This window comes from Enterococcus alishanensis (assembly GCF_019218635.1).
GTDB classification, from domain to species: domain Bacteria; phylum Bacillota; class Bacilli; order Lactobacillales; family Enterococcaceae; genus Enterococcus_A; species Enterococcus_A alishanensis.
Map to the genome: position 1 here is coordinate 576,714 of NZ_JAHUZB010000002.1, position 57,671 is coordinate 634,384.

Here is a 57,671-nt window from a genome sequence, read left to right on the forward strand (position 1 = left end):
ATTGCTCGTCCAACTGACCAGCTGCCATTCGACTAAAGTATGATTTGGTTTCTCGAATAACTACTGGGCTCAATAAAATCAACGCAACAATATTTGGAAAGGCCATTAATCCGTTAAATATATCTGCGATTGTCCAAACCATTGTGACAGTCAAATAAGGACCAATAAATACTGCTAAAATATATAATACTCGAAAAGCTGACGAAAACTTTGTATTTCCACCAGTTAAATAACTAAGACATCTTTCAGAGTAATAATTCCAGCCTAAGATAGTTGTAAAAGCAAAGAATGTCAGACAAAGCATTAATAAAAAAGAAGCTAGTGTTTGAGAAATTGGTAATGCCTGTGTAAATGCAAAAATTGTAACAGCTGATCCTTCCAGCCCTTGATCCCAAGCACCCGTTAAAATAATTGCCATCCCAGTCATATTACAAACCACTAATGTATCGATAAATGTTCCAGTCATTGAAACTAAACCTTGTCTTACAGGTTCTTTTGATTGCGCTGCAGCAGCAGCGATCGGTGCGCTACCTAAGCCAGACTCATTTGAAAAAATACCTCGTGCAATTCCTCGCTGCATTGCGATCATCATCGCACCCAGCGCACCACCTGATACTGCTCTTAAACCAAAGGCACTTTGGATAATTTCAACAATCACTGCTGGTAACCGTCCAATATTAAAAATAATCATAAATAAACACAAACCGACATATAAAACAATCATTGCCGGTACAACAATTTCAGAAACTTTGGCAATTCGAGTGACCCCACCAACTAAAACAATCGATACCAAAACGGTCACAATAGCACCGGAAATAACGACAGCCAAAGAATAATCATTGCCAAATAAACTAATTGTATGAGCATTATTCGGATCAAAAAATACTTGTGCAGAAGAAGTAATACCATTAATTTGTGTAATTGTTCCAATCCCAATAATACCAGCAATTGCTCCGAAGAAAGCAAACATTTTCGCTAGCCAACGCCATTTCATTCCTAAACCTTTTTCGATATAATAAAACGGACCGCCCAACGCCTTACCTTGATCATCAAAAGTTCGATATTTAACTGCCAGTAATCCTTCAGCATATTTTGTTGCCATTCCCAATAAACCAGCGATTTCTAGCCAAAATAAAGCACCTGGACCGCCTGACACAATCGCCGTAGCTACCCCAACTATATTTCCCGTACCGATTGTTGCAGAAAGAGCTGTTGTTAATGCTTGGAAACTCGTTACGTCTCCTTCACCACCATCTTCGTTTTTTACCATATATTTTAAAGCTAGTGGTAATTTTCGAATTTGAATCCCTCGTGAACCAATAGTTAAAATAATCCCAACACCTAATATTAGTAAAATCATCGGTGCTCCCCAAATTAAAGAATTGATTCTTGTTAAAAATGCATCCATAAAACCATCCTATCTTTCATTTTTTAAGTACTTACTGACCTAAACCTCCTTTTCCGATTTGAAAACGCTTTCAAAAAGATTTATCGAAAGTAACCAAGATTTCTCTTAGTTACTTATAATCAGTTTACTCAATACCAACTCTTTTAAATATTCCATCGACATTTCTTAAATGATAATTATAATCGAAGGCATCATCTAAATCAATAGCTGATAAAACATTCGTTATATTTTCATCTTCCTCTAATAATGGACGGAAGGCAACTTGGTTATCCCAAGCATACGCAGTTTTCGGTTGCACCAAATCGTAGGCTGCTTCTCGTGACATCCCATGATCAATTAGCTTTAACATTACTCTTTGACTATAAATTAAACCAAAAGTTGCTTCCATATTACGTTTCATATTTTCTGGGAAGACAGTTAAATTTTTTACTATTTTGCTAAAACGATTTAACATATAATCAACTAAAATTGTTGTATCTGGTGTGATGATTCTTTCAGCAGAAGAGTGAGAAATGTCTCTTTCATGCCATAAAGCAACATCTTCAAAAGCTGTAATTAAATGGCCGCGAACCACTCGTGCCAATCCAGTCATATTTTCTGAACCAATTGGATTACGTTTATGAGGCATTGCTGAAGAACCCTTTTGACCTTTGGCAAAAAATTCTTCAACTTCACGGGTCTCAGATTTTTGTAAACCACGGATTTCAGTGGCAAATCTTTCAATTGAAGTAGCAATTAATGCCAAGCTTGAAAAGTATTCAGCATGTAAATCTCTTGGTAAAACTTGCGTAGAAATTTCTTGCGGACGAATTCCTAGATGTTCGCAAACATATTTTTCAACAAATGGTGGAATGTTAGCAAAAGTTCCTACTGCTCCAGAAATTTTGCCAGCTTCAACTCCTTTTGCTGCATGATCAAAACGTTCGATATTTCGCTTCATTTCAGAATACCACGTAGCCAATTTTAACCCAAAAGAAGTAGGTTCCGCATGAACACCGTGAGTACGTCCCATCATCACAACATTTTTGTTGGCTTTAGCTTTTTCTCCAATAATATCCAAAAATTCTGCTAGATCTTTACGAATTAAATCATTGGCTTGTTTATATAGATAACCATATGCTGTATCCACAACATCAGTACTTGTTAAACCATAATGTACCCATTTTCGTTCTTCACCTAATGTCTCAGAGACTGCTCTTGTAAAAGCAACGACATCATGCCTAGTAGATTCTTCAATCTCTAAAATACGATCAATATCAAAATCAGCATTGGCACGGATTTTTTCAACATCTGCTTTAGGAATCTCACCTAATTCTGCCCAAGCCTCGTCAGCTAAAATTTCAACTTCCAACCAAGCACGGTAACGATTTTCGTCACTCCAAATGTCGCCCATTTCTTTGCGTGTATAACGTGGTATCATGTTTTGCTCCTTTTTAGTCCCAAATTTTTGTATTTTTTACTTCTTCTAAAGTTTGATCAACATCTTCAGTTAAAATGGTAATATGGCCCATTTTACGTCCTTTTTTAGCAGGTGATTTGCCATAATAATGGAACTGCCAATCGGGTTTTTCACCAATTAATTGATAAGTATGCAATAAACGTTCACCCAAAATATTTACCATCACAGCTGGTGATAATAATTTGGGTTGACTTAACGGCCAACCGCAAACGCCACGAACATGTGCATCGAATTGGCTGATTGAACAAGCTTCAATCGTATAATGTCCTGAATTATGCGGTCGTGGAGCTAGTTCATTTACATAAAGTGTTCCCGCCTCAGTAAGAAATAATTCGATGCATAAAGTACCTACCAGACTGACACTTTTAGCAATAACTTTAGCAATACGACTAATTTCATCTGCTACATCTTGTTCAATTCTTGCAGGTGCAATCGTTTCATGTAAAATATTATTGCAATGAATATTTTCTACTACCGGAAAAGTCACATACTCCCCTTGAAGATTGCCACTTACAATAACCGATAACTCTTTTTCAAAGGGAATCCATGATTCTAAGACACATGTTCCTTGACGTAATAAATTCATAGAAGGCGCTAAATCAGCTGAACTTTTTAAAACATATTGCCCATGGCCATCGTATCCACCTCGCGTCGTTTTCAAGACACAAGGAAAACCAATCCCATCAATCGCTTCTTGAATATCCGTTGGAGAAATGATAGTGGCATAAGGCGCTATCACAATATTATTATTCTCCAAAAAATTTTTTTCCATCAGACGATCTTGAGTGATCGCCAACAAATCCGTCCCTTGCGGAACATTGGCTTTTTGAACGATTTGATTCAGTGTTGCCACGTCAACATTTTCAAACTCATAAGTAATCACATCACTGCGGCGAGCTAATTCTTCTAAAGCTAATTGATCATTGTAGTTCGCCATAATATGCCAATCTGAAACTTGAGCTGCTGGACAATCTTCAACAGGGTCGACGATTCCAGTTCGAAAGCCCATTTCTTTAGCACTAATTGCCATCATTCTACCTAATTGACCGCCGCCGACAATTCCAATTGTTGCGCCCGGTTGCAATGCTTTAACCAAGTTGTTCACTACTTTCTATTACAGTTTCTTTCATTTGTACTCTTTTATCTGCCAATCTTTCAGCAATTTTTTCATCTTCAATTGATAGAATCTGACCTGCTAACAATCCTGCGTTGGTTGCACCGGCTTTTCCAATTGCTGTTGTTGCAACTGGTACGCCACCTGGCATCTGAACAATTGATAATAAGGAGTCTAAACCATTTAGTGTTTTTGATTGTACTGGTACACCTATCACTGGTAAAGTTGTTTTAGCTGCCACCATTCCAGGTAAATGTGCTGCACCCCCAGCACCAGCAATAATTACTTTGATTCCTCGATTTCTTGCATTCTTGGCAAATTCGAACATCAAATCCGGTGTTCGATGAGCAGAAACAACTTTCTTCTCATAATTAATTTCTAATTCATCTAAACTCTCACAAGCGTACTTCATTGTTTCCCAATCAGAAGTACTACCCATAATTACAGCCACTGTTGCTACCATATTGTGCCCCTTTCTATGTCGTCTTTATTTTAGCAAGTGAGATTAAGCAAGTCAAAAAGAAACTGAATGATGTTTCAAATAATTAGTAAAACGTTCGGAAAAAAAGATCACCTTTGTTTTTTTTACAAAGAATGACCCTTTTATAAACTTATATTTTACGCATCAGCCTTAGCAAATTCGATCTCACCATTTTTCAATGAAGCAATCCGAGCTAGAGAAACTACCGGAATATCCATATCTTCCAAAAGCTTTCGACCATCTTGGAAAGATTTTTCGATAATGATACCAACACCTTCGACATGTGCTCCTGCCTGACGACACAATTCAATTAATCCTTTGGCTGCTTGTCCATTCGCCAAGAAGTCATCCACAATAAGGACATTATCCTCAGCAGATAAAAACTTACGTGAGATAGAAATAGTACTAGTCACTTGTTTCGTAAATGAATAAACTGATGACGTCAACAATTCTTCGTTCATAGTTAAGCTTTTTGATTTACGAGCGAAAATCATTGGTACGCCCAAAGTTTGAGCAGCAAAAATTGCTGGAGCAATACCAGAAGTTTCTAAAGTAACAACTTTAGTAATTTTTTTATCAGCAAATACTTCTGCCAATCGATCTCCCATTAAATTCATTAAAACAGGATCGACTTGGTGCGTCACAAATTCGTCAACTTTTAAGACATTCTCACCTAAAACACGGCCTCTTGCTGCAATTCGTTCTTCTAATTCCTGCATAAAATCTTCCCTTCTTTTCATGTGCTATCTCTATTAAAACAAAAAATCAGAAATATCTAAAGTGATTTTTGTCGTCAATTGAATTTTTAATCAAAATAACCAGTTAATCACAAAAAAAGTCCAAGAAAAAACTCTCGAACTTTTTATGTCTTATAAATATTTTTCTGTTTTTAATAGCTCTCCTGCAACTGCTTCATTTTTTTCATTTACAAGTAAAACCGGACCAGTACAACCCATGCCACTTTCAGCGTAAATATTTCTTTTCCATAAAGCTTGGACAGCTTCTTCTAATTCCATCACGTCGATGCCGCCAATTTCCGCTGTTACAATTTCTTTTTCGGGGGCAATAACTTTCTCACTTGTTTCAGTCTTAACTTGTAAACTTTCACGAATTGCATTTAATTGAGCACTTAAAGCCTTGTCATATTCTTCCTTACTTACATCAGCAATTTTTCCTTTTGCTAATTCATAAGCATAGGTTAATGCATTTGCAATTACTGGCGCGCCACTTGCCCGTGAGATGATACAGATGTTGTCGCGATAATTTAATCCTACACCAGGACCATAACCAAAACCAGCTACTTCATATTGGCCGCCGCTATTATAAGCAGAAAATAGTTTCATTAAAACATTACCTGTCAAACTATCACAAACAACAACATCACAAGTTCCCGTTAATAAATCGTTCCCTCGCAAAACGATACCGCCATCCGCTCTAGCACTTTCGCCGAAGTTTAGTTCATAACCGTTTTCTTTTAATGAAACCAAAGCCCGTTCAACTGTCTTTGCACCATCGACATTCAAAATACCCACGGTTGGATCTTTATGTCCTAATGTTTTTGCAACTGCTACACCATTGATGGCATTTAGCAACATTGCTTCATTTCTTTGCGTACTTGCCGTTCCTGTGGTAGTAGCGATAATCATTTCACGACCAAAAGCTGGCGTAATTACTCGACCAACAGTTGCTACTCCGATTGGAAAATTATAATGTAAAGTTACACAACCATCAATTTTTCCATCATGCAATAATTCTTCCATCATTTCGTAAGCATCTTTTTGACAATCGGTGGTAGATACATGCTCAAAATCTCTGGCCCATTCTACATCACTACCGATTAATACAACATCAAACAAATTATTCTGTTTGATTGTCTCAGCTGCCTGACGCATGACATCAAGACCTAATTCGCTACCGTCAATCGTTAAACCAATTTTTATTCTTGGTTCAATATGACCTGTTTCTAACGCATCCGCAAGTTGATTAAAAACTTTTGAAACTGCTTGATTTATTTGATTAGACATGAAATCACCCCTAATCTTCCGACAAACTGGCGGCAAATTTTTTCAACGCTTTTGCAACTTCTTGTTTCACTAATGCTTCTACATCGCCTCTAGGTTCGTCGACTTTACCATCATTTCGTTCGATCATAATGGATACACCATCAAATAAATTAGTCATTCTTCCTAAGAAAAGCGATCCTTTACCGACAATCATCGCACGATTTTTATCACCAGAAGTTAAATCCTTAGTAGCAAAACCTAAATATGGTACGCCACTTGGAATATGTCCCTGTGTTGGTGCCCAACCTACTAAAGCTTTCTCGTTTACAAATTTCATTAAATCAGGTTTAGCAATATCTCCCCGCAACACACCGATTGCACCAATCATTTTTAGATTTGATAGTGGTACATCTCCTGCTCCGGCTGGTTTAGTAATATCTGGATTTTGCATTTCAACGGAATAAACGTCTACATCTTCAATTGATAAATTGGCTTTTGTTAAAGCATCACCAATCAAAGCCGTTGTTACTGCTTGTGGACTAGAACCACTAGAGACTTTGTGCATCCCTGTTAAATCATGACGAATTACTGGATGTTTACCATCATTTTCAGAAATTACCGCCGCGAATCCACCTAAAACATCTTCCAATATAGGAAATCCTTTACCCACGTGAGATTTTCCATTCATTCCAAGTTTTGCTGAGGCACCACCGGCTACAACAACTACATTTTTATGCGTTCCAGCCGCAACTAATGAAGCAGCATTGATTAGAGCGTGAGTTGGTCCTGCACAGAAACTTCTGATATCACTACCTGTTGCATTCACACAGCCACACAATTCAGCAATTGATTTGGCAAAGTTACCTCCGCCGCGTTGATTCATATCACCACAGGCTTCTTCACTGCATTCAATCACATAGTCAATTTTTGCTGGATCAATTTTTTGGTCAGCAAATAAATGTCGTAACGCTAGAATTCCGCTGGCTTTAACAACTAAATTTTCCAACATAACATGAGCATTCAAATTTACATCAATTTGATGGGCTCTTGATACACAACCAACTAATTGGCGATTATAATACAAACCTTCCGCAGCATTTTCAGCAATTTCTTCTTCCAACCAAGCCAAAGGTTTTTCATGTTTAATTTTTTCAACGTCATCTTTAAATAATGGATGATTGCTCAAAGCTGTTCGGACTTCTTCAGCAAAGTTTTCTTCTAAATGAACAAGTTCAAATACGTCAGCAATTTGTAACAAACCATAAAAATCAAGCTCAGGCATAATTTCACCAAATTCACCAAACCGTTTTCCTTTTGGTGGATTTTCTTGATTCACCCAGGGTTGAGGAATTTCTTTTAGTTGGTCATAATCCATGTTTCCAATAAAAGTTTGATTGGGTGCATAATCTACTATTTGATCATAGGTTCTTATATTGTCATACAATGATTTTAAATAATCACTGTCAGGTGTAGTAATTTTTTCAGTCATTACTGTGGTACCGTTATGTTCGATCATGTCAGGCGTGTGTACTAAGACGTAACTTGCGCCTTGTAAAGTTGAGTATTTCATCGATTAACTTCCTTCCGCCTAAATATATTTTTGAATCATAGCCTCCACATTTTCACGGGTAACATCATCTTTAGCTACTTCATCAACTTTTTCACCGTTTTTATAGATGGAAACAACTGGTAAACCTAAAACTTTATGTTGAATGCAGAATCGACGGACTTTCTTTTGCGATGTATTAAACTTAGTAAAAGGAATTTTTTCACCGTATTCATTTGCTAAATCTTCAATCGCTGGCATCATAGCTAAGCAGTTTTCACAGCTTTCGCCCCACCAGTCGACTAAAACCAAATCTTTATTTGTTACTTCATTCTCAAAATTATCAACAGTTAATTCAATCATTTTAAACAACCTCCATGCTTTTGATTTTTTCGATATATTTTTGTGCGGAGAATGCTGCGGTTGCTCCATCTCCAGCTGCAGTAATTACTTGTCTTAATACTTTAGGTCTGACATCACCACAGGCAAATACGCCTGGTACATCTGTCTTCATTGCGTCATCAGTGACAACATAGCCATATTCATTCAAGTTCAATACGCCTTGATAAATATCTGAGTTTGGTACATTACCAATAAAGATAAATATACCAAATGTTCCATCTTCTTCATCTGCTTCGAAACGAGTTAATTCACCAGTTTCAGTATTTTTAATCGTCATGGCTTCAACAATGCCATCTCCTTCAATACTATCAACGACTGAATTAAAAATATAAGAAATCTTATCATTTGATTTAGCCTGCTCGATTGCTATTGCATCTGCTGTTAAAAATGCTAAGTTTTGAATTAATGTAACTTTACGCGCAAAAGTTGTAATAAACATAGCTTCTTCAACGGCAGAGTTTCCACCACCAATAACAAAAACTTCGAGATCTTCAAAGAAAGCGCCATCACATGTAGCACAATAAGAGACACCTTTACCACTTAGTTCTCGTTCACCTGGACAACCAATTCCTCTTGGGTGCGCTCCATTTGCACAAATAACTGCATATGCTTCAAGGATCGTTCCATCTTGACAGGTAATTTTTTTTACTGTATCAGAAAGATCCAGATCAACTACTTTTTTACCGATTTCAATCTCTGCACCAAATTCTTTAGCTTGTTCAGTCATTCTTTGAATTAACTCTGGTCCACTGGTTTCTCCATCATTTTGTTTAATTGAACCAGGGAAATTGGCTATTTCATGAGTAGACACAATTTGTCCGCCTAATTTTGTTTGTTCTAAGATTAAAACTTTTAGTCGTGCTCTAGCATTATAGATTGCTGCTGTTAAACCTGCTGGGCCACCACCAATAATAATCACATCATACATTTACAGTCTTCCTTTCTCATTTAAAAGTGGCTAGCACAAAGATTGCGCTAGCCACTTCATAAGCGCATTCTATCGCTTCAAATTATTCAAAAACAGTTTGTGCATCTACAGGTGTTGTTAAAGCATTGAAAGCTTTATCAACTAATTGTTTTCTTAATTTATACTCTTCCTCTGGTGCCAAGCTTGGGTTTCCTAGCGGATGAGGAATCGCAACAGTTGGAACAATTCGGTTTGCTCCTACTGTTAATGAGATTGGTACGACTGTACACATGTGAACTACAGGGATACCAGTTTTTTCAATTTCTTTAACCATCGTTGCACCGCAACGAGTACAGGTTCCTCAGGTGGAAGTTAAGATAACTGCTTCGACACCATCTGCTAATAATTTTTTAGCAATTTCTGCTGCATATTTTTTAGCATTAGCAACGGCAGTTCCATTTCCCACAGTTGTATAGAAATAAGGATGAAGACTACCGATTTTTCCGTCTTTTTCCGCTTGGCGAACAACATCAAGTGGTAACACTCGATTAGGATCTTCATTCGCATAAATTGGATCATAGCCACCATGTGCTGTCTCATAGTTTTCTGAAGTCAAACGATCCACACCAGAAATATCATAGGTACCAAATTTTGAAGCTGAGCTAGATTCAATATGGTCAGGATTTCCTTTTGGAACAATCCCACCAGAAGTCACTAAACCAATTCGTGTTTTAGATAAATCTTTGATTGCTTCGGCTGGTGCGACATTATCAAATTCAGGCATTGGATATTCAGTTACGAAATCTTCACCCTTTATTTTTTTCACCAGCATATCAACCGCTCTTGCTGACCCGCGTTCTTTCAATTGAACATTTTTTCGATGTCTTACATAGTAATTATCAGTTTCGGGATCAACTGCTTCTTTATTTAATAATTTAGTAATTAGTTTTGCCATTACTGGAACGACTTTACGCATTCCGGCAGCACTATTTTTTGTTGGCACAATGTAAGAATCCTTGCGGTATAAATCTAACCCGGGATTTTCTTCATACATCCCAGTAACCGCAGGAATATTTAATTCTTCCATTACTGCCTTACTTACAGCACCACAAGCCATCCCATAACGTCCCGCATTAAATGCAGGGCCCGCAACGACTATGTCTGGTTTGAATTCCTTAATTAAATTAAGCACTTCCGATTTTGCAGAGTCCAAGTTTTCATTGAAATAACTGTCTCCGCAAACCACCGTTCCTACGATTTCAACGTTATCACCTAGCGATTGTTGAAAAGCTAGGCCTGGACCAATTACTTCAGCTTTACTAAAGGGAGTGATATCGGCTTTTTCTTCGCCGCCAATCCCAGCATAAAACTGATTAATATAATGGACCAGTCTGAATTTTTCAGTCATAATACGCCTCCTTGTTCAAATGATTTGCTAAAAAATTAGTATTTGGAGAATTCATCTCTTATGGTGGAGACTTCATCTACAATATCGTCAACATCGAGAATCATTTCCATCATACCAATTTGATCTTCATAGACAGCATCATCTGCAAGTGCTTTGAATTCAGGTTCTACAGCGTGGTAAACAGCTAGACCTAGCTGTTGGTTAGTCAATGGACCAGCGTAAGTAGGATCTCCATTAGTTACAGTTTCGGCAGCAAGACCTGCTGCTTCTCCTTCTGCTGCACCTAGGATTACTACTGTGTTTTCAGGGCCGTAATTTTCAGCCGCTTCTTTCACTCTACGTTGATTTTCTAAGTCCATTGCACCAGCGGCCGTTCAGACGAAGCATTCGGTAGAAGAAAAAATTACTTCTGCTCCAGTATCCGCGATACAAGCTTCAATTGCTTGACCTGGAATACCATCACGGTCACCAATCACTAAGACTTTTTTATCTTTTAAATCTAAAGTCATGATTGTTTCCTCCTTATTTTTTCTATTTATTAAACGCCTTTAGCAGACATTTTATTGAAACCAAGTTCATTTGTTGCTCCAGTAATTGCTTGAATTTCGACTTCGATGGTCCCGTCTTCTCTCAGACTACCATCAAATCCGCCAGCGATTACATCAGTATAGTCAAGTTGTCCAATTACGTTTTCCATTTTCGGTAAAATAATTGTTTCATTGGCATTTCCGCCAGTTACGACAGCTGTTGCTAATTTATCCGCATCGGCTAAGCTTTGGCTAGCGCCGTCGCGGCCTGCATATTCATCAGTTACTATAACTGTCTTAATATTTTTCTCTTCGACTTTTTTACAGTTCATGATTAAATCGGTATCTGGGTTACCAAATCCTTCTTGTGAAATAATTACACCATCAAGACCAAGATACTCAGTAAGTTTTGCCACAAAGTCACTAGAACGAACCTTATCTTGTAAGTAAACCGTTTCATTTGTGATGATTACACCAACAAAATTGATTTCTTTTCCGTGTTTATCATATAAATCATGAATGACAGGATTATTTAAATGATGATAAGTTGTATTCTTATCACAAGCAGAAACACAGTTACCACTGATAATTGCACCATCCATAATTTCCGTCGGATACATAATTGTCGGTACAATATGTTTTGCATCTGCACCATAAACATACGTATCATGCAATAAACCTTGTGTTTGCAACATATAAACGTAACCAACTTTTGGTAAATCAGGATATTGCTGAATTTGCTCCAATAATGGTAGTGTTTCATAGGTTAAAATTTCATCAGGTTCAACAGCTTCACCAAAATGACCAATATACTCACCAACTTTTAAACCAGCATAACGTGCTGCTTCTTCATACTGATGTGTTGGTAAATCTTCTTTAGGTGATAATACAAGGCAAATTTCAATTATTTTTGAAAATGGTGTTAATTCAGCACCGGGACCCTGCATATCAACAATTCCTTCTTGGAACCCAATAATTTTCCCGACAGTCATCACGCCGCAGCCTTTTAATACATGCGTACGACCGGAACCAACAATGTTTACTTTGTTAATCACACCAGGAAAAACGCCTCCAGCAAAATCAACTTTTGTTCTTGGTTCAATTACGTCTTTGACAGGTGTAATTCGAATACTGTCACCTGGTTTGGCAAGTTCAATTTGACAATCATTTAGACGATCATCTGACAATACCAGTTCACGAATTTTTTCCGGATTAATAGTTAAGACACCATCAACGATTTTTTCTTCGGTACCCAAGACTATTTCACGAATTTGAATGTTTCCTACTTCAAGTTTCATTTGTTCACCTCAATTCTTATTTTGGAAAAAACTAAATTGTCCCCCCTTTTATTTCTGGAAGTTGTACCCGATGCGTTCGAAAGTACTTTGGGCAATGAAATAATCAACAGTCGCAAAATCCGCCAATACACTGGCAACCCAAGTTGGACGTTGCTTTGATTTGATAAATTTGTTGTATACTTCAATTGCTTCTTCCATATATTCCAAACTTTCCAGATCAATCTCAGGAAAGTGGGTTTCATTTAGAAAAATAGTACGGTAATAAGTTTCATTCGGTTTTAAGCTACTACTCAAAGGATGTGTCAGTAATCTTAAATGATCATCGATTATTAGACGTTTCACTTCAATTAAAACATCTTCGTAGCTTCCAGCAATAAACTTAACATTCTCAAAATTCTCATTCACTTTTGGATTATTTGAAACGATAATCATTTCTCTGACTCCTTATATATATTTTCACAAATTCAAATAAAATATTTTAGAAAAATAAGATAATTACCATTTTGTAGAATTGTTTGATTTGTGATTTGTTGAACAAAAATACTAAAAAAAAGAGCACACTAAACAAATTTGCAGTGTCCTCTGTTGTTTGACCTGAGAGTTTCTTTTGATTAAAAATTGCTCCTTCGGTGACTATGCTTTCCAGATTTTGTCAATGATAAACGGTATTTTTACCTGAGATCTTCAAAATATCCTTTGCTTAGATATTCCTTATTCCTTCGGTAGTAGTCCAGCTACGTTCTCCCGCATATCAAATATTTAATTGTTATCGCTTACAAGCTCATCCTAACAAAGGACCTCTCTCTTTTCAACCATAAAATCATAATAAAACAATGAGTTTTTTATACAATTTAAATAATTTATCTTTAAATATGATTATTTTATAACAAAAAAGAACCATAACAATTATTTTAATCGTTACGGCTCCATTACGATTTTCTAAATCGTTGACTCAGATTTTACAACCTCGAACTGTAATTTTTCATTTATTAACTGAATAGTTACAGTTGTTTTTGGCATTACATGTCCTGCTATTATCTCTTTTGCTAGTGGAGTCTCCACTTCTCGTGTAATAAATCGCTTCAATGGTCGCGCACCAAATTGTGGCTCATAAGCACTTTCAGCAATCCAAATTTTTGCTTCATTACTAATGTCAAGCGTAATTTCTTGTCCTTCAAGGCGGTCAGCAAGTTGTTGAATTAATTTTTCTACAATGACTTTAACATTTTCAAGACTAAGTGGTGTGAACAAAATTGTATCATCAATTCGATTTAAAAATTCTGGCTTGAAATGACCCCGCAATAAGTTTAGCACTTGTTCTTTTATATTTTCAGGTATGTCGCCCTCAGAACTAACACCATCTAATAAAATTTGTGAACCGATGTTGCTGGTCATAATTAGCACCGTATTTTTGAAATCGACCACTCGACCTTTTGAATCAGTTAAGCGACCGTCATCTAACACTTGCAACAATAAATTAAAAACATCAGGATGGGCTTTTTCAATTTCGTCCAGCAAAATAATTGTATAGGGATTTCGTCGCACAGATTCTGTTAATTGTCCGCCCTCTTCATAACCGACATAGCCTGGAGGTGCACCTACTAAACGAGAGACTGCATGTTTTTCCATGTATTCACTCATATCTATTCTTACCATATGGTCTTCAGAATCAAATAAGTTTTCTGCTAAGGCTTTAGCTAATTCCGTTTTACCAACTCCAGTTGGTCCTAAGAATAAAAATGAGCCTAATGGACGGTTAGGATCTTGTAATCCTGCACGTGAACGCAACACCGCGTCTGAAACAGCATCAACTGCTTCATCTTGACCAATCACTCTTGTGTGTAAAGTACTGTTTAAATGCAAAAGTTTTTCTCTTTCACCTTCCACCAGTTTCGTTACCGGAATGCCAGTTAACCGTCCGACAACTTCTGCAATTTCATTTTCAGTTACTACTTCTTGAACCATTTTCAAATCATTAGCCTTATTTTTTTCTTCTAATTCAGCCAACTCTTTTTCAAGTTTTGGAATTGTACCGTGGCGTAAAACGGCTGCTCGTTCTAAATCGTAATTATTTTCAGCATCTTCTAATTCGTGTCGAGCCTGATCAATTTCACTACGTTTTGAAGAAACAGCATTAACTTCCTCTTTTTCGGTCTCCCATTGTAGTTTCATATTATTAGCATCTTCTCGTAAATCAGCCAGCTCTTCTTGCAAATTGTTTAAACGTTTTTTACTTGCATCATCCGATTCTTTTTTCAAAGCGGCTTCTTCAATTTCTAATTGCATCAAACGACGAGAAATTTGATCCAGTTCTGTCGGCATTGAATTCATTTCCATTCGAATACTAGCGGAAGCTTCATCAACCAAATCAATCGCTTTATCTGGTAAAAAGCGGTCTGTAATATAGCGATCTGATAATGTCGCAGCTGCAACCAATGCATTGTCATGAATGTTCACGCTATGATGGATTTCAAACCGTTCTTTTAATCCTCGCAAAATGCTAATCGTATCTTCCAAAGTTGGTTCTTTTACTAATACCTTTTGGAAACGACGTTCTAAGGCTTTATCTTTTTCCATATATTGACGGTATTCATCTAAAGTCGTAGCACCAATCAAATGTAATTCACCACGAGCCAACATTGGTTTTAGCAAATTACCGGCATCCATGCTTCCCTCAGTTTTTCCAGCACCAACAATATTATGAATTTCATCTATGAATAGAATAATTCGACCATCAGATTTTTTGACTTCTTTTAAGACGCCTTTTAATCTTTCTTCAAATTCTCCCCTAAATTTCGCACCAGCAATTAAAGCACCCATGTCCAGTGAAAAAATTGTTTTATCTTTCAAGTTTTCTGGTACATCTTTTCGAACGATTCTTTGCGCTAAGCCTTCAACGATTGCTGTCTTACCAACGCCGGGTTCACCAATTAAAACCGGATTGTTTTTAGTTTTTCGACTTAAAATTCGAATCACATCACGAATTTCCTCATCTCGACCAATCACGGGATCTTGTTTTCCACTTTTAACCTGTTGTACCAAGTCAACACCATATTTTTCTAGTGCTTTATAAGTTTCTTCTTGGTTCTGACTTGTAACTCTTTCTCCTTGACGGATATCCTCAATGTTTTTCCGAACTTCTTTTTCGTTTAAACCTTGTGAGTTTAAATATTTGGTTAATCGATAGTTTGGTAATTTCATCAAAGCTAAAATTACGACCTCTGTTGATAAAAATTCATCTTGGAATTGATTACGCAATTGATCAGCTTCAGAAAATAAGTGAAATAAATTTTGGCTAAAACCTTGACCATATTGGACATTGCCACTAACACTTGGATATTCATCTAAAGCTTGGTCAATTTCATTTTCAAATTGGTCGACATTTATGCCAGCATCTGTATAAAAATTACGACCAAAATGATTTGGCTGTAAGAAAATTTTCCATAAATGCACAATATCAATTTCTTGATGTTTACGAGTCATCGCAACTTGTTGCGCTTCTGCAATAGCAGATTGAAGGGTTGTTGTCATTTTTTCAATATTCATTATTTATCCTCCTTTTTTAGTACAAACTAATTATAGCTCCATTGGTCAGTTAAGGTCAAATAAAAACTAAATATTTAAGTTATTTTAAAAAAAGCATCGACAATTTAGGAAGTGCAACTATTTTTTGAAACAAAATGAAAAAGCAGCTCAATCTGTTAGTTGAATGCGTTCTTCAATTGAAGTGAGCACAAAAAATCTTGATTTCTGTTATGATAATAGCTACTTCTTGAAATGCCGAATAACTTTGTCAGTCGAGTTGTTGATAATTTATCGATGTGTTTATTAATGAATAATACTTTCTAATGTCACCACCTTTTCTGAGAAAAAAATTTTCAGGAGTTCCAGCTCTTTGTTTTTATCTTTTTATTCTTTTTCTAGTATTTTTTCTGCTTTCCAAAGTCGACCAGAAGATGATTTAAGTCTAGTCAAATCATGCGCAGCATACCATTTTTTCCAGATATAGATTGTTCTGTTACTAGGAATGTTAAATTCCTTTTCTAGTGAGGTAACTGATTCACCAACTAATAGACGTTTCACAATTTGAATTTTTAATTCTCGGAATAATAATTATGTTTTGCCATAACAAAAATACCTCCAAATTTATTTTACTAAATTTGAGGTATTTTTTTAGTTATATCTTATTATATTGTCAATGCCCATTTAATCATCAACTCTTTTTTTCATTTTATTCTCTTTAAGTTCTAAATTAATTTCTCTTTGTTTATTTATCAACACGTATACCATACCAATTAGGAAAGGCATCAAATAAGTAGCGTAACGATATAATAATAAAGAAGATACCGCTTCGACTCGTCCAACTACTGAACTAAATAATAAAACATAGACAAACTCAAATCCACCGATTCCACCAGGAGCAGGTAAAATCCCCCCGAGAATAACGGTAAAACTGATTAGTGCAACTATTAATAACAAGTTTAGATCTTTACTTTCACTAGATAAAATAAAATATGGGATAGTATACCAAACACCTAATTTCACCAAAGTTGAGAGAAAAACCTTTATGACCGTTTCCTTATGATTAAAAAAAGTTTGAATCGTATCTCGTAAAGAATAAAATTGCATATTAACTTTATCAATCAGATCCCGCAGTTTTTGTCGTTTAAATAAGCGATTGGTAATGATGACAAATAATACTTGGGCATTAATACTCAAGCTAAATAATAACAAGACGCCTACAATCGCTAAAGTAACGACTAATCCAATCACCACATAAATAATCCCATGATTGATTTGTTGACTTAATTCGTTTCCCTTTAAAAATAGAAAAACTACAGCTACAGCAGATAACGCAACTTTATAAACAACCATTCTCAAAGCAACCACACCGGTTCCTTGAGAAAATTTCAAATCCTTTTTATGGTAAAAAAGAACTTCAGAAACAATCGTTCCAGTACCAAATGTAATCACACGATAAAAACTCATATAGGCAGAAGAGAAAAAGCCATCACACAAGGTAAATTCTGGATTATATTCCGCTACAATATTTTTTACTGTAAAGCCTTCAACTAATAAACTTAAAAATCCTAGTAACGTTACTCCCGCTAATACTGGCAAAGAAGTGTCAGCCAATTCTAAAAATATATCACTTAATGAATCTCGCACGACAAAAATAATCACGCCTATAATTGCTGCAAACAAACTAACATTTAATATCAATTTACTTTTTCCGGTTTTTTGCATTTTTATTTCCCTCTTAAATCTGAATTATCTCAAGCCTAACACAAAAACTGAAAATTTCAAAAAATCATGAAAGCTTTCTCTTAAATAAAAAAACGCGGAGTACTATACTCCGCGTTAATCAAACATTTTATTTTGCATTGTTTTCTGCAATTTTAGCAATTACATCCACAGCTTTTTCCATTGTTTGTAATGATACATATTCGAAGCGACCATGCATATTTTCTGCACCACCAAAAATATTTGGTGTAGGAATACCCATGAATGAAATCTTAGAACCATCAGTACCACCACGAACAGGTTCGATAATTGGTTCGATCCCGACTTCTTTCATGGCACCTTCAGCTAAATCAATAATACTCATGTCTTTTTCAATAATTTCACCCATATTGTAATATTGGTCAAACATATCAATAACAACACGTTCTTGATCAAATTGTTCATTTAATTTTGCTTGAATATCTAAAACTTTTTGTTTACGTTCTTCAAAAATCTTACGGTCATGATCACGAATAATGTAAGTCATTTTGGCTTCTTCAACATTTCCATCAAAAGCTAATAAATGATAGAAACCTTCGCGACCTTCTGTATTTTCAGGACGTTCGTTTTCAGGCAATAGATTATGGAAATCAATTCCTAATTGTAATGCATTGATCATTGTATTTTTTGCAGTACCTGGATGAACATTTTTACCAAGTAAAGTAATTTCAGCTTGAGCTGCACTGAAAGTTTCAAATTCTAATTCTCCCAAAGGACCACCGTCCATTGTGTAAGCAAAATCAGTATTAAATTCTTTCACGTCAAATTTATCAGCGCCAATTCCGATTTCCTCGTCTGGACCAAAACCAACGCGAATTTCTCCGTGTTTGATTTCAGGATTTTTAATCAAATATTCCATTGCTGTCATAATTTCAGCAATTCCTGATTTATCATCAGCCCCTAATAAAGTTGAACCATCTGTTGTGATCAATGTTTCACCTTTATATTTTTTCAAACTTGGAAAGTCCTTTGTATTTAATGTATATTTTCCTTCTTTATCTAGTTTAATAGTTGATTCACCATCATAATTTTCAATGATTTGCGGATTAACATTTTCAGCATTGAAGTCAGCAGTATCCATGTGTGCGATAAATCCAATTTTTCTAACTTCTTTGTCTACATTGCTAGGTAGAGTTGCAATGACATAACCATTTTTGTCATTGTAAGAAATATCTTTCATACCAATTTCTTCAAGTTCCTTCATCAACTCTTTGGCAAAAGCCACTTGTGTTTGAGTAGACGGTGTTGTTGTGCTAGTTGCATCTGAACGAGTTTCTGTTTTTACATAACGTAAAAACCGTGGTAATAAATTTTCGTACATATAACTCTCTCCTTTATAATATGACTATTTATTTAAACGAAAAAGGATTGGTAGAAGTCTCTGAAACGTAAAAATCGACTTGCCAAGCTTCTTCATTTTTCCATTGATTAAATTGTTCCACCATTTTTACTTTACAAAGTTCTTCAATGTAATGACCAGGATCAATCACTAACATTTCAGTTTCTTGCATATCATGACCAATATGATAAGTTACATCACCAGTAATATAAACATCGGCAGCATGTTTTACTGCATCAAGGAAAAAGTTTTGACCACTTCCCCCGCAAATCGCTACTTTTTTAATTGCTTTGCAGCCTTTTCTTGGATAGATGACGCGTAATCCTGTTAAATGGAAAACCTCTTTAACTTTTTGAATAAATTCTTCTGGTTCCATGGCTTTTTCCAACTCTCCGATACGACCGATGCCATATTTTTCAGTAAAATTATCTAAAGTATATAGATCATAAGCTGGTTCCTCATAAGAATGAGTCGTCAACATGGCAGCTATCACTTGTTTTTCGATTGTTTCTGGAAAAATTACTTCAACTTTACTTTCTTGAACTATTTCAGCCTGATCGATTTTTCCAATTGTCGGATTTGCTTCTCCAACTGGTGTAAACCTTCCCTCTCCATTCATAGTGTATGAAGCAGCTTCATAATCACCGATTTTACCTGCGCCTGCTTTAGCTAATGCTTCCCGCATTTTTGGTGCTTCTGCAATAGGAACAAAGACGGCCAATTTTTTCATTTTTATTGTATGGGTATGAACTAGATATGTTGTATTTTTTACCTCTAGTAATTCACAAAACCAATCATTTAAACCATTCGGAATAATATCCATATTAGTGTGTGCGGCATAAACAGCGATATCATGTTTAATTAATTCCGCATACATATTTACTTGTACATCATCAGTTATTAATCGATTAATCGGTCTAAAAATTGGTGGATGTTTAACGACTAATAAATCAATATTTTTTTCAATCGCTTCAGCTACCACTGCAGGACGGACATCAAGGCTCATCATAATTTTTTGAACCTCTTTATTCAACGTACCTATATGCAGACCTACTGGATCGCCTTCTTCAGCCAGACTTTCTGGACAATATTGATTAAAACGTTCGATAAAATCAATTGCTTTCATCTGCCAACACCTCCTGAATCCAAGCGATTTCTGTTTCTAATCGGTGAATTTTTTGATCTGTTGCCTGTCCCTGTTTTAAATTAGTTAAGATGCTTTTGCTTTTTTCTAATTTATGATTCCATTTTTGAATAAAAATTGGATTTTTTTCTTCTATTAAAAGAGGACCGAAAAATAAATCTTTATCAGAATAGCTAACAGCATTCCCTTTTTCAGCAACGATGATTTCATAAGTTTTATGGTTTTCTCTGATAATTGCTTCATCAATTATTTCATACTTGTTTTCAACTAACCAAGTTCTTAATTGTCGTTCAGCCACATTGGGTTGCAAAATAAGTCGTTCATCACCTGATAAAACATCTTTACCAGACTGCAAAATATCACGAATCAATACGCCACCCATGCCGCAAATTGTTACTGCTGATATATTATCAGATTCTTTGACGGCTGCTAATCCATCAGCTAAACGTACAATGATTTTTTCTTCTAAATTATTTTCTGCAACTTGTTTTTTAGCTGCTTCAAAAGGGCCTGGCACGACTTCCCCAGCAATTGCAAAATTTATTTTATTCTGTAAAGTCAAAGCGACAGGCAAATACGCATGATCTGATCCAATATCTGCTAATCGTGCATCCTTTGGAACATATTCAGCAACCTTTTGTAAGCGCTTCGATAATTGGTTTACCTTCATTTATTCACTTCCTAAATTTAATTATAACACTACACAAAAAAACAGCCCCAAAAAAAGCAATTAAAAAAGCTAATTTTAACGGGGCATTTTGTTTTTTCTTAGAATATTCTCTTCATTTATCCATTTCGACGGTTATTTCCAATAACCATTATCTCTCGACTCAAGTAACGAATTCGTTCCATAATTCTTTTTGCTTTTAATGGCTCTTGATCTCCACGTTGTGTGACACTCAAATGTGTTTCTAATTCGTTCATATTGAAATTAGAAGAAAAGAAGGTCGGCAGTTGTTCTTGCATTCGATATTGTAAAATCACACCTAAAATATCATCTCGAATCCATGCACTCATAGAATCTGCACCAATATCATCAATCATTAAGATTGGGGCCTTTTTTACTGAATCTAGTTTGTCGCCGACACTATCACTGGAGATGGCTTGTTTCATTTCTCCGGCAAAGGAAGGAAAATGCAACAAAGTAGTTTCAAAACCTTGAACCGCTAATTCATGAGCAATTGCGCCAAGCAAATAAGTTTTTCCAACACCAAATGTACCTACTAAAAACAAGGCTTTGTGAAAATTTTTTGGATTTTCAACATATCCATTGATAAAATCTAAGGCCGCTTCGAGGGCCTCGCTTCGGCCAGCTGTAACTTCAAAATTACGAATCGAAGCTTCTCGAATATCTTTTGGCATATCTAAAGAATTAACCCGATTGCGGATTTCTGCTTCCTTTTGAATCCGAACTAATTCATCTGTTGGAACATAAGTGACATCAATGAAATGGAAATTTAAATTTAAGCGTGGTTCATAACCTGGTGCAATCATTGTAGGATCATTAGTTAGAAATTTCTTTTTTTCTTGCACGAATTCGTAAAGTTTTGCAAAAGATTTTTCAATATCTGCTTGCGTTAGTTTTTGTTTATGGGTTTCAATAAATGCTCTTACATCAGGATCCTGTAAAACTTCTTGCATCATTTCTTGATAACGACCAGCTACCCCACGGCTTCTAATAATTTGTGTCAGTTCTTTTCCTACATCTTCCATTAATTATCACCCTCTTTATTTAAAAATTGTGCTAATTTTCGATTTAATTCAGCCGTCTTCTCCTCACTTAAGGAACTTTCAACTGGCGGTTGCTTAATATGCTCCGGTAATGCCTCTGTCCGTGTTTGGAAATTTTTCCGTTGTGAAAAGTTATTAGAAGTTTTTTTCTTAACAAACTTTTGATTATTATTTTTCAAACGGGAGATGGCCTTTTCAGGGGTATCAATGCCTTGAGCTGACCAGTCCTGAGCAATTTTAGTAATATAATTTTCATTTAAATAGCTTTGTTTTTGGACGACTAGCGCATAATTAATTAAAATATTAACTACGCCAGAAGTCAATTTTTGTTGGGTCAGCATTTTTTCAATTAATTTTAATTCATTATTTTGCGTACTGACCCCTTTTTGTTTTTTGATTGCCTTAAAATACTGAACCGGTGGAAATTTTTTACTTTCCTCCAACAATCTTGCTTCACCTTTTGTAAAAGACTCAGGCTTTACTTTTACTGGTTTTTCTTCTGAGGGCTTATCTTGTTTACCTAACAATTGTCTTAAATAGTTTAAATCTAGATGTTGCGTTTCACCGACTGAAGCTTTACCGACAAAATCGGCCATTTCAATCTCGTTAACTGCATACATAATATGCAAGCTTTCAATCGCTTTTTTTGTTTGATCATTCAAGTGAATTTTAAATTTTTGAATCAAGTGGTTAAATGTTTCCCAATCAAATCCTTTATCCAAGGTCTCTTCTACAAACATATCTTGCGTTTGCTTTAATACTTCAGCATTTGCTTCAAAGTTAGATTCTTGAATATTATAGATTTCTCGAAAGGTTTTCGCAATATTTTTTAAACCCTTTTTATTAAAATTGGCGGGTTTAAAGCGATCAACCAATCTTTGATAGCGGCGTTCACCTATTTTGTTAAGTAATAAATAACTCATAATTGGATCTTGAAAAAAAGTTTCTGGTTTCATGGGGGTATGCAATTGATAAACTAACTGTAAGCCTAATTCAGTATCTTTTTTTTCAAAACTTTCCAATAAACCTAAGCCTTCTAATTTTTCACGAGCTTTAATCATGTTTGGTAAACCTAGATCAATTGCTGACAACAAATCAGTGTGCATTATTTCCTGACTTTTTCCAGTTAAAGTAATATCAGCATTTAAATTCAAATAGAGAGCCAGTGCTTGACTACCAATGATTGGTTGATAAAGATATAGTAATGCTTGTTGATTACTTTGATCTAATTGTGGCACCCCATAAACTGTATAAAAAGTTGTGGGTTTGATTTCTTCCACTTAAATTTCTCCTATTCTTCTGGCTTAGAAGATTTCGCTTTATCGACAATTTCTTGTAATTCTCGCAAAAAGACTGACATGTCTTTAAACTGACGATAAACACTGGCAAAACGAATATAAGCGATTTCGTCTACTTCCATTAAATCTTCCATCACAAAATCACCAATCAAACTCGTTGAAACTTCATTTTCTCCCATGCTTCGGACACGATTTTCTACGTGATCGACGATTTGTTCCATTTGTTCCATCGCCACTGGTCTTTTCTCGGCTGAACGGATTAAACCGCGTAAAATTTTATCTCGACTAAATTCCTCACGATCACCATTACGCTTCACAACTAATAGCGGTGCGGCTTCAATTCTTTCAAAAGTGGTGAAACGAAACCCACAATTTTCACACTCTCGGCGACGACGAATGGCACGATTGTCATCTGTTTGACGGCTATCTATCACACGTGAACTATTATGATTACATCTTGGACAACGCATTTACTCACCTCTTATTTTATCTGAAGATTTAACTAAAGTTTACCATAACAAAATTATGAAAAAAAGCGTTTAAAGATCTAATAATACGCATTAACTGATAAAGTTTTGTTTTTTTAACCAATCTTCAACTTGCTGTTTCGTTTCTTCTATCGTACCACGATTGTCAAATACGATATCTGCTTTTTGTTTTTTTTCATCAATTGACCATTGGCTGTTGATTCGATTAAAGGCTTCATTTTCGGTATAGTTATTTCTTTTCATCAAACGTTCCAACTGAATTCTAGGACTAACATAAACTACAGCAACCGCGTCCAATTCTTTTTCATAGTGAGCTTCATAAAGTAAAGGAATATCTGCAATAACTAAAGGGGATTTCTTCTTTAGCTCTTCAATTTGACGTAAAATTTCTTTTCTAATAAATGGTTTGATGGTTTCATTTAATTTTAGCCTTTCATCTGGCTGACTAAAAACTAAATCACCTAATTTTTTTCGATCCAAACCACCTTCAGCTAATAAAATATCTTCACCAAATTTTTCGACAACTGCCGCTAATCCCTCGGTACCAGGCTCCACTACTTCTCTAGCCACTACGTCACCATCAACAACAGGAATTTGATGATTCTTAAATACATTTACGACTGTTGATTTTCCAGTAGCAATACTACCAGTCACACCTAATACAAAACTCATATCTTCACCTGCTTTAATTTTTGACAATGGGGACAAAGATGTGTGCCTCTTTGAGCGACTTTAATTTTAATAATCGGTGTTTGACACCTTTTGCAAGGCAGTCCGGTTTGGCCATATACATTCAACTTTTGTTGGAAATGACCTGCTTCCCCTAAAGCATTCAAATAGGTACGAATAGTTGTTCCACCAGCTTTTTTTGCTTCTGAGATAACAGTAATAATTGCCTGATGCAGTTTCTTTGCGGCCTGCTTTGAAATTGATTTTGCTGGCTGCATAGGATGGATTTTGGCTAACCATAATACTTCATCAACATAAATATTGCCTAAACCAGCAACAACTTTTTGATTGAGCAATAATGGCTTAATCATGGTGGTTGATTTTTGTAATTTTTGATAGAAAGGCGCGAAGGCAAATTCTTCAGTTGTTGGTTCTGGACCTAATTGAAGGATTCCTTTATAGTTTTCACCTTGTCCTTTCGGTAGTAAAGCCATTCGTCCAAATTTTCTTACATCGTGATAAATTAATTCAGAACCATCAGTGAAAATAAAACGCACGTGACTATGTTTATCCAAAACAGTCTCTTCAGGAAAATATTCATACTTTCCTTCCATTCTTAAATGAGAGACCATATCAAAATCATCAAATTCAAAAATTAAATATTTTCCACGTCTTTTAACATCTTGGATTGTTTCACCAATTAATTCGATTGCAAATTGTTCAACTTCTGGTGATTCAATAATTCTAGGCCATAAAACTTCTACTTTTTGAATTGTTTTATTTTTTACTAATGCTTCCAAACCAATTCTGACGGTCTCAACTTCCGGTAGTTCTGGCATTTCAACACTTCCTAGTTAAAAAAGACTGCGACAACAATCTGAACAGTTTTTAAACATCTGAATCAAAATCAGTAAAGCTACTAAAGATTGTCATTCTTTGAAAATGACTTATTAGATCGCAAAACCAACACTATAATGCTCGGATTTCGTCTGTAAAATTTATTGTCACAGTGTTTTTATTTTATTTTGCTTCGTACCAAGTTTTTCCCCAGCTACTATCTGTTAATAATGGGACATTTAATGATACAGTATTTTCCATGACTTCTTTGACTAATTCATCTAGCGTTTCGACTTCATTTTCTGGTACTTCAAAAACCAATTCATCATGCACTTGCAATAACATGGTTGCTTTTAGATCTGTTTTGGCTAATCGTTTAGACAGTTCAATCATTGCTAACTTAAGAATATCAGCGGCACTTCCTTGAATTGGAGTATTGATCGCTGTCCGCTCTGCGAATGAACGAATATTGAAATTTCTTGAGTTAATATCTGGTAAGTAACGGCGACGATTATAAAGTGTTTTTGCATAGCCTTGATCTTTTGCCTCTCGAACGCTTTCTTCCATATATCTTTTTACATCAGGATAGTTTTCGAAATAAGTGTCAATATATTCTTGTGCTGCTTTTCTAGTAATTCCCAAATTTTGTGACAAGCCATAATCAGAAATTCCATAAACAATCCCAAAGTTCACCGCTTTAGCGTTACGACGCATGTTTGGTGTTACATCTTCTTCTTTTACACCAAATACCCGCATTGCCGTACTTGTGTGAATATCCATGCCATCCTTAAATGCTTGAATCAAATGCTTGTCGCCAGAAATGTGAGCCAATACCCGCAATTCAATTTGTGAATAATCTGAAGAATAAATCAGCCAATCTTTTTCCCGGGGAACAAAAGCTTGACGAATTTTACGACCTTCTTCTAAGCGAATCGGAATATTTTGTAAATTTGGATCAACTGAACTTAAGCGACCAGTTTGAGTCAAAGTCTGAATATAGCGAGTGTGAATCTTATTATCTGATTGAATCACCTTCAATAAGCCTTCAACATATGTGGATTGAATTTTAGCAATTTGACGATAGTTCAAAATATCGTCAACTATTGGTGCTTGTTCTCTCAATTGTTCTAAAACATCAACAGCGGTTGAATAACCGGTTTTTGTTTTTTTAATAACTGGTAACTGCATTTTTTCAAATAAGATCACACCTAATTGTTTTGGTGAATTGATATTGAAGGTTTCACCAGCTTCTTCATAGATTTTTTGCTCAATTTCTTGTAGTCTCTTTGAAAATTCGCCTCGCATATTTTGTAAAGTTTGGGCATTAACAGTGATCCCAGTAATCTCCATTTCGGCTAAAATCCGAGATAATGGCAATTCCATCTCATAAAATAAACGATCTTGTTGTTTTTCTTCCAATTCACTTTCAAGTTTTTGACTCAAAAATTTAATGGCTTGAATTTTTCGTGCCAAATGATTAAAGAAAACTTCTTGATCTTCCGGCAAGCCTTTTTTGGCTCCTTTACCATAAATCTGTTCATCTGATTGAATTTCAGTAAAACCATAATGTTGAGCCACACCAGCGATATCATTACTGTTATCATTTGTATCTAGCAGATAGGCTGCCAATAAAACATCAAAATTAATACCTTCAGTTTTCGTGACAAAACGATTCAAAGCAACATATGTCCGCTTTGCATCGTAAACTTTTTTTCCATTTGCTGACTCTAACCAACTTTTAAATACCGGTGATTCAAATAAATCCAAATGATTATTCGTAACGTAAATCTTATTTTGGTTGCTCCAAGACACGCCAACAACGTCAGCAGTATGATAATTATCTTGTAACATTTCTACATGGAGGCACGCATCTGGTCCAAATTGACTTTCATCAAAAGTATCCACCACATCATAATGGATATCTTCAAGTTCTACCGGATCTTCTTCAATATTTAGCTTACTTAAAAACTGTTTAAAATCCATCTCTTTGTAAAATTCGACTAGTCTTTCGATATCTTTGCCATGATAACTTAATTCATCTAACTCAATAGCTACTGGGGCTTTTTTATCAATAGTTGCTAGTTCTTTTGATAAGAAGGCTTGATCTTTATCATTAATCAGATTTTCCTTCATCTTGCTTTTTTTCATTTCATCAATGTTTTGATAGACACCTTCAACGCTGCCATATTCTTTAATTAATTTAATCGCCGTTTTTTCACCGACTTTTGTTACACCAGGATAATTATCTGATGTATCGCCTGCTAATCCTTTTAAATCAATAATTTGATTTGGAGTCAAGCCATCATATTTTTCAGCAACATGGGCTGGTGTATATGATTCGATATCACTGACTCCTTTTACTGTGATATCGACAGTAATTTTATCACTTGCTAACTGAGTTAAATCTCGGTCGCCTGTTAAAACCACTACTTCAAAATCATTTTGGCTACCTTGCTCAGCTAAAGTACCAATAATATCATCGGCTTCATAGTTATCAAGTTCATAATGTTTAACCCCTAAAGCTTCAATTAATTCTCTAATATAGGGCATTTGCTCACGAAACTCACCTGGTGTTTTCGAACGTCCACCTTTGTAGTCACTATACATTTCTGTTCTGAAGGTAGTTTTTCCGGCATCAAAGGCCACTAAGACATGAGTAGGTTGAACACTTTTCATTACATTCTCAAACATATTATTGAAGGCATAGATTGCATTCGTATGTAAGCCATTTTTATTTTTAAATTTTTCAAGTGAATTGTGCATCGCAAAAAAAGCTCGAAATGCGACACTATTCCCATCTACTAATAATAATTTTTTTTCAGTCATAATTTCTCTCCTTTAACCTTCATTTTAACAAAGGCATCACCAATTTGAAAATGAAAAAAGACTTTGATAAACTTTCGCTCATCAAAGTCTCAATTTGATAATTAGTTATTGTTTCCAAAAATTCTTAAGAACGCCAAGAACATATTAACAAAGTCTAAGTATAATTGTAATGCCAAGAATACCGCAACCCCATTTCCAGCTTGGCCATTCGTTCCAGCATAAATTTTGCGGATGTTTTGATTGTCATAAGCTGTTAAACCGGACATGATGATAACCATTAAGATAGAAATCAATAATTCTACAGCTGAACTTTGTAAGATAAAGACATTCAAGAACATCGCAATAATAATCCCAATTAAACTACTTAGTGCCGCACGACCAACACCTGACAAATCTCGTTTAGTGGTAACTCCTACAACAGCCATCACCATAAACATCACCATCGTTGAAATAAATGCCTGTGTGACTGTTCCAATATCATAAATGGCTAAAGTAACTGCTAAAGTAATTCCATTTAAAACAGAGTAAGCAATGAATCCTGAAATTGCGATCGTTGGATTTTTTTGAGCTTTTACCCCTAAAATAATGACTAAAGCAATTTCCAAAATCCAAAGACCAATAAAACCTAATGGAAAATGTTGAATCAAATTAATTGCTTGCGCGCTCATTGGTCCTAATGTTAAGTAAGAAACAAAAGCGCTAATTCCAATTCCTAAGGCTAAAAATCCGTAAATCTTTGCAAAAAAACGATTTAAGCCAACTGCTTGTGTTTGTTGATTATTCATTTATATCCTCTCCTAACTTGACAGTAGGTGGTTTCACCATCACCACAGCATCTAATATTCTTTTATCTTCGCTGTTGGTAGCTTCAACTGAGATTGTGACAACATCTTTCATTTTGTCGACTTTAATAACTTCAAACTCAAAAGTTAAGGTTTCATAATGATAAACTGGATCAATAAAATTAATTGAAAAATTCACTATATGTGAACCTGGACCTGGCAAATGCTTTGAAATCGCACTAGTAATCAATCCCATAATCATCACTGATGGCACAAGTGGTTTATCATATTCACTTGCTTTTGCATATTCATGTTGAATATATAATGGATTCGCATCATTGGTTAATCCCAAATACAACAATAATTGATTGTCCTCAATCGATTCTGTTAAGGATAACGAGTCCCCTTCCTCAATTTCATCGATCATTTTCCCGACTTTTCGAGTTTTCATATTATACAAAGCTTTTTCCCTCCGTTGATTAATCTAAATATATTTTAGCGAAGTTCTTATTAAAAAACAAGCGAACTCTTTCACTAACGACTGAATCAATTTAATTTAAATTTTTCCTTAATAAAAAATCAGCTACCCAAAAAGAATAGCTGAAATCATTTTATAATACATTTCTTGTAGTAGTGCTTAATAGATTTTCATAGGCCTGCTCAAAACGTTGCACATCACCAGCACCCATGAAAATGACGACACCATTTTCGTAATCCAATAATGGAGACATGTTATCTTCAGAAATAACTTGTCCGCCTTTTTGAATTTTTGCGCCTAAATCTTCAATCTTAACTTCACCAGCTGTTTCTCTAGCGCTAGAAAAAATATCTAATAAATAAACGTGATCTGCCTTATCTAAAGCTTCTGCAAAATCGTCTAGCAAAGCAATTGTCCGAGAAAAAGTATGAGGTTGGAAAACCGCAATAAGTTCTTTTTCGGGATATTTTTGGCGGGCTGCATCAATAGTAGCTTTAATTTCAGCAGGATGATGCGCATAATCATCAACGACTATCATATCTGCAACTTGTTTTTCAGTAAAACGGCGTTTGACACCAGAAAAAGTCAACATTTCAGCTTTTACTTTATCCATGTCTAATTTTTCAAAATAGCTGACAGCAATAACTGCTAATGCGTTTAAAATATTGTGTTTACCAAATGATGGTACTGAAAAACGACCGATAAATTGATCTTGATGATAGACATCAAAAGCAGAACCATTTGTTGTGCGGACAATATTTCTAGCTTGAATATCATCATCTTCTGTTAAACCATAATAATAAATCGGTACATCTGCCTTTAATTTACGTAAGTATTCATCATCGCCATAAGCAAAAATTCCTTTTTTTACTTGATTGGTTAAAGTTTGGAATGCTTCAAAAACGTCATCAATGCTTTTGAAATAGTCTGGATGATCAAAATCTATGTTGGTCATAATCGCATAATCAGGCGCATAAGCCAAAAAATGACGCTGGTATTCACAAGCTTCAAATGAAAAGAATTTTGCATCTGGTTCACCATGACCAGTACCGTCACCAATTAAATAGCTAGTTGGCGCAATTCCACTTAACACATGTGAAAGTAAACCAGTCGTACTTGTTTTACCATGAGATCCCGTTACCGCCACACTTGTATAAGGTTGGATAAACTTCCCAATAAAATCATGGTAGCGAATAATTTCTAAGCCTAACTCTTTGGCTTTAGCAATTTCTTCATGGGTATCAGGAAAAGCGTTCCCTTGAATAATCGTCATCCCAGCCTTAATGTTATCCGCGCTGAAAGGTAAAATTTTAATATGGGCTTTTTCTAAATCTCGTTGGGTAAAGAAATATTTCTCTACATCTGATCCTTGCACTTGATAGCCTTTTTCATGAAGAACCAAAGCTAAAGAGCTCATTCCAGAACCTTTAATACCAACAAAATGATATAGCGTTTCTTTATTATTCATTATTTCTCATCCTTATGTACTTTTTAATTGCGATTCACATTATCATATATATTCAAAAAAATAGCAAATGATTATTCATTTTCTAAGCTATTAAGCGAAGTTTCCCATTACATTTGCCGCAAACAAAGCGATTTGTGTCAATTTTTCTTTGGCGGCTGATTTTTTGGCCGCATTTTTTGCAAAGATAAGTTTTTTCTTTACCTGTGCTAACAGTCGGTGCAAAACGGCTGCCATCAACTTTTTTAAGTAATTGCTTAAAGTCTTGATCTTGATGCTTATAACCTCGCTTGGTTAAATGCAAGTGATAATGACAAAGTTCATGTTTAATTACTTTAATAAATTCTGCCAGTCCATGTTGTTCCACAATCAGAGGATTGAAATCTAAATGGTGATCCTTCAAATGATAACGACCACCGGTAGATTTTAAACGCCGATTAAAAATTGCCTGGTGTTTAAAAGGTAAGTGGAAAGAAGTCAACGAGACTTCTTCCACTAATTTTTGCAACTCATTATTTGTCATTTTTCTTAAGCGGAATCATTGATAAACTGATTCGCCCTTTCTGTACATCTACACCATCAACCCAGACGGTTACCACATCACCAACTGAAACAATATCGGTTGGATGTTTAACAAACTTAGTACTTAGTTTCGAAATATGAACCAAACCATCTTGTTTTACACCAATATCTACAAAGGCACCAAAATCGATTACGTTTCGAACGGTTCCTTGTAGTTCCATGCCGGCTTTTAAATCTTCCATCGATAAAACATCTTGACGAAGTAAAGGTGCTGGCATTTCATCTCGCATATCTCGCCCTGGTTGAATTAGTGCTTCCAAAATATCTTGTACCGTTTCTTTACCAATGCCTAATTCTCGACCTAATTCATTTATAGACAAAGCCTTTATTTTTTTCGTTGCTTCTTCGCTACCTAAATCGGTTAAGGATACATCCGCAATTGTTAAAATGCTCTTTGCAGCTTCGTAACTTTCCGGGTGAATACTAGTATTATCTAATACATTCTTTCCTTCAGGAATTCGTAAAAATCCAACTGCTTGTTCAAAAGCTTTTGGTCCTAAGCGAGGTACTTTTTTTAATTGGTTACGAGCAGTATAAGCACCATTTTCATCGCGATAATTCACAACATTTTGAGCTGTAGTTTTATTTAGACCAGACGCATATTGTAACAATTGCGGGCTTGCTGTATTTACATTAACGCCTACTTGGTTAACTGCCGTTTCAACAACGAAATCTAATTGCTCAGACAAGCGTTTTTGACTAACATCATGTTGATATTGTCCAACACCAACTGCCTTCGGGTCAATTTTAACTAATTCAGCTAAAGGATCTTGTAATCTACGAGCAATACTGACTGCACTTCGTTCTTCTACTTGTAAATCAGGAAATTCTGTTCTTGCCACATCACTGGCAGAATAAACTGAGGCACCAGCTTCATTAACAATCACATAAAAAACTTGTTCTTTGACTTCTTTTAATTGCTCAGAGACAAATAATTCAGACTCACGACTAGCCGTTCCGTTACCAATCGCTACCATCTCAACTTTGAATTTTTCAATTAATTTTCTAAAAGCTGGTGCTGCTTCTGCTCTTTTTGCTTGTGAAGCTGGCTTATGAGGATAAATGACTTCGATTGCTAAAACTTTTCCAGTTCCATCAACTACTGCTAGCTTACAACCTGTTCGATAAGCTGGATCAAAACCTAAAACAACTTTATTTTTTAACGGTGATTGTAACAATAAGTTACGTAAATTCTCGCCAAAAATATTGATTGCTTGTTCATCCGCCTGCTCGGTTAATTCATTACGAATTTCTCGTTCGATTGCTGGGCCAATAAATCTTTTATAGCTATCTTGATAAGCATCTTTTAAATAAGTTGCGGTAATTGATTGAAGATTCATTTTTAATTGCTTGTCAAAATATTCAAAAATAAATTGTTCATCAACAACTATACTGACTTTTAAAATTTCTTCTTTCTCGCCACGATTTGAAGCTAATACACGATGTGAAACCATTTTACTAATCGGCTCGGAAAAATCGTAATACATCTCATAGACACTTTTTTCGTCTTTGTCAGCATCTTTGACTTTACTTTCATAAAATCCTCTATTTTTAGTATAATCACGAATCCAAGTGCGATAATCCGGATGATCACTAATTTGTTCTGCTAATATTTCGTGAGCACCTTGCAAAGCTGCTTCTGCTGTTTCAATCTTTTCGTTGATATATTTATTTGCTTCTGCAAATACATCACCTTCTAACGGCATTGACCATAAATATTCAGCTAATGGTTCTAAACCATTTTCTTTAGCAATCGTCGCCTTTGTCCGTCGTTTTTGTTTATAAGGACGATATAAATCCTCTACTTTTTGCATCTTAACAGCTGCTTTGATTTCTGCAGCTAAATCATCGGTTAACTTACCTTGTTCTTCAATGATGCGAAGAACTTCACCTTTTCGTTTTTCCAAGTTTTCTAAATAAGTAAAACGTTCTTCAATCTCACGGATTTGAACTTCGTCTAGACTTCCGGTCCGCTCTTTTCTATAACGAGCAATAAAGGGGACGGTATTCCCTTCTTGTAACATAGTTAAAACTGTCTCAATCTGACCCTTTCGATAAGGTAATTCCTTATCAACTAATTGGACAATTGCTTGATTTAAATTTTCTGACATATTTGTACTCCATTCTTCCAAAATCTTTTCTATTTTATCACATTTTTATTCCTTTTGGCGCATTTGTCTTGAAGCTGAAATATTGGGCCATTCGGAAAGGAATAATCCTAGTAAAGTCAGACAAATACCAAAAAAGGTTTTCAATGATAAAGGTTCATGTAAAATAATGACCGATGAGATAGTTGTTAACATAGGAATTGAGTAGATATAAATAGATGAACGTACAGGACCCAACATCTTAACTGAAAAATTCCAAGTAACAAAACAAGTAGCTGAGGCACCTAGCCCTAAGAAAATAAGATTCCAAAAATTTTCACCATTGGCTAAGCGCGAAAAATCAAAGTGATCGATTGATAGCAATAAAACAGGCAGCATAGTAATTAATCCGTAAAAGAATATTTTCTTGGTCATACCAATCGTACTATAACCGAAGCTACTGATTTTTTTAACAAACAAAGAATAAATTGCCCAAAAGAAAATCGCGATAAAAGCTAAACCATATCCAATTGGATTAACTTGGATAGCGCCATTCAAACTGATTAATGAAATTCCTATTAATGAAAAAATAAACCCCATAATGAACATCTTGTACAGCTTACCTTGCTTTAGTACAAATCGACTCAACAAAGCAGTCATAAATGGGCTTAATGAACCAATAATCCCAACGTTCATAGCAAAAGTATAAGTCAAAGCTACATTTTCTAAGTAATAATAAAGAAAGACCCCAGAAATTCCTGCACAAATAAAATAAAATTCTTCTTTCCAATTTTTAAAAGGAATGATTTTAGGTGAAACAATCGCTAAAGCAATAAAACCTAATAGAAAGCGAATAAACAATATTTCAATTGGTAAAAAGCTTTTTAGTAAAACTTTAGTCGAAACAAAAGTTGTCGCCCAGATAATGACTGTTACGCCTGCAGCTATATGTCCTTTATATTTTTCCACACCATCACTCCTTATTAAAACTTAAAGACACTAGTAGTTTTCTATAAAACTCACCAGCGCCTTTAAATACTCGGTTGCCAGCCATGACCGGCATTTGAAATTTCAAAATCCTTTACTATTTTTTCTTGATTGAACACAACGCCATGTAGTGAACCGCCAAAAACAGCACCACCATCAATCCCAATTTTCCCATCACTTTGCCATAAATCCGTCGTAGTCATATCCTCATAAAGCATTGGTGTAACCGTATGACCAAAAACAATTGTTTTGCCCGTTTGATTTTTTCCTTTAATAAAAGGTTCTCTTATCCATAAAAAATCATGAGGCGAACTTTTTTTCCAATCTTTTTGTACTAAATCCACTCCTGCGTGAACAAAAATATATTTTTCCCACTCAAAATAAAATGGACGCTCTTGTAAAAAAGTAATCAATTCTCCGTAACGACTTTTAATCATCATAGCCATTTCAGTAGGTGAATATTCTTCAATTGCACCAGGGTGTAATAGGCTTTCCATCGTTTCCTTGCCACCATTATGAAAATAATTGGGGCCCCAATCCTCTGGTGCTGCTAAAAATTCTAGAAAATATGCTTCATGGTTTCCCATTAAATAGATAGCATTTTGTTCCTCCACTAATTTTTTTCCTAGTAACCAACAATCCTTGCTTTTCTTTCCGCGATCATTCAAATCGCCGATTAATATAAGCTGTTGCTGAGTTTGATAGTTTTGTAACATCTCTTGAAAAAGGTGATATTCGCCGTGAATATCACCGATAGCAAACACTTCAGTTGGATTGTTTAATTTCATTTTCCAGATACCACAAAATAATTGCCTTCAATATCAACAAAATTAAAGACATATTCTCCACCAATTTGTGTTAAATCTCCAAGCTGAACTGCTTTTTCTTGTAAATCTTTATAAAGTCCCATCACATCATCACTACTGAAAATTAATGCTGGGCTTGGTTCGCTTACCTCATCAGAATTGTTTTCAATAAATGTCCGATCATAAATCATAAAGTGGACAGCACCATTTGGTACCACAGCAATTTCTGCAACTGGTGAACCATCAATTTCATTTTGACTGATAATGACAAAACCAAGCTTCTCCCAAAATGCTGCATATTTTGCTACATCGTTAGCATATAAAATAATCGTTACTTGTTCATTAAACATATTTTCACCTCGCCTCAGTTTAACAAAAATACATCAGGTATGCATCAAAAAAACCAGTGGTTCATCTGATAAAAATCAGACAATTCACTGGTTATTGTTCGTTTGGCGCAAAATTAATTTTTAATCCTGGTCGATCTAAAGCAATTTCAGTTACTTCATAAATCAAACGTTCAATAATTTTAAAAACTGGAATAGCAATTTCGTTGGCTTCTTTTTTTGATAAATCAGACGGCTTCTTAATTTCCCGATTCATGATGTGGATGACTTGAGAGACACTCCCACCAACAATGAATTCTTCAAAAGGAAAAGTAAAGAAAACTCTGACACCAACAATGCTATTTTCTTGTGGGTAGCTCGGATCAGTTGTATTAAGAATATCAAAATTAACATCTAATTTTTGTTCCACCTCTTGGCCCACTGGTGGTATTCCATAATTAAATGATTCGACTGTTTCTGGCTCACGTTGTAATTCCATGACGCACCTCCTTCATAAAATTATAATCAATAATCTAGAAGATGGAAACTAGTTTTCGTAAATTATTTACAACAAAATTTGCTGGAACCTCTTCAAACTGATCTAAATCAAAAAATACTGTGGCAATATCGGCATTTTTTCCGGCTAAAATATCGAGTTTTCGATCACCAATCATAACCGTTTCGTGTCGATCTAGATGAAATTCTTCAATCAATTGATTAATCGCTGTTGGATCTGGTTTACGCGGAAAACCTGATTCAGAGCCAATTATTGCCTCGACATAGTCCGCTAAACCATCACGTTTTAGCAAATCCCAAGTATCATCACTACGTCGATGTGTCAAAATAAAATGTCTGCCGCCTCGTTGTTTTAATTGCTGTAAAGTTTCTCTCGTATCTTCAAAAGGGATGGCTTGATTTAAATAAGATTTTTCTAATCGATGAAAATCTTTGTCAAAATTTGTATTCGTTAACTCTTCTTCTTGTATCAACTGATGGATTGATTCTTTTTTAATGCGACGATAGACTGTCTCTTTTGATAAATCTTTATGGAAAGCAGTTAATGTTTCCATCAAAGCTTGCATCATCACTGGATAACTATCATAAAGTGTACCATCAAAATCCCAAATATAATTTTTCATAAAAGTCCTCACAAAGTTTACATAATTTTTTTATGGGTAATCTTCATTTGCTGATCAAAATCATAAATCATCGCTGTCGCATTAGGAATATCAATTTGGTTCACCTCTAGCGGTGGTACTTCTTCAATATAACGAATCAATGACCGCAAACTATTTCCATGACCAACAACTAAAACTGTTTTTCCAGCTTTTAATTCCGGTACAATTTCATCTTGCCATAGAGGGATGACGCGCTGCTCAGTCTGGTGCAAACTTTCTCCTTTTGGAATCAGGCGGGGATCGAGATTATTGTAACGCCGATCAAAATGATTTATTTTGACTTGTGGAGGCACTTCATCATAGCCTCTTCGCCATTTTTCCACTTGCTCAGCCCCATACTCAGCGGTCATTTTAGCTTTGTTTTTTCCAACTAAGTCACCATAATGACGTTCGTTAAGCCGCCAAGTTTTAAATTCTGGTACCGCACTAGCATTATTTTGTTCTAAAATGAGTTCTGCTGTCAAAATGGATCTTTTCAAAACTGATTCAAATGCAAGATCAATTTGATAACCTGCCTCAGAAATTTTCTTCCCAGCAAGCATTGCTTGTTCTCGTCCTTTTTCAGTTAAATTAACATCTAACCAACCGGTCCAATAATTTGCAAAGTTTGCTTCACTTTCACCATGACGTATTAAAATTAATGGCATAAAATAACCCTCTTTAAACTTTTTTGATAAATTGATTTTGACAATTTTTACATGTCACTTTAATTTTCCCTTTGCCCCGAGGTGCGCGCATTTCTTGTTTACAATTTGGACATTTAAAATACTTAAATTGGCGCTGACTTTTTAACTTTCTCCACCATTTAATCAATTTCTGATTTTCATTACTCCGAGGATAGATTTTTTTGGAAAAGAAACGATAGAAAATGATCCCTAAAATAAATAATCCTAGTAAATCACCTAAATAAAATGGTATCCAGCGTTTAAAAAGTGATAGTATCAGCCAAATGATTAACAAAGTTTTATTGAGTTGATCAAATCGACCATAGCGTCCTCGCATCATCTGTTGATATTTTTGATTTATTTTCATTGATCTTTGTAGCCAAATATTTTTCATAATTGTCCATCCTTATATTTTTCTTCCAGCATAAATCCTTTCAATGAACTCAAAATGAAATATTTCATGAAAATTAGCTTTTTTTATAAATAAAAAAAACGCCAAACATCTTTATGATTTAGCGTATCTCTTCTTTATTTGTTATATATTTTTGGTCCTTTACGCATATTTTTGCGATCATTTTTTGGTGCCGCCATGTCTTTAGATCTTCCGCCACCTTGTTTCTTTTTGATTAATTCTAACATCTTTTCTTTTTGATTCATTTTTTACACCGCCTTTAAAGGTAGAACTACTATATCATAAAAAACCTAATTAGTTTTAAAAAAAATTTAATCTTAATAATTAAAAAAAGACTGCAGCAGCAGCCTTAATTGCTATTTTTCATTTTTGGGGCCCACCAACATTAAGATACCACTAATAATATTGACAAATAATAATGTACATACACCTAACGCTGTTGTGTTTGGACGAACACCTTTATATGCGCGCCAACTCGTAATAGTCATTGGTATCATCCAAGCTAGAGGAATAAGCAACCAAGCACAACCAATCGTCGTTAAAATATTAAAAATAAATGCAATTAACAACATGGTGTCTCCCTCTTGATCAGGATAATTTACTCCTAAAATATCAGAGAATATCTCTTCGTCTTCTGGTTCAGTATAAACTGGTTTTTTTTCAGATAATGTGATGACGGCCCCCTCACCTTCACCGTAAATCTCAACCTCTTCTCCAACGATTGGAACAAAACTAAATTGATGACGCTTAAATTCCATGATGCTTTGATCATCTAACCCGATAAAAATTTTATCCTCTTCAATTTTTATAATTTTTGCCACTTTTTCTTCCTCCTACCAAAAAAATATCTGATACCTAATTATTAATAAATTAAATTCCCAAAAAAAATTTATTTAAAATAAGTATCTTTATATATGTAATTGTGACACAGTAAACCATCATCTTCAAGTTAGTTTTAAAAAAAGCAGCTAAATATATTAGCTGCCAGAAAAATTATTTTATTTTTTTTAATAATGTCACAGATTCCACATGGTTTGTTTGTGGAAATAAGTCCACTGGTTGGATACTGGACGCTTTATAACCTAATGTTGCATAATGTTTCAAATCTCTAGCTAACGTTGCAGGATTACAAGAAATATAAACAATTTTTGCAGGGTTTATTTCAGCTGTTGCATCAATAAAACTTTCAGTCAAACCTTTTCTTGGTGGATCAACGAAAATAACATCTGGTCGGATGCCTTTTTCTACCCATTTATGCATGATATCTTCAGCTTTACCTGTTCGAAAAGTGACATTTTCAAGCTCATTTTTTAGGGCATTGAATTTTGCATCATTAATTGCTTGCTTAACAACTTCTACACCGTAAACATGATGTACCCGATCAGCAAAAGATAAACCAATTGTTCCAATACCACAATAAGCATCAATCACAGTATCTGTTGGCTGTAAATCAGCTAAATCAATGGCTAATTGATATAATTTTTCTGCTTGCTCCGTGTTGACTTGATAAAATGATTGAGCCGAAATGCGATATGTTTTTCCTAATAAATTATCAAAAATATATTCTCGGCCTAGCAATAAGTTTTCTTGACGACCTAAAATGACATTGGTTTTCTCCGTGTTTACATTTTGAACCACCGACACAACCTCTGGCAAAGCTTTTTGGATTTCAGTTGCTATTTCAACACCTTTAAAGAATTTTTCTTTTCGGGTAACTAAGACAACCATCATTTCATGGGAATAATGTCCTCGTCTAATAACGATATGACGCAAAAATCCAGTGTTCTCCTCTTCATTATAAGGTTTTACATTAAATCGACGTAATATATCTCGGACGACCAAAATAGCTTCATCGATTTTTGGATCTTGAATAAAGTAATCTTCAATTGGCAATAACTCATGGGAATTTTTACGATAAAAACCAGTTGTTAGCTCGCCATTGATATTTCTGACAGGAATTTGTGCTTTATTACGATAAGCATAAGGTTTTTCCATGCCAATTGATTCTTTTACTTCAACTTCTGGTAAGTGAGCAATTTTGTCCATCACATGTTTAATTTGATTTTGTTTAAATACCAATTGACTCTCATATTTCATATGGCTCAATGGTGCAATTCCGCTGCGTAATAAATCATGGTTTTCTACAGGGACACGTTCTGGACTTTCTGACAGGCGATTAATTACTTTTCCATAGCCAAATTTTTTACCAGTTTTTACTACTAATAATTCAACTTCTTCACCAGGTAGTGCATTTTCTACAAACAATGCAAAACCGTCAATATGGGCCACACCCATTCCTTCATAAGTTAAATCATCAATCACTATTGTGTAGGTTTCATTTTTTTTAATCAATATTTTTCTCCTTCGTTGTTGAATGCTTCAATCATTTTAATGAATCTGCCGTCAAATTGCAAGATGAAAAAACGACTCTGTCCAAACAGAGCCGCTAATTGTTATTTTTGATCATCTGGAGTATCTTTATCTTCTTCTTGTAACTTTTCAAACTCTTTAACTAATTCTTGACCTGCCTCTTGCTCTTCAAGTTCATCTTCTCCTTGAATAGCAGCATCAGAAATTTCATCAGTGTTAGCAAAAAATTCAATATGTTGATGTAAATTTTCAAAACGCATCGGCGCGTCACCACCATACTCGCCATCTAAATTAATCATCATTCGTTTATTTTCATCTTCAACAGATGCTTCTAAAAAACTAGTTTTAACGTAAAGAACTTTCGGATCATTCACATGTTTCCCACCATTAATTACTAAAGTAATCAAACGGACAATTTCAAATAAATTAGCTGTTTTTACGACAATCAAAGAAAACTTTCCATCATCTAACATTGCATCTGGTGCAATTGTTTCAAAACCACCAATAGAATTTGTCAGTCCCAAGAAAAACATTGAAACATCACCCTGATATTCGCCGCCCTCATATTTCAAATCCACTTTAATGGGTTTGATTCGGGGTAACATTTCCGCACCTTTAGCAATGTAAGCTAAATAACCAAAAATACTTTTTAGCTCTGAAGGCACTTCGTAAGTTAACTCGGTTAAGTAACCAGCAGCTGCAATATTTATAAAGTAAGTATCATTCGCCTTACCGATATCCATTTTGACAGTCTGTTCTTTTTGGATCACTTCAGCTGCGGCTTTTACATTGTTGCGGGGAACTTTTAAAGCTCTAGCATAATCATTGGTTGTACCGGCTGGTATGATCGCAATTTTAGGACGTTTTTCCAAACCTGCGATACCATTGACAACTTCATTGATTGTGCCATCTCCACCTGCAGCAACAATTAAACTAAATCCTGCTTTGGCAGCTCGAGTCGCTTCATTTTTGGCTGAATCAGGCTCTGCTGTCGTGGCAAAGGCGCTGGTTTCATAACCGGCTTGTTCGATTGCTACTAAAATATCGGCAAGGTTATTCCGTAAAATTTCTTTACCGGATACTGGATTATAAATTAATCGTGCTTTTTTCACAGTTGGGCTCCTTCTAGCGTTTGGCTAATTCTTCTTGCAACAATTTGTTTACCACACCTGGGTTGGCTTTTCCTTTAGTAGCTTTCATGATTTGCCCAACCAAGAAACCAACAGCACGATCTTTACCATTTTTAAAATCATCGACTGATTGTTGGTTGTTATCTAAAACTTCATTAATCATTGGCAACAATTGTGCAGGATCTGAAAGTTGAACTAAGCCTTTCTGTTCAACAACTGTTTTTGCATCGCCACCGTTTTCTATTAATTCCCGGAAAACTTTTTTAGCAATTTTAGAACTGATCGTGCCATCATTGATTAAAGTAATCATACCAGCCAAATTATTTGGTGTTAATTTTGTTTGATTTAATTCTATTTTTTCGCTGTTTAAATAAGCGGAGACTTCGCCCATTAACCAGTTAGAGGCTAATTTAGCATCTGCACCTTCTGTTAAAGTACTTTCGAAGAAATCAGACATTTCTTTACTTTGGGTAAGTACCATTGCATCGTATTCTGGTAATTCTAATTCTTCTATATAGCGAACACGACGAGAAGCTGGCATTTCAGGTAATTCTTCCCCTACTTTTTGAATCCATTCATCATCAATGACAAATTTAGGAATATCTGGTTCAGGGAAATAACGGTAATCACTAGAACCTTCTTTAACCCGCATTAAAACAGTTTTGTTGGTTCCTTCATCATAACGGCGTGTTTCTTGTTGAATGGTACCACCAGATAATAAAACTTTGGTTTGACGTTGTACTTCAAAAACCAAACCTTTTTTTACAAAGCTAATTGAGTTTAAATTTTTCAATTCTGTTTTTGTTCCAAATTCTTCTTGTCCATAGGGACGTAAAGAAATATTGGCGTCACAGCGCATTGAGCCTTCTTCCATTTTAACATCAGAAACACCAGTAAATTGAATGATTGAGCGTAAAGCATCTAAATAAGCATACGCTTCTTCTGGCGAACGCATATCGGCTTCAGATACAATTTCAATTAATGGTGTGCCTTGACGGTTCAAATCGACATAAGAATATCCACCGATACCATGCATATTTTTACCAGCATCTTCTTCTAAATGAACTCGTTCGATCCGGATTTTCTTCTTTTTACCATTTACATCAATTTCAATCCAACCATCATGACCGATTGGTTCATCAAATTGAGAAATTTGGTAAGCTTTGGGATTATCGGGATAAAAATAGTTTTTACGGTCAAAATGCATATGTTTTGAAATTTGGCAGTTTAAAGCTAAGGCTGCTTTCATACCAAATTCAATCGCTGCCTTATTCATTACTGGTAAAACGCCAGGATAACCCCAGTCAATAATATCAGTATTTGTATTTGGCTCTGCACCGAAATGAGCTGGTGCTGGAGAAAAGATTTTAGAGTTTGTTTTTAATTCTACATGGACTTCAAGCCCGATGACTGTTTCTAAATTCATTAATCGTTACCCCCTAAAATCACAGGTTTTTGTTTATGGAAATCTGTTGCTTGTTCAAAAGCGTAAGCCGCTTTATACATCGTGTTTTCGTCAAAATGTTTACCAATTAATTGTAACCCAACTGGTAGACCTTCAGAAAATCCTGCTGGAATTGACATTCCTGGTAAACCTGCTAAATTGACTGGAATAGTTAATATATCGTTCATGTACATAGTAATTGGATCATTAATATTTTCGCCGATTCCAAAGGCAACAGTTGGTGCAGTTGGCCCAATGATTAAGTCATAATCTGCAAAAACTTTATTAAAATCTTCTTTTATCAAAGTACGAACTTGACCAGCCTTTTTGAAGTATGCATCGTAATAACCAGCAGATAGTGAGAAAGTCCCTAGCATAATCCGACGTTTCACCTCTTCACCAAAGCCTTCACTCCGTGAATTGACATATACATCTTCTAAATCTTCTACTTTTTCTGAACGGAAACCGTAACGAATACCATCAAACCGTTGTAAGTTTGAACTTGCTTCGGATGAAGCAATAATATAGTACACTTGTACGCCATATTTTGAATGAGGTAAACTAACTTCTTCAACTGTGGCACCCAATGCTTTAAAAGTTTCAACGGCTTTTTGAATTGATTCTCTGACACCCGCATCAATTCCTTCACCTAAATATTCTTTCGGTAAAGCAATTTTCATTCCTTTAATGTCACCAGTTAAACCAGCTGCAAAATCTGGGACAGAAGCACCAGATGATGTACCATCTTTTTCGTCATAGCCAGAAATAGCATTTAAAACTAACGCATTGTCTTTAACATTACGTGTAAATGGTCCAATTTGATCTAATGATGAAGCAAAAGCAATTAAACCAAAACGAGAAACCCGGCCATAAGTTGGTTTCATGCCGACAATGCCGTTAAATGATGCCGGTTGGCGAATTGAACCACCAGTATCACTACCAAGAGAAGCAGGTACTTGTCCCGCAGCAACAGCAGCTGCTGAACCACCAGAAGAACCACCAGGAACTTTAGAATGATCCCAAGCATTTTTCGTTTTTTTGAAATAAGAGGTCTCAGTTGAACCACCCATCGCAAATTCATCCATATTTAATTTTCCAACTGGGATCAAATCATTTGCATAGATTTTTTCCATTACTGTTGCATCATAAATTGGGTTGAAGTTAGACAATATTTTTGACGCAGCAGTTGTTAAAATATCCTTGGTTACGATATTATCTTTGATTCCAATCGGAATTCCTGCTAATACATTATCTTCGGAAATACCTTTCAGGTCGATAGCTTTCGCTTCTTCCAATGCTTTGTCTTCATTTAAAGTAATAAAAGCTTCAACTTTTTCTTCAGTTGCCTTAATCCGATCAAAGGTTTCTTTTGTCAAATCAGTAGCTGTAATTTCTTTTGAAACTAGCAGGCTGTGTAATTCTTCAATTGATTTATCAAATAATTTTTCCATTATGCGCCTGCCCCTCCATCATCAATAATTGCTGGTACTTTAATGAATCCATCTTCAGATTCTGGTACGTTTTTCATTAGTTCTTTTCGCGACCAACCATCATGGGCCACATCTTCTCTCATTACATTTACTGTTTCGACAACATTTGAAGTTATTTCGACACCTTCAGTATCTACTTCACTTAGTTGTTCTACCATATCAATAATTTTTCCTAATTGATCAGTAAATCCAGTTAATTCATCAGCGGAAAAAGAAAGTTTTGCTAATTTCGCAACATGCTGGACTTGTTCTTCGTTAATTGCCATAATATCCCTACTTTCAATGTGTTTGCTAATATTGACTCATTTTATCATATCTTTTTAAGAATGCGCACTTTTTCTCGTCGAAAAAACGATAGCGAGTCTATGATACTCAATAGTTCTTGCTATCGTCAACTGTCTTTCTGAAAAAAATATGAGTTTTTGTTAAGTTTGTGCATCCTTTAATGCATCAACCAGCTGTGACTCATTCCAAACAGTCACACCTAAATTTTGCGCTTTGGTTAATTTACTACCCGCGTCTTCACCTGCTACAACAACATCAGTTTTCTTCGACACACTCCCAGTGACATTACCACCTAATTGTTCGATTTGTTCTTTTGCTTCTTCTCGAGTAAACTCAGTCAATTTACCAGTTAAAACGATTGTTTTTCCTTTAAATACTGAATCGACTTCTTCTAAATCAGATTGACGAACACCTAGATAAGTTAAATTCACCCCGTATTTTTCTAATTCCGCCATTAATTCATGGACTTCTTGATTTTCAAAATAAGTAATTAAACTATCCGCAATTGTCTCACCTAAAGTATTTAAGGTGATGACTTCTTCCTTACTAGCTTTTGCAATATGAGCTAAATCGCCAAAATGTTCTGCTAAAATACCAGCTGCCTTTGCACCTACATGACGAATACCTAAGCCAAACAATAATCGTTCAACTGAATTATTTTTACTTGCCTCGATGGCGTTTAAAATATTTTCAGCAGATTTATCTTTGATCTTATCTAGTGTCAGGAGCCGCTCTTTATCTAAGTTATATAAACCAGCTACATCAGTAACTAAGCCCTTGTCAAACATTTGTGCTAACACTCTTGGTCCCAAGCCATCAATATTCATTGCATTTCGAGAAACAAAATGACTCAAACCTTCTTTAATTTGCGCTGGACACTTTGGGTTAATACAACGTAGAGCAACTTCTTCATCTAAATGAACCAATTCGCTGTTGCAAACCGGACAATGGGTTGGAATCTCATAAGGTTGACTATCATCTGGTCGTTTATCTAAAATCACTTGTGCAACTTCAGGAATAATATCTCCCGCTTTATAAATACGCACCACATCATTGATCCGAATATCTTTTGCTTTAATATAATCACTATTATGAAGACTTGCTCTGGCGACTGTTGTTCCAGCTAAGCGAACCGGCGTCATGATTGCAGTCGGTGTTACTACACCTGTTCGACCAATTGTCCATTCAATATCATTTAAAGTTGTTTCAGCTTCTTCTGGTGGGAATTTATAAGCTGCTGCCCAACGAGGCGCTTTGACGGTAAAGCCTAATTGATCTTGCAAAGAGAATTCATTCACTTTTATTACAATCCCATCAATGTCATAAGCTAAATCAGCTCTTTTCTCATGGTAACTTTCAATATAAGCCCAAACTTCATCAATCGTGTTATAAACTTGATGCTCTGGATTGACTTTGAAACCCAAACGACTCATTTCATTCAAAGCATCATCTTGAGTTGTAGCAGCCAGCGGACCAAAATCAGCTAAAGTGTAAAGAAAAGTACTTAAATTTCTACTGGCGGCTACTCGAGTATCTAATTGACGTAAGCTTCCAGCTGCCGCATTTCGTGGATTGGCAAAAACTTCCTTGCCTTCCTCTTCTCTTTTCTGATTCAATTTAACAAAAGAAGCTTTCGGCATGTAACATTCTCCACGAACTTCGATTGACAAAGCCTCAGGTAAAGTTAATGGAATAGATTTTACAGTCTTCAAATTCTCAGTAATATTTTCTCCAACAGTACCGTCTCCTCTAGTTGCCCCTTGGACAAAACGGCCATTTTCATATTTTAAAGAAATGGATAAACCGTCAATTTTTAATTCACAACAATAACTAACTGGATGCCCCACTGCTTTTTGAACTCGTTCATCAAATGCCACCAATTCTTCTTTATTAAAAACATCGTTCAAACTATAAAGTGGCGTCTCATGAACAACTTTTTCAAATCCAGCTAAGATCACACCGCCTACTCGTTGCGTGGGTGAATCCTCGGTAATTAAGTCAGGATATTGAGTCTCTAAATCTACCAATTCTTGATATTTTTGATCATAAACATAGTCTTCCACTGAAGGTTTATCTTCTACATAGTATTCATGCGCATATTGATTTAATTCTTCTCGCAATACTTTACTTTTTTCTTCGGCTTGTTGGAAAGTCATTTCAGCCATAGTAACCTCCTGTTATTTTGCTTAAGTAATTTATTGACACATTTTTAATTAAATTTTTTCAATTGGAGCAAAGGCGGCCAATAAACGTTTAATTCCTTGTTGGGGAAATGCAACATCTAATTCTATATCTTGAGCATTTCCACTAACTTTTACGACAGTACCAGTTCCCCATTTTTTATGGGCAACCTTATCACCTAATTGCCAAGCTACATTTTCTCCACCAGAAGCTTGTTTACTTTGAACTGCTGGTTTGGTAGCATGCTGATACTTGGGTTTTTGATAAGATTGGAATGGACTATTTGATTTTGTTGGTTGCGCCTGAATACCCGTTTGGTTTAATAGACTGTCATCAATTTCTGCCACAAAACGAGAGGGAGAATTGTATTGAGTCTTACCATATAAAGTTCGTGAAAAAGCATTAGTCAAGTACAATTGGTTTTCTGCTCGTGTAATCCCAACATAGGCCAAACGACGTTCTTCTTCTAATTGCGCTTCTTCCATTAAAGAACGACTTGATGGAAAAATTTTCTCTTCCATTCCGACTAAAAAGACCACTGGGAATTCTAATCCTTTTGCGGCATGTAGTGTCATTAATGTTACTTGTGCGCTTTCTTCTTGATAATCATCTAAGTCTGAAACCAAAGCTAAATCATTTAAAAAGACGGCTAGTTTTTCTTCTGGTTGATCACCATCCTCAACAGCTTGCTGAGATCGTTTATCAAATTCTTGCGTAACAGATCTAAATTCCTCTAAGTTTTCTAGTCGCGATTCTGCTTCTAAAGTACGCTGATTTTTCAGCTCGGCTAAATAACCGGTTTTTTCTAAAATTTGATCTACTAAATCCGTCACTGGCAAATAAATAATCATTTCTTGGAATTGGCGAATCATTTCTCCAAATTCAGCCAAATTGCGACCAGCTTTACCTGATATATTAGCTAAATCGACATTTTGAGCAGCTTCTACCAAAGACCAGTCATGAATAGCTGCAAACTCCCGTAATTTATCAACTGAGCTTGGACCAATTCCCCGCTTTGGTACATTGACAATTCGCTCAAAACTCACCGCATCTCTTGGATTATTAATAATATTTAAGTAAGCAATAATATCCTTGATTTCTTTGCGATCATAGAACTTGTGACCACCCACCATAGTATAAGGAACATTAGCTTTAACTAAAGTATCTTCAATTACACGAGATTGTGCATTGGTCCGATACAACACTGCAAAATCATTAAAATTACGATTATTTTGATGCATTTGATTACGGATTTCACTAACGATAAACTGTGCTTCATCTCGTTCACTGTCAGCACGATAATAAGTAATTTGTTCCCCTGATTGATTATCAGTCCACAAATCTTTTGGCCGCCGATTAGAATTGTTTTGAATTACTTCATTGGCTGCCTGTAAAATATTTTGTGTAGAGCGATAATTCTGCTCCAATAAAATCACACTGGCATTAGGATAATCTTTTTCAAAATCCAAAATATTTTGCATGTCAGCACCACGCCAACCGTAGATACTTTGATCCGCATCACCAACAACGCATAAATTTTTGAAACGAGCGGCTAAAAGATTAACCAAAGTGTATTGAGCATGGTTCGTATCTTGATACTCATCCACATGCAAATAGTGGAATTTATTTTGATAATAAGTTAAGACATTTTCATGTTCAGAAAACAACCGAATTGTATTCATAATCAAATCGTCAAAGTCCATACTTTGATTATTACGCAAAGCTTTTTGGTAAGATTCATAACACCGAGCGACAATTTCTTCAAAAAAAGAGCCTTGCATTTCAGCATATTGATCCGGTGTAATTAACTCATTTTTCGCATTACTGATCGTCCCTAAAATTGAACGGGGATCATATTTTTTTGGATCAATATTAAGATCCTTTAAAATACGTTTCATCAAGGAGAGTTGGTCAGAGCCATCTAAAATTGTGAAATTCCGGTCATAACCAATCGCATCGACATCTCTTCTTAAAATTCGCACACACATGGAGTGAAAAGTTGAAACCCAGACATCTTCCCCACCTTTTCCTAAAATAGCATTGACCCGCTCTTTCATTTCACGAGCAGCTTTATTGGTAAAAGTGATCGCTAAAATATTCCAAGGATTAACTTCTTTTTCTTCTATTAAGTAGGCAATACGGTGAGTTAAAACCCGCGTCTTCCCACTACCGGCGCCAGCCATAATTAAAAGCGGGCCTTCTGTATGAAGCACCGCTTCTTTTTGCTTTGGATTAAGTCCAGTTAAAAGTTCTTGCTTATTTGGCATGCAAAACTTCCTTTCATCATTTCAATCTCACCCATTATAACATCTAAAAAAGAGGGATAAAACTGACAACCCTTAACTTATGAAATATTCTCTTGAATTTCTGAAAAAACAGAGCTAAATTAAATAAGGCATTAGGAGGTGAAACAAATGAAAGAACACGAAATAAAAAAATTAGATCATACAAAATTAGTATTCATTTTAAAAGGATTAATCATTGGTGGTATTTCTGGGATCATCGTAAGTCTCTTTCGATTATTGATTGAGGTAGCAGGTGAAAAAATTGTTGGGATTTATTTATTTTTGCAAATTCACCGTTGGTACATCATTCCCTGGCTGATTCTCATGATATTTTGTGCAATTTTTGTTGGGAAAATTGTTCAATCGGAGCCTGATATTAAAGGAAGCGGGATTCCGCAAGTTGAAGGAGAACTACAGGGGGAAATCCATCAAAATTGGTTCGCTGTCTTATGGAAAAAATTCTTAACAGGTGTCCTCTCAGTTGGCTCAGGTTTATTTCTAGGTCGAGAAGGTCCGTCTATTCAACTAGGAGCAACAGTTGGCCAAGGATTTGGGCATTTTTTTAAAGCCACCCCAGCTGAAAAGAAAATTTTCATTTCCAGTGGTGCTGCTGCCGGATTATCAGCTAGGAGCAACAGTTGGCCAAGGATTTGGGCATTTTTTTAAAGCCACCCCAGCTGAAAAGAAAATTTTCATTTCCAGTGGTGCTGCTGCCGGATTATCAGCTGCCTTTAATGCACCCGTGGCTGGACTATTATTTGTTCTCGAAGAAATTCATCATAGCTTTTCACCACTCATGTGGATTACATCCTTAACTGCTGCATTAAGTGCCAATCTTATTTCATTAAATTTTTTTGGTTTAAAACCGGTTCTATTTTTTTCTGAAGTCCCTTCGTTACCTTTAAAATATTATGGACATTTAATTCTTTTAGGTGCCTTACTAGGGATATTTGGCTTCATCTATCAAAAGGTACTATTGTCCTTAGCTAGTTGGTATCAAAAAACACATTTACCAGAATTTTTATACGGATTGATTCCTTTTATCCTAATTATTCCCATTGGAATTTTTTTCCCTCACTATCTTGGTGGTGGGAATCAAATTATTATTTCTTTAGGTCTAAACAACTTCTCGATGCAATTTTTATTAGGCTTATTTCTTTTGCGTTTTGTTTTTTCGATGATTTCTTATGGAGCAAGCTTACCAGGAGGAATATTTTTACCGATTTTGACATTAGGAGCTATTATAGGCGCCATATACGGCACTTTAATTCATCAATTTTTTGGCGTTGAAAGTATCTATATTCGTGATTTTGCAATTTTTGCAATGGCAGCATACTTCACTGCGATTGGAAAAGCACCATTGACCGCCATCATTCTAGTTACAGAAATGGTCGGCAACATAACACATTTGATGCCTTTAGCCGTTTGTTCCTTATGTGCATATATTATGAATGACTGGTTAGGTGGTAACCCGATTTATGAATCTCTGTTGGAACGCTTGGTTAAACACAATAGTCCCAGTATTACTGGTATTAAAACAGTTTTTGAATTTCCTGTTAATGCCGAGAGTAATTTAGATGGTATCTTGGTTCGCGATTTTAATTGGCCACAAGAAATGTTACTAATCTCGATTCTACGTGGATCAAATGAACTTTTAACTCATGGTGATACCGTCATGAAAGCCGGCGATATTTTAATGATTTTAACCGACGAAGGTAATCTATCTAACATCAGAAAATCAATTACAACCTATTCGCAACTAAACCAATGACCGTAATCATTGGTTTTTTTCTTAAAAATGTTTATGGACGTTTTTGAATGTTTTTGATTGATTAGGTCATTTAATTGTGCTATGATGTTTTTGAGGAGGAATGGAAATGCTTACAGAAGAGCGACGAAAAAAAATACTAGAATTATTAGATGAACATAATGTTGTGAAATCTCAAGATTTAATGAATCGTTTACAGGCTTCAGAGTCAACCATTCGTCGTGATTTGCAAGAATTAGAAGATGATGGTCATTTAAAGCGAGTTCACGGTGGTGCAACGAAAATGCAATTTTTAGATGATGAGCCTGCCTTCTCTGAAAAATCATTCAAAAACATTCAACAGAAACAAGCAATTGCAAAATTAGCCAGTCAAGAAATTGATGATGGCGATATTATTTATTTAGATGCAGGAACAACAACAATCGAACTTATTCCTTATTTAAAAGATATTGTCGTCACTGTTGTGACCAATTCAGTTGGTCTGGCTGCAAAATTAGTTGAACATCAAATCAACACAATTGTTTTAGGCGGCCGAATCAAATTAAAAACTGATGCTGTTATCGGCTCTCAAGCGATGGCGCAACTGAGTCAATATCGTTTTGATAAAGCCTTTGTCGGAACTAATGGTATTTCAATAAAAACCGGCTACACCACGCCAGATCCTGAAGAAGCAGCACTAAAACGACTAGCTATCCAACAGTCCGAAAAAGCATTTATTTTGGCAGATTATTCTAAATTTAATCAAACAACATTTGTTCAAATTACTAAACTTTCTGAAGCAATCATTCTCACTGATCGATGTCCGACTGAACTTTACACTGACATCGCTAAACAAACTACTATTAAGGAGGTTTCTGTATGATTTATACAGTGACACTAAATCCTTCTATTGACTATATTGTACATGTAGATCAGTTGAAGATTGGCGATATCAATCGCATGAAAAATGATTTTAAATTACCTGGCGGAAAAGGAATTAATGTTTCACGAATTTTGGCAAGGATCAATGTTCCTTCTACTGCCTTAGGTTTCATCGGCGGCTTTACTGGAAGCTTTATTAAAGGTTGGCTAAAAGAAGAGAATGTTCAAACCAATTTTACTGAAGTCAGTGACGATACGCGTATCAATATAAAACTAAAAGCAGTTGAAGAAACTGAAATAAATGGCTTAGGCCCAGATGTTTCAACTGCAGAAATGTTACATCTAAAACAAATTTTAAAAGATGTCACCAAAGATGATGTAGTTGTCTTATCTGGTAGTAAACCAGCCAGTGTGCCAACCGGCTTTTACCAAGAATTAATAGAAGTGATTAAGTCAACTGGTGCTGAATTTGTGATTGATACTACTGGAGCAGATTTAATGGATGCTTTACCAAGCGGTCCACTTTTAGTGAAGCCTAACAATCACGAATTGGCTGAATTATACGAGACAACTTTTGATTCAGTGGAAGATATTTTCCCGTACGGTGCAAAATTGTTAGCTACTGGTGCAAAACACGCACTTGTCTCAATGGCAGGTGATGGTGCTTTACTATTTACTGACGATGCCGTTTACTCAGCTAATGTATTAAAACGTTCAGTAAAAAATTCAGTTGGTGCTGGTGACTCAATGATTGCTGGTTTTGTTGGTGCTTTTGTTAAATCGAAAGACCCAATTGAAGCATTTAAATGGGGCGTCGCTTGCGGCAGTGCAACGACATTTTCAGATGATTTAGCAACAGCTGATTTCATTCAAGAATTATTACCTGAAGTTATTATTACTAAGGTGAAATAGGAGGAGAAAAAATGGATATCAAAGATTTATTAGTAAAAGATGCAATGATCATGGATTTAAAAGCAACTGATAAACAAGGCGCAATTGATGAAATGGTCCAAAAAATGTACGATGCAGGTAGAATTTCTGACGTAGAAATTTACAAAGAAGGTATTCTTAAACGAGAAGCACTCACTTCAACTGGTCTAGGCGATGGTATTGCAATGCCCCATGCTAAAAATAGTGCTGTAAAAGAAGCCACAGTTTTATTTGCTAAAAGTAAAAATGGCGTAGACTACGAAGCTCTTGATGGTCAACCAAGCTACTTGTTCTTCATGATCGCTGCTCCAGAAGGTGCAAATGATACGCATTTACAAGCCTTAGCTTCTCTTTCGAAATTATTAATTGATCCTGATTTTGTCGCACAATTAAAAGAAGCTAACACACCTGAGGAAGTTCAAAATTTATTTGATACAGCTGAAAAAGCCAAAGAAGCAGAAGAAAAAGCTGAAGAAGCGGCAGAAAATGAGTTAAAAGATTTTAATCGTCGCTATATCGTTGCTGTTACAGCCTGCCCTACTGGTATCGCCCACACATATATGGCAGAAGATGCTTTAAAGAAAAAAGCGAAAGAAATGGGCGTTGATATTAAAGTTGAAACAAATGGTTCAGAAGGAATCAAACACCGATTAACTGATGAAGATATCGCTCGTGCTGATGCCGTTATCGTTGCAGCAGATAAAAAAGTAGAAATGAATCGTTTTGCTGGAAAAGAATTAATCAACCGTCCGGTTTCAGATGGCATTCGTAAACCAGAAGAATTAATCAATCTTGCTTTAAGTGGTAATGCACCAACTTTTAAAGGCGATGGATCAGAAACCGCTTCTCAATCCACAGAAGAAAGTGGATCAGTTGGACAAAATATTTATAAAGATTTGATGAACGGCGTTTCTCATATGTTGCCATTCGTAATTGGTGGCGGAATTATGATTGCCTTGTCATTCATGATTGATCAATTTATTGGCGTTCCTTCCGCTGAATTAGCAAACTTAGGTAACTATAACCAAGTGGCTAGTTGGTTCAATCAAATTGGACAATCTGCCTTTACCTTCATGTTACCTGTGTTAGCCGGATTTATTGCTTCAAGTATTGCTGACCGTCCTGGTTTAATTGGTGGTTTTGCTGCTGGTTTCTTAGCTAATCAAGGTGGTGCTGGTTTCTTAGGCGCTTTAATTGGTGGTTTCTTAGCTGGTTATGTGATTGTCTTCTTGAAAAAAGTCTTTAAAGGCTTACCAAAATCATTAGACGGTATTAAAACAATCTTATTCTATCCATTCTTTGGATTACTGATTACTGGATTTTTAATGTTATTAGTCAATGTACCGATGAAAGCTATCAATGATGGTCTAAATGGTTTCTTATCTGGTCTAGGTGGATCAAATGCAATCTTACTTGGCGCTTTATTAGGCGGCATGATGGCAGTCGATTTAGGTGGACCAATTAATAAAGCTGCATATGTATTCGGTACTGCAACGCTTGCTTCAACAGTTGCAACTGGCGGTTCAATCGTCATGGCAGCAGTCATGGCTGGCGGTATGGTTCCTCCTTTAGCAATTTTCGTGGCAACTCGTTTATTCAAAAGTAAATTTGAAAAAAGCCAAATTGATGCTGGTTTAACAAATATCGTAATGGGCTTATCATTTGTAACAGAAGGTGCGATTCCTTTTGCTGCAGCCGATCCAATTCGTGTTATTCCAAGTTTCGTAGTTGGTTCTGCTTTAACTGGTGGACTAGTCGGTGCTTTCGGTATTAAATTATTAGCCCCTCACGGCGGAATCTTCGTTGTTCTATTATTAAGTCATCCAGTACTCTATTTAATCTTTATTGCGATTGGCGCCATCGTCTCTGGTGTGATCTATGGATTAGTTAAAAAACCAGCAGCTTCAGCTGTAACTGAATAATCAAAAAAGCTTGAAAAATTTAGCGACTCTAGTAGTTCAAACTAGGTCGCTACAAAATTCAAGCTTTTTTTTATACGTCTATAATACGCATCTGCTTTTCCTTAGTTTCAAATTTTTGCGGGATAAACAAGACTTTCAAGTTTTGACTTTCATGTTTAAGTAATAAAGAGATGCCCTCAGTTTTTTGTTTTACTTCTTGAATAGAAATGCCTGGAATAGCTTGTTTCAATTCATTCAATGGAAATTTTTCGATTGATTGTCTTGGTACAAAAAATTGCAGTACTGGTAAAAAATTTTTTAATTGTAAATCTGTAATTTTAACATCTAAATAGTCTTCAATATAATACCGATAAGCGCTTACTCCCTGATCAATTGTGAGTTCTGGATAAAGTACTTTAAAGTTCATCATTTGTTTGTTCTCGTTATCAATCCAAGGAAAATAGGCCAGTGCATTCAAACTCCCCTTCATTCTAGTAACAGAATAATCATCCTTTAAATAATCATAGGTTCTTGTTACGAAAAAAGTCGCTTTCTTCTTTTCGATTGGTTGAAATAAATCATTTTGATACTGCACCGTTTGAACGGTTGACTGTTCAAAGGCAAATTCAATAAAGGGTTGTTCTAACACTCCTACCCCATTGGTATAAGAAAGTTGCGCAATACCCAGCTGGTTACGAAACATCTTTTGATAATGGAGATTGCTGACTTCAGCCCAATGTAATGGATTTTTAAAAATTTCGATAAAAATACCTTTACCTAATTTTTCGGCTCGATCAACTTGCTGTATTTCTAAGAGTAATTGTTGCGGAAAAAATTGTTGATATGCTGGTCCAAAGAAAACGCGCCAACAGGAAGTTAAACAAAAGCCTTTATAAAAAACATCGTATCCTGAAAATTGATTACAGTCGATAATTATTTCTCCATCAATTGTCTTCATTTTTGGTAATTTATCAATTTCTTCACTCGCTTGAAAAGCTTGTCGTTTTTGCAGATCACTGACATTATGATATAGAAATTCATCATAAGACCGCATATAGCCAAACACGCCATAATCCTTTACCCGCCCTTTTAAGTAATCAAAATAGATTAACTCCCAATATTTAAAGACTTGATGATCTATTAACGTTTTTTCAACTAAACTATGACCTAAAATATGCAACGTCGTCTCATGTGGTCCTTTTATTAATCGTATCCGACAATCTTCTTTATCATGTAGCAAATCAATCATTTGATGTAAAGCCATTAAATCAAAAGGCTGTCTTACGCCATCAACGACCATTTCAACAGGTTCCAGCAATAAGCGAGACATGATTACCCAATCTCTGACAAATTCTTGGATTTTACCATCTTCTAAATGATCTAGGTGGTTTACACAATACAATAATTCCGTCTTTTCCATTGCTGATCCCTCCTTTTACTACTTATAGTATAGCGTAATTTATTAAAAGTTCCTAAAAAAGTAATGCTCATTTTTTTGGTAGTTGTTTTTTTAAATAAACGTGCTAAACTAATATTGAAATTATGGAGGTGAAATCATGGGCTTAAAATTTGAAAGAACCAATGATTTAGATAAACTTTTTGAAAATTTTGCTGTTGACCCTGAAAAAAAAGTACAGAGCAATAAAGATGTCGAAAAATTTTTAAAACCAGAAGACAAAGATAAAAAAAAAAATAAAAAAAAGTAAGTCAGTTCGACTTACTTTAGTAGAAGACTGGCTAAATGTCAGTCTTTTTATTTTAGATAGCTTTCAATTGCCGTCCAAGCAGCCTCTTTTCCTTCTTTTGTTTCAGAAGAAAAAATAATGAAATCATCATTTCCATCAAAATCTAATTTTTTCTTGATACTACTTGTGTGCTTATTCCATTTTCCCCGAGGAATCTTATCGGCCTTTGTAGCAACAACGATCACTGGAATATTATAATATTTTAAAAATTGGTACATCTGAATATCTTCGACACTAGGGTCATGACGCATATCCACTAAAGAGACAACTGCCCGCAATTGTTCCCGACTGGTAATATACGTTTCAATCATTTTCCCCCATTTTGCTCGCTCCGTTTTTGAAACCTTCGCATAACCATAACCAGGAACATCTACAAAATATAAACTATCTTCAATTAGGTAAAAATTCAATGTTTGAGTTTTGCCAGGTTTGCTGGAAGTTCGCGCCAAGTTTTTTCGATTAATCAGTGTATTGATAAATGAAGATTTGCCTACATTTGAACGTCCCGCTAAAGCAATTTCTGGTAGTTGACTTTCAGGATACTGCTTGGGAGCAACGGCACTGATAACAATTTCTGCATTATGAACTTTCATCATTTTCTCCTTTATACAATGGTATAAATTTCATTTTAACATGGATATTTTCAAAAAAATAGCGTGGCTGGATATAAAATATCTGCCACGCTGTTTTTTTTAACCTGCTTTTTTATTATCGCTATGATATTCAACGATTGGTTTTCCGTTTCCTTCAACAGCATCTTTAGTGATAATCACTTTTTTGATGTTTTCATCAGAAGGAATATCAAACATAATATCCATCATAATGTCTTCAATGATTGAACGTAATCCCCGTGCCCCAGTATTTCGTGCAATGGCCTTATCTGCGATTGCATCCAAGGCTAAAGGTTCAAATTCTAACTCTGTGTCATCGTAAGACAATAGTTTTTGATATTGTTTCACTAAAGCATTTTTTGGTTCCGTTAAAATTCTGACCAAATCTTCAGTCGTTAATTTTTCTAATGCCGTTGTCACAGGCAAACGACCAATAAATTCGGGAATTAAACCAAATTTTAATAAATCTTCAGGAATAATTTGCTGCATCATGCTAGCATTTTCATCTAATTTTTTATTGTTGCTACCAAAGCCGATTGTTTTTTCACCTAAACGATTTTTAACAATTGCTTCGATACCATCAAAAGCACCACCAACAATAAATAAAATATTGGTTGTGTCAATTTGAATAAATTCTTGATGAGGATGTTTGCGCCCGCCTTGTGGTGGTACACTAGCAACCGTACCTTCTAAGATTTTTAATAAGGCTTGTTGTACACCTTCACCAGAAACAT

General features: G+C 35.4%; 52 protein-coding genes, 2 pseudogenes and 1 riboswitch (2 of these 55 cut by a window edge). Of the genes and pseudogenes, 5 read left to right on the forward strand and 49 right to left on the reverse strand.

The annotated features are described in order from the left end of the window. From KUA55_RS06380 to pcrA, 46 genes and pseudogenes are all read right to left on the reverse strand, one after another. Nucleotides 1-1,408 (reverse strand): annotated as a pseudogene (locus tag KUA55_RS06380) (alanine/glycine:cation symporter family protein) (its annotated part extends 32 nt beyond the left edge of the window); the annotation flags it as partial. A 124-nt stretch (nucleotides 1,409-1,532) separates the two neighbouring features. Continuing rightward, nucleotides 1,533-2,828 carry an adenylosuccinate lyase gene (gene purB, locus KUA55_RS06385; RefSeq protein WP_218325347.1) on the reverse strand — a complete coding sequence of 432 codons (1,296 nt, stop codon included), beginning with the start codon at nucleotides 2,826-2,828 and terminating at the stop codon, nucleotides 1,533-1,535. 13 nt (nucleotides 2,829-2,841) lie between these two features. Next, nucleotides 2,842-3,963, reverse strand: a complete 1,122-nt coding sequence (purK, locus tag KUA55_RS06390) for a 5-(carboxyamino)imidazole ribonucleotide synthase (protein ID WP_218325348.1) — start codon at nucleotides 3,961-3,963, stop codon at nucleotides 2,842-2,844. Further along, the gene (gene purE, locus KUA55_RS06395) at nucleotides 3,956-4,444 is read right to left on the reverse strand and encodes a 5-(carboxyamino)imidazole ribonucleotide mutase (protein WP_218325349.1); all 489 of its coding nucleotides are present in this window, start codon (nucleotides 4,442-4,444) and stop codon (nucleotides 3,956-3,958) included. The genes purK and purE overlap by 8 nt, the downstream gene beginning before the upstream one ends. Before the next feature lie 155 nt (nucleotides 4,445-4,599). Then, the gene (locus KUA55_RS06400; protein ID WP_218325456.1) at nucleotides 4,600-5,181 is read right to left on the reverse strand and encodes a xanthine phosphoribosyltransferase; all 582 of its coding nucleotides are present in this window, start codon (nucleotides 5,179-5,181) and stop codon (nucleotides 4,600-4,602) included. Nucleotides 5,182-5,331: 150 nt separating this feature from the next. Then, complete coding sequence (grdD, locus tag KUA55_RS06405; RefSeq protein WP_218325350.1) at nucleotides 5,332-6,486, reverse strand: glycine/sarcosine/betaine reductase complex component C subunit alpha; 1,155 nt, start codon at nucleotides 6,484-6,486, stop codon at nucleotides 5,332-5,334. Between the two features lie 10 nt (nucleotides 6,487-6,496). Next, entirely contained in the window at nucleotides 6,497-8,035 is a 1,539-nt protein-coding gene (gene grdC / locus KUA55_RS06410; protein ID WP_218325351.1) for a glycine/sarcosine/betaine reductase complex component C subunit beta, read from the reverse strand. An 18-nt stretch (nucleotides 8,036-8,053) separates the two neighbouring features. After that, nucleotides 8,054-8,374 carry a thioredoxin TrxA gene (gene trxA / locus KUA55_RS06415; RefSeq protein WP_218325352.1) on the reverse strand — a complete coding sequence of 107 codons (321 nt, stop codon included), beginning with the start codon at nucleotides 8,372-8,374 and terminating at the stop codon, nucleotides 8,054-8,056. A gap of 1 nt (nucleotide 8,375) precedes the next feature. Continuing rightward, nucleotides 8,376-9,341, reverse strand: a complete 966-nt coding sequence (locus tag KUA55_RS06420; RefSeq protein ID WP_218325353.1) for an NAD(P)/FAD-dependent oxidoreductase — start codon at nucleotides 9,339-9,341, stop codon at nucleotides 8,376-8,378. An 82-nt stretch (nucleotides 9,342-9,423) separates the two neighbouring features. After that, on the reverse strand, nucleotides 9,424-10,728 hold the full coding sequence (gene grdB / locus KUA55_RS06430; RefSeq protein ID WP_246601407.1) for a glycine reductase complex selenoprotein B: 1,305 nt from the start codon (nucleotides 10,726-10,728) through the stop codon (nucleotides 9,424-9,426). Between the two features lie 35 nt (nucleotides 10,729-10,763). Then, nucleotides 10,764-11,237 carry a glycine/sarcosine/betaine reductase complex selenoprotein A gene (gene grdA, locus KUA55_RS06435; protein WP_246601408.1) on the reverse strand — a complete coding sequence of 158 codons (474 nt, stop codon included), beginning with the start codon at nucleotides 11,235-11,237 and terminating at the stop codon, nucleotides 10,764-10,766. A gap of 29 nt (nucleotides 11,238-11,266) precedes the next feature. Continuing rightward, on the reverse strand, nucleotides 11,267-12,553 hold the full coding sequence (locus KUA55_RS06445) for a glycine/sarcosine/betaine reductase component B subunit (protein ID WP_218325358.1): 1,287 nt from the start codon (nucleotides 12,551-12,553) through the stop codon (nucleotides 11,267-11,269). Between the two features lie 48 nt (nucleotides 12,554-12,601). Then, a complete protein-coding gene (locus tag KUA55_RS06450; RefSeq protein ID WP_218325359.1) occupies nucleotides 12,602-12,985 on the reverse strand; it encodes a GrdX family protein in 384 nt (127 codons plus the stop codon). A 221-nt stretch (nucleotides 12,986-13,206) separates the two neighbouring features. After that, a riboswitch (glycine riboswitch) is annotated at nucleotides 13,207-13,310 on the reverse strand. Nucleotides 13,311-13,492: 182 nt separating this feature from the next. After that, entirely contained in the window at nucleotides 13,493-16,099 is a 2,607-nt protein-coding gene (gene clpB, locus KUA55_RS06455; RefSeq protein ID WP_218325360.1) for an ATP-dependent chaperone ClpB, read from the reverse strand. 363 nt (nucleotides 16,100-16,462) lie between these two features. Next, on the reverse strand, nucleotides 16,463-16,636 hold the full coding sequence (locus KUA55_RS18705) for a hypothetical protein (RefSeq protein WP_218325361.1): 174 nt from the start codon (nucleotides 16,634-16,636) through the stop codon (nucleotides 16,463-16,465). A 123-nt stretch (nucleotides 16,637-16,759) separates the two neighbouring features. Next, nucleotides 16,760-17,800 (reverse strand): lysylphosphatidylglycerol synthase transmembrane domain-containing protein, encoded by a 1,041-nt coding sequence (locus KUA55_RS06465; RefSeq protein ID WP_218325362.1) that lies wholly within the window; start codon nucleotides 17,798-17,800, stop codon nucleotides 16,760-16,762. A 127-nt stretch (nucleotides 17,801-17,927) separates the two neighbouring features. Continuing rightward, nucleotides 17,928-19,157, reverse strand: coding sequence for a peptidase T (pepT, locus tag KUA55_RS06470; protein ID WP_218325363.1), 1,230 nt, complete (start codon nucleotides 19,155-19,157; stop codon nucleotides 17,928-17,930). A 28-nt stretch (nucleotides 19,158-19,185) separates the two neighbouring features. Then, nucleotides 19,186-20,301, reverse strand: a complete 1,116-nt coding sequence (locus KUA55_RS06475; protein WP_218325364.1) for a Nif3-like dinuclear metal center hexameric protein — start codon at nucleotides 20,299-20,301, stop codon at nucleotides 19,186-19,188. Then, nucleotides 20,288-20,989 (reverse strand): tRNA (adenine(22)-N(1))-methyltransferase, encoded by a 702-nt coding sequence (locus KUA55_RS06480; protein WP_218325365.1) that lies wholly within the window; start codon nucleotides 20,987-20,989, stop codon nucleotides 20,288-20,290. The genes KUA55_RS06475 and KUA55_RS06480 overlap by 14 nt, the downstream gene beginning before the upstream one ends. Nucleotides 20,990-21,105: 116 nt before the next feature. Then, on the reverse strand, nucleotides 21,106-22,032 hold the full coding sequence (dnaI, locus tag KUA55_RS06485; protein ID WP_218325366.1) for a primosomal protein DnaI: 927 nt from the start codon (nucleotides 22,030-22,032) through the stop codon (nucleotides 21,106-21,108). Beyond that, on the reverse strand, nucleotides 22,032-23,330 hold the full coding sequence (locus KUA55_RS18640) for a DnaD domain protein (protein ID WP_218325367.1): 1,299 nt from the start codon (nucleotides 23,328-23,330) through the stop codon (nucleotides 22,032-22,034). Before KUA55_RS18640 ends, dnaI begins: the two co-directional genes overlap by 1 nt. An 11-nt stretch (nucleotides 23,331-23,341) precedes the next feature. Beyond that, on the reverse strand, nucleotides 23,342-23,818 hold the full coding sequence (gene nrdR, locus KUA55_RS06495) for a transcriptional regulator NrdR (RefSeq protein WP_218325368.1): 477 nt from the start codon (nucleotides 23,816-23,818) through the stop codon (nucleotides 23,342-23,344). A gap of 90 nt (nucleotides 23,819-23,908) precedes the next feature. Next, a complete protein-coding gene (coaE, locus tag KUA55_RS06500) occupies nucleotides 23,909-24,508 on the reverse strand; it encodes a dephospho-CoA kinase (protein WP_218325369.1) in 600 nt (199 codons plus the stop codon). Further along, nucleotides 24,505-25,344, reverse strand: coding sequence for a DNA-formamidopyrimidine glycosylase (mutM, locus tag KUA55_RS06505; RefSeq protein WP_218325370.1), 840 nt, complete (start codon nucleotides 25,342-25,344; stop codon nucleotides 24,505-24,507). The genes coaE and mutM overlap by 4 nt, the downstream gene beginning before the upstream one ends. A gap of 181 nt (nucleotides 25,345-25,525) precedes the next feature. Beyond that, nucleotides 25,526-28,168 carry a DNA polymerase I gene (gene polA / locus KUA55_RS06510; protein ID WP_218325371.1) on the reverse strand — a complete coding sequence of 881 codons (2,643 nt, stop codon included), beginning with the start codon at nucleotides 28,166-28,168 and terminating at the stop codon, nucleotides 25,526-25,528. A gap of 101 nt (nucleotides 28,169-28,269) precedes the next feature. After that, nucleotides 28,270-28,953, reverse strand: coding sequence for a Bax inhibitor-1/YccA family protein (locus KUA55_RS06515; RefSeq protein ID WP_218325372.1), 684 nt, complete (start codon nucleotides 28,951-28,953; stop codon nucleotides 28,270-28,272). After that, a complete protein-coding gene (locus KUA55_RS06520; RefSeq protein ID WP_218325457.1) occupies nucleotides 28,946-29,401 on the reverse strand; it encodes a MaoC family dehydratase in 456 nt (151 codons plus the stop codon). Before KUA55_RS06520 ends, KUA55_RS06515 begins: the two co-directional genes overlap by 8 nt. A 160-nt stretch (nucleotides 29,402-29,561) precedes the next feature. Continuing rightward, nucleotides 29,562-30,896, reverse strand: a complete 1,335-nt coding sequence (gene murC, locus KUA55_RS06525; protein ID WP_218325373.1) for a UDP-N-acetylmuramate--L-alanine ligase — start codon at nucleotides 30,894-30,896, stop codon at nucleotides 29,562-29,564. Between the two features lie 82 nt (nucleotides 30,897-30,978). After that, nucleotides 30,979-31,416 (reverse strand): SprT family protein, encoded by a 438-nt coding sequence (locus KUA55_RS06530; RefSeq protein WP_218325374.1) that lies wholly within the window; start codon nucleotides 31,414-31,416, stop codon nucleotides 30,979-30,981. Beyond that, a complete protein-coding gene (locus tag KUA55_RS06535; RefSeq protein WP_218325375.1) occupies nucleotides 31,406-33,586 on the reverse strand; it encodes a Tex family protein in 2,181 nt (726 codons plus the stop codon). Before KUA55_RS06535 ends, KUA55_RS06530 begins: the two co-directional genes overlap by 11 nt. A 45-nt stretch (nucleotides 33,587-33,631) precedes the next feature. After that, the gene (locus tag KUA55_RS18645) at nucleotides 33,632-34,531 is read right to left on the reverse strand and encodes a DMT family transporter (RefSeq protein WP_218325376.1); all 900 of its coding nucleotides are present in this window, start codon (nucleotides 34,529-34,531) and stop codon (nucleotides 33,632-33,634) included. Nucleotides 34,532-34,593: 62 nt separating this feature from the next. Further along, nucleotides 34,594-35,337, reverse strand: coding sequence for a metallophosphoesterase family protein (locus tag KUA55_RS06545; RefSeq protein WP_218325377.1), 744 nt, complete (start codon nucleotides 35,335-35,337; stop codon nucleotides 34,594-34,596). Beyond that, complete coding sequence (locus tag KUA55_RS06550) at nucleotides 35,334-35,705, reverse strand: VOC family protein (protein ID WP_218325378.1); 372 nt, start codon at nucleotides 35,703-35,705, stop codon at nucleotides 35,334-35,336. The genes KUA55_RS06545 and KUA55_RS06550 overlap by 4 nt, the downstream gene beginning before the upstream one ends. A 91-nt stretch (nucleotides 35,706-35,796) precedes the next feature. Next, the gene (locus KUA55_RS06555) at nucleotides 35,797-36,180 is read right to left on the reverse strand and encodes a DUF1149 family protein (RefSeq protein ID WP_218325379.1); all 384 of its coding nucleotides are present in this window, start codon (nucleotides 36,178-36,180) and stop codon (nucleotides 35,797-35,799) included. Nucleotides 36,181-36,214: 34 nt separating this feature from the next. Continuing rightward, on the reverse strand, nucleotides 36,215-36,820 hold the full coding sequence (locus tag KUA55_RS06560; protein WP_218325380.1) for an HAD-IA family hydrolase: 606 nt from the start codon (nucleotides 36,818-36,820) through the stop codon (nucleotides 36,215-36,217). A gap of 17 nt (nucleotides 36,821-36,837) precedes the next feature. Continuing rightward, nucleotides 36,838-37,506 (reverse strand): 2,3-bisphosphoglycerate-dependent phosphoglycerate mutase, encoded by a 669-nt coding sequence (locus KUA55_RS06565; RefSeq protein WP_218325381.1) that lies wholly within the window; start codon nucleotides 37,504-37,506, stop codon nucleotides 36,838-36,840. A gap of 13 nt (nucleotides 37,507-37,519) precedes the next feature. Beyond that, on the reverse strand, nucleotides 37,520-37,918 hold the full coding sequence (locus tag KUA55_RS06570; RefSeq protein ID WP_218325382.1) for a hypothetical protein: 399 nt from the start codon (nucleotides 37,916-37,918) through the stop codon (nucleotides 37,520-37,522). A 134-nt stretch (nucleotides 37,919-38,052) separates the two neighbouring features. Further along, entirely contained in the window at nucleotides 38,053-38,181 is a 129-nt protein-coding gene (locus KUA55_RS18500) for a hypothetical protein (RefSeq protein ID WP_281419010.1), read from the reverse strand. 111 nt (nucleotides 38,182-38,292) lie between these two features. Beyond that, nucleotides 38,293-38,757, reverse strand: coding sequence for a hypothetical protein (locus KUA55_RS06575; protein WP_218325383.1), 465 nt, complete (start codon nucleotides 38,755-38,757; stop codon nucleotides 38,293-38,295). 172 nt (nucleotides 38,758-38,929) lie between these two features. Next, nucleotides 38,930-40,291, reverse strand: coding sequence for a 23S rRNA (uracil(1939)-C(5))-methyltransferase RlmD (gene rlmD, locus KUA55_RS06580; protein WP_343214710.1), 1,362 nt, complete (start codon nucleotides 40,289-40,291; stop codon nucleotides 38,930-38,932). Between the two features lie 98 nt (nucleotides 40,292-40,389). Further along, a complete protein-coding gene (locus KUA55_RS06585; RefSeq protein WP_218325384.1) occupies nucleotides 40,390-41,418 on the reverse strand; it encodes a diacylglycerol kinase in 1,029 nt (342 codons plus the stop codon). Nucleotides 41,419-41,431: 13 nt separating this feature from the next. After that, nucleotides 41,432-42,862 carry an Asp-tRNA(Asn)/Glu-tRNA(Gln) amidotransferase subunit GatB gene (gene gatB / locus KUA55_RS06590; RefSeq protein ID WP_218325385.1) on the reverse strand — a complete coding sequence of 477 codons (1,431 nt, stop codon included), beginning with the start codon at nucleotides 42,860-42,862 and terminating at the stop codon, nucleotides 41,432-41,434. Continuing rightward, a complete protein-coding gene (gatA, locus tag KUA55_RS06595; RefSeq protein ID WP_218325386.1) occupies nucleotides 42,862-44,331 on the reverse strand; it encodes an Asp-tRNA(Asn)/Glu-tRNA(Gln) amidotransferase subunit GatA in 1,470 nt (489 codons plus the stop codon). The genes gatB and gatA overlap by 1 nt, the downstream gene beginning before the upstream one ends. After that, nucleotides 44,331-44,636, reverse strand: coding sequence for an Asp-tRNA(Asn)/Glu-tRNA(Gln) amidotransferase subunit GatC (gene gatC, locus KUA55_RS06600; RefSeq protein ID WP_218325387.1), 306 nt, complete (start codon nucleotides 44,634-44,636; stop codon nucleotides 44,331-44,333). Before gatC ends, gatA begins: the two co-directional genes overlap by 1 nt. Before the next feature lie 159 nt (nucleotides 44,637-44,795). Further along, complete coding sequence (gene ligA, locus KUA55_RS06605; RefSeq protein WP_218325388.1) at nucleotides 44,796-46,820, reverse strand: NAD-dependent DNA ligase LigA; 2,025 nt, start codon at nucleotides 46,818-46,820, stop codon at nucleotides 44,796-44,798. A gap of 48 nt (nucleotides 46,821-46,868) precedes the next feature. Then, complete coding sequence (gene pcrA / locus KUA55_RS06610; RefSeq protein ID WP_218325389.1) at nucleotides 46,869-49,103, reverse strand: DNA helicase PcrA; 2,235 nt, start codon at nucleotides 49,101-49,103, stop codon at nucleotides 46,869-46,871. A 147-nt stretch (nucleotides 49,104-49,250) separates the two neighbouring features. Between pcrA and KUA55_RS06615 the strand changes: the two are divergent. The 4 genes and pseudogenes from KUA55_RS06615 (at nucleotide 49,251) to KUA55_RS06630 (ending at nucleotide 54,602) form a co-directional block, all read left to right on the forward strand. Next, nucleotides 49,251-50,892: pseudogene (locus KUA55_RS06615) on the forward strand (ClC family H(+)/Cl(-) exchange transporter). A 106-nt stretch (nucleotides 50,893-50,998) separates the two neighbouring features. After that, entirely contained in the window at nucleotides 50,999-51,751 is a 753-nt protein-coding gene (locus KUA55_RS06620) for a DeoR/GlpR family DNA-binding transcription regulator (RefSeq protein ID WP_218325390.1), read from the forward strand. Next, on the forward strand, nucleotides 51,748-52,662 hold the full coding sequence (gene pfkB, locus KUA55_RS06625; protein ID WP_218325391.1) for a 1-phosphofructokinase: 915 nt from the start codon (nucleotides 51,748-51,750) through the stop codon (nucleotides 52,660-52,662). The genes KUA55_RS06620 and pfkB overlap by 4 nt, the downstream gene beginning before the upstream one ends. Before the next feature lie 11 nt (nucleotides 52,663-52,673). Further along, nucleotides 52,674-54,602 carry a PTS fructose transporter subunit IIABC gene (locus KUA55_RS06630; RefSeq protein WP_218325392.1) on the forward strand — a complete coding sequence of 643 codons (1,929 nt, stop codon included), beginning with the start codon at nucleotides 52,674-52,676 and terminating at the stop codon, nucleotides 54,600-54,602. A gap of 70 nt (nucleotides 54,603-54,672) precedes the next feature. Here KUA55_RS06630 and KUA55_RS06635 read toward each other — a convergent pair whose 3' ends face one another. After that, nucleotides 54,673-56,001, reverse strand: coding sequence for a hypothetical protein (locus KUA55_RS06635; RefSeq protein WP_218325393.1), 1,329 nt, complete (start codon nucleotides 55,999-56,001; stop codon nucleotides 54,673-54,675). Nucleotides 56,002-56,137: 136 nt separating this feature from the next. Between KUA55_RS06635 and KUA55_RS06640 the strand changes: the two genes are divergently transcribed. Then, nucleotides 56,138-56,287 carry an SPJ_0845 family protein gene (locus KUA55_RS06640; RefSeq protein WP_218325394.1) on the forward strand — a complete coding sequence of 50 codons (150 nt, stop codon included), beginning with the start codon at nucleotides 56,138-56,140 and terminating at the stop codon, nucleotides 56,285-56,287. 47 nt (nucleotides 56,288-56,334) lie between these two features. Here KUA55_RS06640 and yihA read toward each other — a convergent pair whose 3' ends face one another. Continuing rightward, a complete protein-coding gene (gene yihA, locus KUA55_RS06645) occupies nucleotides 56,335-56,919 on the reverse strand; it encodes a ribosome biogenesis GTP-binding protein YihA/YsxC (protein ID WP_218325395.1) in 585 nt (194 codons plus the stop codon). A 99-nt stretch (nucleotides 56,920-57,018) separates the two neighbouring features. Then, nucleotides 57,019-57,671, reverse strand: the 3' portion of a protein-coding gene (gene clpX, locus KUA55_RS06650; protein WP_218325396.1) for an ATP-dependent Clp protease ATP-binding subunit ClpX. 595 nt of this gene lie beyond the right edge of the window; the window shows 653 of its 1,248 coding nt (coding positions 596-1,248); its start codon lies beyond the right edge, outside the window — the gene reads right to left on this strand; it ends in the stop codon at nucleotides 57,019-57,021.

Coding starts and splice junctions, on each gene's coding strand:
- ligA (WP_218325388.1), bottom strand. CDS start 46,820: ATGGCTGAAATGACTTTCCAACAAGCCGAAGAAAAAAGTAAAGTATTG.
- KUA55_RS06565 (WP_218325381.1), bottom strand. CDS start 37,506: ATGCCATTAATTTTAATACGTCATGGTGAAAGTGAAGCAAACTTTGCA.
- grdC (WP_218325351.1), bottom strand. CDS start 8,035: ATGAAATACTCAACTTTACAAGGCGCAAGTTACGTCTTAGTACACACG.
- nrdR (WP_218325368.1), bottom strand. CDS start 23,818: ATGCGTTGTCCAAGATGTAATCATAATAGTTCACGTGTGATAGATAGC.
- dnaI (WP_218325366.1), bottom strand. CDS start 22,032: ATGGAAGATGTAGGAAAAGAACTGACACAAATTATTAGAAGCCGTGGG.
- KUA55_RS06450 (WP_218325359.1), bottom strand. CDS start 12,985: ATGATTATCGTTTCAAATAATCCAAAAGTGAATGAGAATTTTGAGAAT.
- KUA55_RS06550 (WP_218325378.1), bottom strand. CDS start 35,705: ATGTTTAATGAACAAGTAACGATTATTTTATATGCTAACGATGTAGCA.
- polA (WP_218325371.1), bottom strand. CDS start 28,168: ATGACTGAAAAAAAATTATTATTAGTAGATGGGAATAGTGTCGCATTT.
- pcrA (WP_218325389.1), bottom strand. CDS start 49,103: ATGCCAAATAAGCAAGAACTTTTAACTGGACTTAATCCAAAGCAAAAA.
- KUA55_RS06555 (WP_218325379.1), bottom strand. CDS start 36,180: ATGGAATTACAACGTGAGCCAGAAACAGTCGAATCATTTAATTATGGA.
- KUA55_RS06530 (WP_218325374.1), bottom strand. CDS start 31,416: ATGACAAATAATGAGTTGCAAAAATTAGTGGAAGAAGTCTCGTTGACT.
- purB (WP_218325347.1), bottom strand. CDS start 2,828: ATGATACCACGTTATACACGCAAAGAAATGGGCGACATTTGGAGTGAC.
- KUA55_RS06535 (WP_218325375.1), bottom strand. CDS start 33,586: ATGTCAGAAAATTTAAATCAAGCAATTGTCCAATTAGTTGATAAGGAA.
- yihA (WP_218325395.1), bottom strand. CDS start 56,919: ATGAAAGTTCATAATGCAGAAATTGTTATCAGTGCCGTTGCTCCCAAG.
- KUA55_RS06515 (WP_218325372.1), bottom strand. CDS start 28,953: ATGAATAATCAACAAACACAAGCAGTTGGCTTAAATCGTTTTTTTGCA.
- KUA55_RS06635 (WP_218325393.1), bottom strand. CDS start 56,001: ATGGAAAAGACGGAATTATTGTATTGTGTAAACCACCTAGATCATTTA.
- purE (WP_218325349.1), bottom strand. CDS start 4,444: ATGGTAGCAACAGTGGCTGTAATTATGGGTAGTACTTCTGATTGGGAA.
- KUA55_RS06570 (WP_218325382.1), bottom strand. CDS start 37,918: ATGAAAAATATTTGGCTACAAAGATCAATGAAAATAAATCAAAAATAT.
- KUA55_RS06400 (WP_218325456.1), bottom strand. CDS start 5,181: ATGCAGGAATTAGAAGAACGAATTGCAGCAAGAGGCCGTGTTTTAGGT.
- KUA55_RS06620 (WP_218325390.1), top strand. CDS start 50,999: ATGCTTACAGAAGAGCGACGAAAAAAAATACTAGAATTATTAGATGAA.
- trxA (WP_218325352.1), bottom strand. CDS start 8,374: ATGATTGAATTAACTGTTGATAATTTTGAGAATGAAGTAACAAATAAA.
- KUA55_RS06475 (WP_218325364.1), bottom strand. CDS start 20,301: ATGAAAGCAATTGATTTTATCGAACGTTTTAATCAATATTGTCCAGAA.
- mutM (WP_218325370.1), bottom strand. CDS start 25,344: ATGCCAGAACTACCGGAAGTTGAGACCGTCAGAATTGGTTTGGAAGCA.
- murC (WP_218325373.1), bottom strand. CDS start 30,896: ATGAATAATAAAGAAACGCTATATCATTTTGTTGGTATTAAAGGTTCT.
- gatC (WP_218325387.1), bottom strand. CDS start 44,636: ATGGCAATTAACGAAGAACAAGTCCAGCATGTTGCGAAATTAGCAAAA.
- KUA55_RS06630 (WP_218325392.1), top strand. CDS start 52,674: ATGGATATCAAAGATTTATTAGTAAAAGATGCAATGATCATGGATTTA.
- gatA (WP_218325386.1), bottom strand. CDS start 44,331: ATGGAAAAATTATTTGATAAATCAATTGAAGAATTACACAGCCTGCTA.
- KUA55_RS06520 (WP_218325457.1), bottom strand. CDS start 29,401: ATGAAAACTCGAAAAGTCGGGAAAATGATCGATGAAATTGAGGAAGGG.
- KUA55_RS06480 (WP_218325365.1), bottom strand. CDS start 20,989: ATGAAGGTAAACCAATTATCGAAGCGCTTACAAAAGGTTGCTGAATAT.
- KUA55_RS06420 (WP_218325353.1), bottom strand. CDS start 9,341: ATGTATGATGTGATTATTATTGGTGGTGGCCCAGCAGGTTTAACAGCA.
- KUA55_RS06465 (WP_218325362.1), bottom strand. CDS start 17,800: ATGCAAAAAACCGGAAAAAGTAAATTGATATTAAATGTTAGTTTGTTT.
- pfkB (WP_218325391.1), top strand. CDS start 51,748: ATGATTTATACAGTGACACTAAATCCTTCTATTGACTATATTGTACAT.
- KUA55_RS06545 (WP_218325377.1), bottom strand. CDS start 35,337: ATGAAATTAAACAATCCAACTGAAGTGTTTGCTATCGGTGATATTCAC.
- grdD (WP_218325350.1), bottom strand. CDS start 6,486: ATGTCTAATCAAATAAATCAAGCAGTTTCAAAAGTTTTTAATCAACTT.
- coaE (WP_218325369.1), bottom strand. CDS start 24,508: ATGAGTTTTGTATTAGGTGTGACTGGTAGTATTGCTACTGGAAAATCA.
- KUA55_RS06640 (WP_218325394.1), top strand. CDS start 56,138: ATGGGCTTAAAATTTGAAAGAACCAATGATTTAGATAAACTTTTTGAA.
- KUA55_RS06445 (WP_218325358.1), bottom strand. CDS start 12,553: ATGAAACTTGAAGTAGGAAACATTCAAATTCGTGAAATAGTCTTGGGT.
- clpB (WP_218325360.1), bottom strand. CDS start 16,099: ATGAATATTGAAAAAATGACAACAACCCTTCAATCTGCTATTGCAGAA.
- gatB (WP_218325385.1), bottom strand. CDS start 42,862: ATGAATTTAGAAACAGTCATCGGGCTTGAAGTCCATGTAGAATTAAAA.
- pepT (WP_218325363.1), bottom strand. CDS start 19,157: ATGTACGAAAATTTATTACCACGGTTTTTACGTTATGTAAAAACAGAA.
- KUA55_RS18500 (WP_281419010.1), bottom strand. CDS start 38,181: ATGAATCAAAAAGAAAAGATGTTAGAATTAATCAAAAAGAAACAAGGT.
- KUA55_RS06560 (WP_218325380.1), bottom strand. CDS start 36,820: ATGAAAAATTATATTTGGGATTTTGATGGTACACTTTATGATAGTTAT.